Source organism: Halomonas sp. CH40 (genome assembly GCA_041875495.1).
GTDB lineage: Bacteria > Pseudomonadota > Gammaproteobacteria > Pseudomonadales > Halomonadaceae > Vreelandella.
Window position 1 is genome coordinate 2,880,476 of the sequence record CP112982.1, and the last position, 57,671, is coordinate 2,938,146.

Consider the following 57,671-nt stretch of genomic DNA (forward strand, 5'->3'; position numbering starts at 1 on the left):
TTCAGACCTTGGGCGCGTCAAAGTTCCAGGGTTCATCGGTGTAGACACACACATTGGCATCTTCGATATCACCGTCTTCGGCTTCCACATGGCGGGCAAAAAAGTCCTGAATCTCGCTGCGCTGGCAATGCGCTTCGAACTCTTCCCGGCTTGCCCAGATTTCATGAAAGACAATCGGGTAGCTGCTGCCCTGGGCAAAGGGGTTATCAATCTGGCGGGTCACAGTGTATTGCAGGCAGGCATCTTCACGTCGGGTGTTAGGTTCCAGTGCCTGTAGCGCTTTGAATACGGCTTCTTCCTTGCCGGGCTTGGGTTTGAAACTGGCAATACAATAGATCTTTTTTGACATTTTAGCGCTCTTTATAGGTATCAATAAGAAGTGGCAGCTTACTCGCCCGCTGCGGTTTCGGCTATACCACTAGGCCAGTAAACGTTCCGTTAGCGCTTGCAAGTCCATGACTGTCATATCCGGCTCAATCCCCCAGGGGTCGAACGGCGCATCCGCATGGCGGCGTACCCAAGCACTGCGTAATCCGGCATGGGCCGCCCCGATGACGTCAAAGGCGTTGCTGGAAATCAGCCAGGTATTTTCAGGGCGGGATTCCAACCGGGTGCGCAGATGGGTGTAAACCGCTGGGTCGGGTTTAAAGCGTTTTACTTCGTCGACGCTGATAATGTCATCCATGAATTCACCCAGGCCGCTACTTTCAAGCAGCTGGCTGACGGCCTCCCGGGTGCCGTTGGAAAAAGCCACACAGCGCACATCTGCCGCTTTCAGACTTTGAAGGGCAGGAGCGGCGTCGGGAAAGGCGGGCAGCTCGGCATACACGGCCATCAGATGGTCACAATCGTTGTCCGTCAGCCCGGCCTGCAGGGCCCGGTCGGTAAAAATCAGCGCTTCGCGGGTACATTGTCCAAAAGGCAGGTAATGCCCCATCAGGGTATGACGAAAGCTGTACTCCAACTGTTTATCGCGCCAGCGGCGGGCAAATTTGACGGCTTTACCAGGCTCACCCAGGCGCTTCTCAAGCTCAGCGGTCACACCCTGGGTGTCAATCAGGGTGCCGTACACATCAAAGGCAATAACGGGGTGCATGCTTTTCACTCCTGTTGTTTTGAGCTGTCACGTTACCTGAGTTAATAGATATAACAACATCCCTCGATACACAATCTCCACAACCCCCTTGCGACCCAAAAAAACAACGCCGCTGCCTGGTATGCCAGGCAGCGGCGTTGGGAAAAGCAAGACTGAAAACGTGTGGCTTATACCGCCAGCACTTCTTCCTTCTCACCTTTGCTCAGATCACCGGAACGCACCAGTTCGTCGGCGACGTTATCCACGGCACGCTTGGCGCGGCTGATCATTTCATCCACTTCAGCGCGGTTGATGGTCAGCGGAGGAGCAAAGCCGAGAATGTCACCCTGCGGCATGGCGCGCGCAATCAGGTTTTCTTCCAGTGCTGCTGCCGATACCCGTGGGCCAACTTTCAGAGCCGGGTCAAAGTGCAGGCGCTGCTTGGCATCGGGGGAGAACTCCAATGCGGCCATCAGGCCAACGCCGCGCACATCACCAATCAGCGGGTGACCCTCAAAGGTCGCCTTGAGCTGCTGCTGGAAGTAGGCGCCGGTATCCGCGGCGTTGCCCACCAGGTTTTCACGCTCAATGATATCCAGGTTAGCCAGGCCAGCGGCACAGCCCAGGGCGTGGCCAGAGTAGGTCCAGCCGTGGCCGATCGGGCCGAATTCACCGGTGCCCTGCTCTAGTACCTTCCAGACGCGATCACCCACAATCACCCCGGAAAGCGGCTGATAAGCGCTGGTCAAGCCCTTGGCGATAGTGATCAGATCCGGCTGCATGTTGTAGTGGTGGCTACCGAACTCGGAACCGGTACGGCCAAAGCCGCAGACCACTTCATCGGCAATCAGCAGGATGTCGTACTTGGCCAACACCGCCTGAATACCTTCCCAGTAGCCTTCCGGGGGCGGCACGATACCACCCGTGCCGAGCACCGGCTCGCCGATAAAGGCGGCAACGGTATCCGGGCCTTCTTCAAGAATCATGGCTTCGAGCTTTTCCGCGCAGAACGAGGAGAATTCACGCTCGGTCATGCCGTGCTGCTCTGCCGCACGGTGATAGTAGTAAGGTGCTTCGGTATGACGAATGGTGTCAATCGGCAGGTCAAACTTGTCATGGAAGGCCTTCAGGCCGGTCAGCGAGCCGGAGGCGATACCGGAACCGTGGTAGCCACGCATGCGCGAGATGACCTTCTTCTTCTGCGGACGACCCAGTACGTTGTTGTAGTAACGTACGATCTTGAGCTGGGTTTCGTTAGCATCAGAACCGGACATGCCGTAGTAGACCTTGGACATATTCATGCCAGCGGCCTTGATAATGCGCTCGGAAAGCTCGATCTGCGGCTCGTTGGAGTGGCCTACGTAGGTGTGGTAGTAGGAAATTTCCAGCGCCTGCTTGTAAATCGCTTCCGCGACTTCGGTGCGGCCATAGCCAATGTTGACGCAGTATAGGCCAGCAAAGCCATCGATGAACTCACGGCCATCCTTGTCGACGATATTGATGCCTTTGCCCCCGGTGATAACACGGCCCGGCGCGTCGCCGTGGGCGAAATCACGCAGGTGGGTAGAAGCGTGGAAGGTCACCTTGCGGTCACGTTCAATCAAATCCTGATGCAAGCTCATAGAGTTCTCTCTGTTTCGATGATGTCTCCTCTTCCATGACGGGTCTATGAGGAGAATGTTTATAGATTAAGGCACCACCTCAGTCAGGCGGTGCCTGTCAGACGTTAAGCGTCTGGGATTAACTTCCTGATACTGAACCAAGGGCGCCCAGGCAGTAGTATTTGGTTTCCAGATATTCATCAATACCGGTCGCCCCGCCTTCACGGCCAAGGCCGGACTGCTTGACGCCACCGAAAGGCACGGGAGGGCCTGTCATCTTGACCGAATTGACGCTGACCATGCCGTACTCCAGAGCGCGCATCAGTTTCCAGATGCGGCGGATATCATGGGTATAGACGTAAGCGGCCAGGCCGTATTCGGTATCGTTGGCCAGTTCGATGACTTCATCATCATCGCTGTAGGCGGTGATACCGGCAACAGGGGCGAAGTTTTCTTCCCGCCATACCTGCATATCCGGGGTTACCTGAGTCAGCATGACTGGCATGAAAAAGTTCTCACCCGGCGCCTGGCTTTGGTCACCCGCTACCAAAGTCGCCCCGCGGGCAATGGCATCATCGACGATTGCGCTGGCTTTTTCCACTGCCTGGCGATGAATCAGCGGGCCAAGATCAACTTCACTCTCCATACCGTTGCCCACCGTCAGAGCGGCCATGCGCTCGGCAAACTGCTCGACGAACTCATCGTGGATGGATTCGTGAACCAGAATACGGTTGGCCGCAAGGCAATCCTGGCCTGAAGTCTGGAACTTGGCATCCACTGCGGCGTAGGCGGCTTCTTTCGGGTCCATGTCCGGGCCAACAATGAAGGGCGCATTGCCACCCAGTTCCAGCGACAGGCGCTTGACGGTGCCAGCGCTCTGCTCCATCAACAGGCGGCCTACCCGGGTGGAGCCGGTAAAGGACAGCGCCTTGATGCGCGGCTCGGCGCACAGGATCTTGGAGACTTCAGCCGGCTCGCCCAGCACCACATTGAAGATGCCTTTGGGGATACCCGCGCGCTCGGCCAGCTCTGCCAGTGCCAGAGCAGAAAACGGGGTCTCGTTGGCGGGCTTGACGATTACCGGGCAGCCTGCGGCCAGGGCAGCGGCTGCTTTGCGGGTAATCATCGCCAGCGGGAAATTCCAGGGCGTAATCAGTGCGGCAATGCCCACAGGCTCCTTGATGGTGCCCAGGGACGCATTGGGAATATGGCTGGGAATGGTTTCGCCATAGGTGCGCTTGCCTTCTTCAGCAAACCAGCGCACAAAGCTGGCACCGTACTCGACCTCACCCCGGGCGTCTGGCATCGGCTTGCCCTGCTCGAGGGTCATGATGGTGGCCAGATCTTCACGGTTGGCCTGGAGCAGGTCATACCAGGCTAGCAGGCGCTCGCAGCGCTCATCGGCACGCAGCGCACGCCAGTGAACGAAGGCGGACTCGGCGGCATCAACGGCAGCAGTGATCTGGCTGGCATCCAGCAAAGGGATATGGCCCAGGACTTCCCCCGTCGCCGGATTGGTGACCGCTTCTTCCCGATGGCCATGGGTCCACTTACCGTCGATATAGGCATACTGACGGAACAGGCGCGGGTCTTCCAGGCGCTCGGCCAGTGTAATAGCGTGGATTGCAGTCAGTGCTGACATGAAAAACCTCCCTGAGCGGCCACGCCGTGGCATTAACCACGGCGCTGCATCATTGATTCACGATGTAAAAAGCTCAACGGCCGAATGGCCGTTGGCGATTTGATGTGCTCAGAGTACGCCATAAGTCGCACGAAGTGCTTTTGAAAGCGCCTGTTAAAGATGGCGTTTTTTTTGTGGCAGGCGGTTTTACATGGTGTTTTTTTGGTGCCTGTGGCTCCTCATCCGCTGTTATCAGCCTGCTGCCGGGTTGATCAGCGCTTCTTCAGTAAATACCACCAGGCCCAGTTCAGGCCTGTAGCCATGGATTTCCGTCACATCTAGTGCCTGCAGGAAGTGAACAATTTCTTCACTGATGACCTGGCCCGGCACCAGTACCGGGAAGCCGGGCGGATAGGGAATCACGAAACTCGCTGATACCACATCGCGCCCGTCACGCATCTGGGCCTGAAGCTTGCCGTTGTCAAAGCGCAGGTACTCGGTATTTTCCTCATCGTAGCTAAGGAAATAGGCGCAGCGGATATCCCCCTGGGAGGTGTCAGTGCTGGGCCGGAAGGCATCGTGGAAGCGGCTGAAGTCCGGTAGCGGCGGCAGATCATGGTTCAGGGAGTGCACCTGATTTTCGATGATCGTGCGCTCGGGTCGGCTGCTGTCTTCCAGCTGGTAGTCGAATTCCTTGGCCAGCTTCAACAGTACGTCCAGCAGGTAGGCAATCGAGCCGCGCGTGGTGCCGATATTGGTCATGAACAGCACGGTATTGCGTGAGGTCTTGTTGATCTGAATACCGTACTTGTTCATCAGGTATTCATTCTTGAAAGTATCGCCATCCACCCCGGTGTTGCCGATGGCGATGGTGATACGGGTGGGGTCAACCACAAACTCATCCCGCGCCCAGGCTTCTTCCATCTTGTTCCAGCCGGTGACGGGGTCATAGAAGGACTCCACCTCGGATTCCCGGTAGGCGGCGGGCACCATGTCGCTGTTCTTGAGCACACGGAAGTATTTCTGCAGCAGCGGATGGGTGTAAAGCTGCTCGCGCAGGGACAGCGCGGTTTCCACCTGGGAATGCACCAGCTCAAAGCCCTCCATCTCCGCCTGCATACGCCCGACATCCAGCGAGGCCACAATCTGATAGTTGGGCGACGTTGAGGTGTGGGTCATATAGGCTTCGTGGAAAGCGGACTCCACTTTCTGACGGTAATCCTGGTCCCAGATATGGATCATCGAACCCTGGCGCAAGGAGGTCAGCGTCTTATGAGTCGAATGGGTCGCATAGGTGCGGATGCGCACTTCATCCGGGTTCGGCATCAGACGCTGATCCAGCCAGGTTGCCTCATCTTCAGGGTCAAGCTGATCAAACTCGGCCTTCCAGGCGGCGTATTCCTCGCGGTACTCTTCGCTGCGGTAACGGTTACGCAAGGTTCGGGCGGCATTCATCGCCGTACGCGGGCGGTAAGTCGGGTTAAAGCCGGCAAAGGCAAACCAGGCTTCATCCCACAGAAAGATCAGATCCGGCTTGATGGCCAGGCACTCTTCCATCACCCGGCGCACGTTATAGACAATGCCATCAAAGGTGCAGTTGGTCAGCAACAGCATCTTGACCTTATGCAGCTGGCCGGAACGCTTGTAAGCCAGCAGGGTTTTCTTGATCTCGCGCAGCGGCACGGCCCCGTACATGGAGTAGTCGTTAAGCGGATAGGAATCCAGATAACTGACGTGGGCACCGGCCAGCACCATGCCGTAGTGGTGGGATTTGTGGCAGTCCCGGTCAACCAGCACAATGTCGCGGGGTTTGATCAACGCCTGCACAACAATCTTGTTGGCCGTCGAGGTGCCGTTGGTGACAAAGAAACTGCTTCGCGCACCAAAGGCCCGGGCGGCATATTCCTGGGCTTTCTTGATCGGCCCATACGGTTGCAGTAAAGAATCCAGCCCGCCGGACGTCGCTGAGGTTTCGGCCAAGAAAATATTGATACCGTAAAAGTCGATCATATGCCCCGCCCAGTGGGAACGGGTGACCGACTTGCCTCGGGAAATCGGCATGGCATGAAAGACGCCAGTGGGCTTTTTACTGTATTCACGCAGAGCATCAAAAAACGGCGTGCGATAGCGGTTATCAATGGCGCGCAGGATCGTATGATGCTGCTCGATATAATCGGTTTCGCGATAGAAGATCCGATTGAAGTGTTTGATATCACGGCTCGCCGTGGCTTCCACATCGCCGCTGGTGACCAGGAACTGATCAATTTCCGGGCGCAACTCGTGAATCATCGAACTCAGCAGGATGTTGCGCTCGGCTTCGCTATGGTTGGCCAGTTCATTCTCTGACAGGCCTTCCAGATAGTTGCGCAGCGCGCTGAGGTTGTACTTGGATTTATAGGGAAATTCGTAGCGGATCAGGCACGCCTGGATATTGGGGTTCACCAGAATCGCAATCAGGGCATCTTCAAAGCTTTTGACCGTCACTACGTCGTAAACAAAGCGATCTTCGGGGCGGCGCATGTTATGAAAGGCTTCGCGCACCACTTCTTCTTCCTGGTTGGACAGGTTATCCACCACCAGAAGCTCAAAGTAAGGCTGGGCCGAACTGTTGGAGGCGGGATGCCCACGGCGCAGCTGATTGAGGGCATCGCGATTTTCCATATCCTCGGCGCCTGCATCCGTCTCGGAGAGATCAACATGGCGCCGACGGTAGGACTCGCTGATCAGGGCGCGCACCAGGCGCCTGACCACCTTGTCCAGCATGGTGTATTCACCGCGCTGGAAGAGTGTCCACAGGTGACGAAAATCTTCCTTGGAGGGGAAGGCGTGGTAGTCCTCAATGATTTCCAGGCGCGTCAGCTTGATCTCAATCGACTTGACCAGATTCTTGACCCGGTTTTCTTCTTCCAGCCGAATCAGAATCCCCAGATCACGCTTGAGGGCATTCCAGGTATCGGCACGCAGCTGGGAAATCTTGTGATAAAAACCCAAAGCGGTATAGGGAGTTTCAGTAGTATTGTTTTCTGGCATAACGACACCCATCCATTGTCGGTATTTATCGGAAAGAAACACGGGTTGCGGCTACGCTGCCTTTCACTCAGCTATCCGATCCGCTATTGAGTCAACCATATAGGCCACGAGATGCGTAATGTACGGTGAACTGCTCTTCAGGAAAGCTATCGAAACCCAGGCTCAACACCTTGCCAGGCCAACGAAATTCGGTTTTCCCTTCGTTGGGACGGTAGACAGACGTGTATACCGTACCCAGGCCCCGCCGATAATCATGGCGAAACAGCGGAGGCGCTGAAAAGGCCGCAATCAGGCGCTCATCCGTGGTGGCGTCATCATCCACCAGAATGGATAACTGACGTTCGCGGATCAGGGTTTCCGAGGCCAGTGCATGGGCATACCATTCAATCTTCTTCTGATGATTGGTGGCCACGGCGACCCGTTTGATGCTGGCGGGCCGATCCGGCGCGATCATGGCAGTCACGTAGCGTCCAGCGGCATCGGCTACCGTGATGTTATAGGCCATATGGGTCGGCACCCTTTTCAGTACAGCCGCCGCTTCGGGTACAGTGGCGCAGAACTCCAGGATGTAGCGCAGAATAATCGGAGCGCCAAAACCCTCTCCCACTACCTTGCGCCCACCAAAGGCCAGTGACACGGCAAGCCCCGCATCATTCATGCCATCCAGTACGCCCCACAGGCAATCCGACATGGCAATCACCTGACGCTGGTTCCAGCGGGTGTAGAGAATAGTGCCTTCGCATAGTTCTGGCGGGTAATCGTAATTACGTGCCAGCACGGTTGACTGTGGGCTTGCCAGCACCGCCTGAGAGCAACCGGTGATGTACGGCGGTGGCCGATACAGGCTTAACAGCCGCGATGAAAGATCGCCGCCCCCGGCCAGCTCGCACAGGGTATTGTAGGTTCCTAGCAGCTCTGGCATATGGTGACGCAAAGCGTTATAACACTCCAGGTAAGAGGGGCGCTCACGCTCGCCTTCAGTCAGGTACCAAGGCCGATATGCCGGCCAGTGATACTCGAACAGCGACTGCCATTTTGGCCCTGCGGTTGGCTCGTGTACGGTGCGAAACGTCAATGCCTTGTTCAGTTCGCCATCCAGCGCTGGGCCTGCAGCATGATGTCCATCAGTAATCACAGGATTTTGAAGTTGCCACCGCCGATAGCATGGCTGACGGCAACTTCCTCCACCACGGGGTCTTGCAGTGCTTGCCCGGTGTATTGTTGACGAATACCGTCTATCCAGGCTTTGGCCCGGTCATTGAGCTGGAAGTCATCATCCATCAGGCGGCCGCGGGTAATCAGGATACCCAGATCAGCGCCTTCGTAGCGGAAGTCACCCGCCCCACTGATGCGCAGGAAGAAGGCTTCGTTTTCATTTTCTGCCGCATGCGGATGGTAGCTGTAATGGTCGTAGCTGATATCGCCTCCTTCATGCATGCGCCAGACGCCGGTTTGCGGCGCCTGGGTCAGCAGGTCAACGCTTTCATCAGTATGCTTGATCACCAGCTGGCTCCAGCTATCGACACTTTCAGGGTGCGCCCAGCGCTCGTTGATGTCGTCGATATCCAGGTCGAAGTCGACCTCGGAAAATTCCAGCAGATGGAACAGGAAGAGCGGAATATCCGAGTGGGCAAAAGCCGCCACATTGGTCAGCGAGCTTGCCCCTGTCACGCGCGGGTTAAGCTCACCCAGATAGACATCGTTGGTGTCCATATCGATCAGGAAATCGAGTTCGAAGTAACCCCGGTAGCCTTCTTCGCGCAGGGCTTCACCAAACTTGAAGGTATATTCACGTGCCAGGTCGCGCACTTCCTGACTGAAGGCACCCGCAAACATCTCGTTACCGCACCAGCCACCCTTGTAAGGCGTCAGGGTCTTGAAACCCACCAGCTCAGTCATCAGCGGGCCCACCACGGTGCCACAGCGTGTCGCGCAGGCTTCTATCGCGGAGCCGCGACAGTTGATGCGCTTCATGATCTTGACTTCAGGCTCCGCCTCAATCTCTTCGGCGTGCTTGTAGTAGTCTTCTTCATTGGCGATAAAGAAGGTGGTGTGGCCAGAGTCACCAAAGGCTGTCTGTACCACAAGGTCAGTACCCAACTCCTGGCTGGCTTCTACCAGTTCCTGGTAGCTGCCGACCTTGGCCAGCACGTTGGGCACACTGGGCACGCCGGCTTTATTGCCGATACGTACTGTTTCAATCTTGTTATCCATGCGCGTACGCAGCTCGGCTGGGGGGAAAGCGACCCGTAGCCCCAGCTGCTTGCAGATTTCTTCGGTATGCTCGTCAAACATCAGAAACGAGGCCACACCGGCATTTTCGCCATCCGCGCGGGATTGAATGAAATCAATCACTTCCTTGTGCTCAAGCAGATAGTTATTAATATCTTCAATACTTTCGAAATCGCGGGGAAACTTCTGCTTGGGGACAAAGACGTTACGCTGTTTGCCTTCAAAGCAGTCAATGTAGTTGATATGGCGGAAAGCACCGACCCAGTCGCCAATCCCCAAAAGGTTGAAGTTGGTGGCAGAAATAAAGTAGATGGGTTCTTTGTTGTTACGAAAATGACGACGAACATCAGCAATGGACGTAATCTTGTTCATTGTTATGGCTCCTTGTTTGACAGCTGCTTCAGGTCGCACTGGGTCAGTGCCGACCAGGCGTTCTGTTATATAGCGCGCCAGTTGCCTGAACCTGGCGGTTAGTCTGGCGCTGAATGAGTATTGCCTATCTCGATCGGTCAAATCCGAACACCCCCGGCATCTTCCTTTCAGTCATTTTAGACGATGTCTTCAAGGAAGATGCCCTCTTGGTCATCAGCTCTTGGCAATTAGCTGTTAGCCATTACTTTTCAGAACACTTCCTGGTCAGTGCGTACCGGCTTGGCCAATGGCCCCAAAGTATCCAGGAAGGGCGAAGAACCGTTTTCGCTGCGGTATAGCGAGAAATCCACGTCACGGTCGCGAAAGCTCTTGAGCGGCTGCCCCAGGCCATGCAGGCCATTTTCACGTTCACGGCGCACACGGTTAAGATCAATTTCAATCGGGATGACTTCGTCTCCAATCCCCGCCTGATGAATCACATCCCCCGATGGCCCTACGACAATCGAACGCCCATTGCCCAGCGCGCCAGCGCCGTTGATATCAAAGAAGTAGCACTGATTGATGGCCGCATTGGTGCGCGCGATGGAAAGCTCGATATCCCGGTCGATGGTATCGGTCATGGTCGGATGCAGAATGACTTCAGCGCCCATCGCTGCCAGAGTACGCGTCGTCTCGGGGAACCACATGTCATAGCAGATAGAGACACCAAAACGACCCACTGTCGGCACATCAAACACCACAAATTCAGTGCCACCTTCAATACCTGCTTCATAAGGCCGGAAAGGGAACATCTTGCGGTAGCGGGTCACCACTTCTCCCTGCGGGTTAATCACCACCAGGGTGTTATAAACATGCTCGCCAATCTGCTCGAACATCGAACCGGGGATCAACCAGATGCGATGCTGGGCGGCCAGCTGGCAGAACACTGCCTCGGTGTCGCTGGGCAACACCTGGGCATTAAGCGGCGAGGCGCCCATGGGCATCAGCTCACTAAACATGACCATCTGAACTTTCGGAAAGCGGTTCATCAGGGCATCAACGCGATGACGCATGGCGTCGGTATTGTCGCCGTGGTGCAGGGCATGCATTTGAACACCGGCAATGGTGAAATAAGACATTAGCTTCTCTCTGCGTCAGGCGATCTGACTGTTTTAGCCTGGCTGAATGAAAGAAATGATGGCATTCGCCAGGCAGGTGATGAATGGATCTAACTTCATGTTAAGCCAATCAAGCGCTGAATTGGCGTTGACCAGATCACTGGCCTAATGATTAATTTCTATTTACATAAGTAAATATCACACAATATCTTTTGGATCGATCTCCAGTTCACAGCGTTTGACGGATTTGGTCACAATGTAGGTGAAATAGCGTTCTATGCCCGCGTCAGACACCAGCCACTGATCGATCAGACGCTGATAGCCATCAATGGTGCGGGTTTCAAATTTCACCAGGTAATCCACGCCACCGCCTACAGCAACGCATTCCGTCACTTCCGGGGTCTGCATTACCAGAGCTTCAAAGCAGGCAAAGCTGGCAGCATCGTGCTTTTTAAGCTCGATCTGCACCCAAACCGGGTTACGTGGCACCAGTATATGGGTGTTGATGCGGGCGCTGTACCCCTGGATAACGCCGGCTTTTTCCAGCCGTTTTACCCTTTCCCAGCAGGGGCTGACCGAAAGATTGATCGCCTCGGCCAGCTTGGATTTGGTGATCCTCCCATCATGCGAGAGGATTTCCAGAATTTTCAGATCATAGCGGTCAATTTTCATCATGACAGGTCTTTGCCACCCAAGGTATTTGTCGCCTCAGGCGTCAAGGGTCTCCACCACGTCGGCAATCACGGCCAGCGTATCGCCCATATTGATCAGCGCCGGGGCACGTCGCGCCATCAGCACACCATCACGCTCGGCATAATAGGTGACCGGTGCGCTGCCGCTGCGGGTCATGTCGTACACATGAGCAATCGGCTGGCCCTTGGTCACGCTATCACCCAGCGCCACCATCAGTTCCAGCACGCCGCTATGCTGGCTTTGCACGTAGCAGCTGGCATCCGGCATATCCAGGTACTGCTGGCCACCTGAGGGCATTTCCACCTCACCCTGAATCAAGCCGTAATGGATCAGGAAGTTACGCACACCGCGTTCGGTAATCGCCATGCTTTCCGGCGTGGAAGTGCCGCCGCCACCTAGTTCAGTGGCGACAAACACCTTGCCTTGGCGCTCACAGGCGGTATCAAAGAGCTTTTCCGCATCCAGCTCGAACATCACCATGGCATAGGGCGCACCAAAGGCCTTGGCACCTTCCAGCGCGGCTTGCTGCTGGTCTTTGTCATCCAGCACGTGAGAAGCGCCAAAGGGCAGGATATCCAGCGTGCGACCACCGGAGTGCAGATCCAGCACTACGTCACTCATCGGTACCAGAACGCGGGTAAAGTAATCGGCAATCTGCTCGGTAACGCCGCCGTTGGGGCCACCGGGAAAGCTGCGGTTGAGGTTGCCCCCATCCAGCCCTGAGGTGCGCTTGCCGGCCATTACCGCCGGGGTGTTCATACAGGGCACAATAATCACCCGTCCAGATACATCTTCCGGCTGCAGAGAAGAGGACAGCTTCAGCAGAGATGTAATGCCTTCGTATTCATCGCCGTGATTACCCCCGGTTAACAGGGCCGTCGGGCCTTCACCATTCTTGACCACGGTGACCGGGATCATCACCGCGCCCCAGGCGGATTCATCGGTAGAAATCGGCAACTTCAGAAAACCGTGCTGGATGCCTTCGGCATCAAAATCCACGGTGGCAGAAATCGGGCTGGGCCGCATGCTCATGGTATTTCCTTGTTCACTAATAGAATGTTCACTGATAGAAATTTATTTAACGAACAGCTGACGCGGAAAATCCGCCAGCGTTTCACAGCCGTCTTCGGTAATCAGGATGCTTTCGGTAATTTCCAGCCCCCAGTCGTCTACCCAAAGCCCGGGCATGAAGTGGAAAGTCATGCCTGGCTTGAGCTCGTTTTCATCTGAAGGGCGCAAACTCATGGTACGCTCACCCCAGTCCGGCGGGTAGGAAATCCCGATCGGGTAACCACAGCGGGCGCCGCCGCGGTCAAAGCCGTATTTATCCATCGCCGAACCCAGGGCCATGGCGATATCTGCCGTGCGGTTGCCAGGCTTGGCCACGGCCAGGCCGTTTTCGATGCCTTCCAGCAGCGCCGATTCAGCGCGCAAAAAGTCTTTAGGGGGCGTACCCAGGAAAACCGTCCGCGACATGGGCGCATGGTAGCGCTTGTAGACACCGGCAATCTCGAAGAAGGTGCCTTCACCTTCACGAAATGGCGTGTCATCCCAGGTCAGGTGAGGAGCAGCCGCATCCTTGCCGGTGGGCAGCATGGGCACGATAGCCGGATAATCGCCGCCAAACACCTTGCCGTTGTCATCAATATAGCCTTCGATACCCACCCGGTAGATCTCGGAAACCAGCTTGCTTTTTGGCAAGCCCGGCTCAATCATTTCTAGAATGCGCGAATGCATGCCTTCAACAATCTTGGCCGCACAGCGCATATAGGCAATCTCCTGAGGAGATTTGATTGCCCGGCACCAGTTGACCAGACTATTGGCATCCATAAAGCGCGCATGAGGCAATTCACGCAGCAGGCTCAGGTAGGCCTTGGCGGAAAAGTAATAGTTATCCATTTCCATCCCGACCACCCCTTTATGCCAGCCGCGGTCCGGCATGATGGACTGGGCAAGATACTCCATCGGGTGCATGTCGGGATTCTGAACATAGTGATCCGGGTAGTAGGTTATATTCTCCGGATCAATCCAGCAGGTGCGCAGCGCGCCATTCGCATCCATGCGGCGGCCGTACCAGACCGGCTCGCCTTCAAGACCTACGAGCACACACTGATGCACATAAAAGGACCAGCCGTCATAGCCGGTCAACCAGGCCATATTGGAAGGGTCACTGACAATCAGAACGTCAATGCCACGGCTCGCCATTTCAGCGCGCACCTTCCAAAGCCGATTAGCGTACTCTTCACGTGTGAAGGGCAGGGAAACCTGAGTCGTCATCGGGCAACTCGTTATCAAAGGGATCACCAAGAACCGAAAAAGCGACTCTCGTCGCTTTTTCGGACCACCGGATCGACCTGGCCACCCCCGCAGTAGGCCCGCCAATGTCGTCTTAAGGCGATACTAGCACCCTACCTTGGTTGCGGGTCAAAGCCTTTATGACAAAAAAACCATTAACCTCAGAAACCGAAACCATCGTTAACACAAAAAGCGGAGGCAGCATGAAAATAGTGATACATATCGAAGACGCTCAACGCTGGCAAAGCGCCCTCGCCAACGCTTTCCCTGACGCTCAGGTCATCACCAGTGATGCCCCATTCGAAGAGCGCATCAACGCTGATTATCTGGCGGCCTGGAAGCCTTCAGAATCACTGTTGCGCGAGCAGACCCAGCTCAAGGCGATCATCAACCTCGGCGCCGGTGTCGACTATCTGCTGCATACCCCTGGCCTGCCCAGTGATGTCCCTATCGTTAAACTGCGCGATGCGGGCATGGGTGAGCTAATGGCCGATTACGTGCGCTATGGCGTGCTGCATTTTCAGCGCAGCTTTGACCGCTACCTTGCCCAGCAGCCCAAGGCCCACTGGCTGACCCATGAAGTGCCTGACAAGGCCGAATGGTCAGTCGGCATTCTGGGCCTGGGCGCTATCGGTACCCATGTGGCCCAGGCGCTCAGTCGCGATAATTTTCCGGTACTTGGCTGGAGCCGCTCACCCAAACAGATTGACGGTGTCAGCTGCTATCACGGTGAACAAGGCCTGGCCGATGTATTGCGCCAGTCGCAAACCCTGGTGACACTGCTGCCGGATACAACGGCCACCCGTGGGCTGATCAACGCCGAGTGTCTGGCGCTGCTGCCTGATGGCGCCAGCCTGATCAACCCCGGGCGCGGCACCCTGCTTGACCATGACGCCCTGCTGAACGCCCTGAGCGACAACGGCCATCTACGCGGCGCCCTGCTTGATGTGTTTCCGGAAGAGCCGCTGCCTGAACAGAGCCCCCTCTGGCAGCACCCCAGAATGATCATCACCCCACATATGTCAGCCCCTACCCCGTTGAATGAGGCCATCGATCAGGTGATCGACACCCTGCGCGCCTTTGAGGCGGGAGAAAAGGTCGCCACCATCAACCGCCAGGAAGGCTACTGATGATACGTTTTTTTAAATACGCGTTTTAAAAACACTTTTTTATTAGCAGTTGATCAGGAACCGAATGCCACCTGACAGGTTCACAACAGGATGCACGCTTCCTTCAGAGACACGCCGCTTCATGATAACTCTTAAAAATCCAACGTTATCGATATCACAACCCAAATCCTGGCTGAAAGCCCTGACCGCCAGTGCTGCGCTCCTGATACTGCCGGTTGGCGGCTTGGCCATGGCTGACAACACCGCTACGCAGGGTGATCTTCAGCCATTGGCCCCCTTTGAAGCTCAATATCGCCTGGAAGTGAGCGGCTGGCCAGGTGCCACCATTACTCATCAGCTGAGCGAGGAAAGCCAGCACTGGCTCAGCGACATGCGCTTTTCCATCACCATTGCACGTGGCCAGGAACGCAGTCGCTTTACTGCCGATGAAGCCAACACCCACTCCTTGATGTATGACAGCAGTTATTCAGTCCTCGGTATCGGTGACAGCTACCGGCTCAGGTCGAGCGATATTGTGACCCAGGATCGCCAGACCGCGATCATCGACCTGGCCAGACGCGCAGGCAGCGCCCACTGCTCGTCAGTGGCGCCCTGTGACATGTATTTTGTGGATCATCGCGGCCGTGAAGAGCATTTCCAGTACTACCTGGCTGATATTCAGCGTCTCAAGGTGCCCGCTGGCGAATTTGAAACCCACTCTGTGGTACTGTTCGATAGCGAAAAACCCGATCGCCAACTGCGTATCAGCTTCCATGCCGATTACCCGGGCCTGATCCTCGAGGCGCTTTACCAGAAAGACGGCAAGCGCAATACCCATATCACCCTCACCCGGCTGAATTCACTGGGTGATATTACAGACTGATTTATGCTCTCCGGACTCGTTATCGTTTTATTGCCGCTGCTGCTCGGTTATCTGGTGCCCGTGCGCCAGTCAAGCTGGCAGGCGGTTATCAATCATGCCGTCAATGGCTCGGTGTACGTCATCCTGCTGCTCATGGGCATCAGCCTTGCCGGGCTTGAAAACCTGGCCTCCCAGCTTTCAACCCTGGGTAGCAAGGCGCTTTTACTGTTTACCCTGACCACTTTATTTAATCTGGTGGCGTTGTGGTGGCTATCAAAGCACCTCAAGCTCAAAGCAGGCACCTCGCCAGTCGTCAAAGACGCCCCCACCAGCAAACTGGCCGCCATGCAGGGTTCGCTGTTGCTGGTGGCGGTGGTGGCTGCTGGCGTCATTATCGGCCTGCTATTGGGGCCGGCCGTTGGCGACATCTTGTTTGATACCGCTGACCGCCTGGCGGAATGGGTGCTGTATGCACTGCTGGCACTGATTGGCTGTCAGCTGCGCAACTCCGGCATGCCGCTGCGCCAGATCCTGCTGAACCGCATGGGGCTTGGCATCGCGGTAACGCTGGGGGCCAGCTCACTATTGGCGGGGCTGGCGGCGGCACCGCTGCTGAGTTTACCGTGGAACGAAGGCCTGGCCATGGCCGCGGGTTTTGGTTGGTATTCGCTCTCGGCGATCCTGATTGGCGATCAGCTTGGCCCCTTGATGGGTGGCGTGGCGTTTTTCAACGACCTGACCCGTGAGCTGCTGGCCTTTATCCTGATTCCGCTGGTGATTCATCGCTACACCGCCATGGCGATTGGCTATGGCGGCGCGACCTCCATGGATTTCACCCTGCCGGTCATCCAGCAGCATGGCGGCGTGGCCTGCGTACCGGTCGCCGTGGTCAGCGGCTTTATTCTGTCGCTGCTGTCGCCACCGCTGATTCTGTTCTTTTTATCGTTATCGGGGTGAATGTCTAAATTAAAATCGTCGGTGCTGTGTTTATTGATTGAATTCAGGACTCAAGTTTGCCGCCTGAGAGGCTGGAGTTTTTGTAGTTTTCTATCTGTTGCTGGTGGCGCTCCAGCCCTTCCAGCGCCAAACGGACGCCAAATATCAGCGACTGGCCTCAACCGCCAGTGTAGCGGCTCGCTTTACCAGAGCGCCTTGCTGAGCTTGTTGGGTGAGTCGTTCGGTATGAGCTGCGTCATCTTCACAGGTATCGCGGCGCTCCGGGTGCAGGCCCAGTTTTGCAAATAGCGCGCGGTCGCGGTCGGCTTGGGGGTTGCCGGTAGTCAGGAGTTTATCGCCGTAGAAGATCGAGTTGGCCCCGGCCAGGAAGGCCAGCGCTTGCGTTGATTCACTCATCTGCTCGCGGCCAGCGGAAAGGCGTACGTGGCTTTGCGGCATCATGATGCGTGCCACCGCGATGGCGCGAATAAATTCAAGGGGGTCCAGGTCTTCAACGTTTTCCAGCGGTGTGCCCGGCACTTTCACCAGCATATTGATCGGCACGGATTCCGGATGCGGTGACAGCTTCGCCAACTGCTGTAGCAAGGCGCTGCGGTCCTGGGCACTTTCCCCCATGCCGAGAATACCGCCGGAGCATACTTTCATGCCCGCTTCGCGCACAGTGGCCAGGGTATCCAGGCGGTCGCTGAAGGTACGTGTGGTGATGATTTCGCCGTAAAAGTCGGGAGAAGTATCCAGGTTATGGTTGTAATAATCCAGCCCCGCCGCCGCCAAGCGGCTAGCCTGATCACCGTTGACCATGCCCAGTGTCATGCAGGTTTCCAGCCCCAGTGCTTTCACCTGACGCACCATCTCTTCGACCAGGAGTAAGTCCTTATCCCGGGGGCTGCGCCAGGCGGCACCCATACAGAAACGGCTGGCACCGGCTTCCTTGGCCGCCTTGGCCTGAGCCACGACTTTTTCTATTTCCAGCAGCTTTTCTTTTTCGAGCTGGGTGTTGTAGTGGCCGGACTGGGGGCAGTATTTGCAGTCTTCCGGACAGGCCCCGGTCTTGATCGATAGCAAGGTAGACACTTGCACCGCGTTGGCATCAAAGTGCGCGCGATGCACTTGCTGCGCCTTGAACAGCAGATCGTTAAAGGGTAGCGCAAATAGCGCTCTGATCTCGTCCAGCGACCAGTCATGGCGCGGAGCAGTGTTATTGAAAGCAGCGTCGGTCACAAGTAAACCTTTTTAATTTTAAAAGTTAACCAACTCTAGCGATGGAGCGTCAGCAGTGTCAACTTTCTAAAAATTTAAGGCTTACTAAAAATGGACGTACTGCCCAAAAGATTCTCACCTGCCCTGCTATTCATCCCCTCGGGCATGCTTGATGCGCTTGAGCCACTGCTGCTTGGCATAGCTGCGCAGGTTATCCACATGGTCGGTTTCATCGACGATATCTTGGCCAAGAATGGTCTCGATAATATCTTCCAGCGTAATCAGGCCGACAAAAGTACCGTGCTCATCATAGATAACCCGCATATGCAGGCGGTCACGCAGCATGGCGGTGAACACCTGCTCGACGTTATGGGAAACGTCTACACTGGCAATCGGATGCATCAGCACCTTCATGATCTGGTCATCCTCGGCCTGATACATATCCGCTTTGTGGACATAGCCAAAGGCCTGCTCACCGTTATCCATCACTGGAAAACGGGTGAACGGCGACTTGCCATAGGTTGCATCAAACTCGGCTACCGTCATGTGCGGCGGCACGGTTTCACACACGGTACGTGGGGTCATCGCCTTGCTGACCGGGATATCATGCAGGTTGAGCATATTGGTAATGGTGCGCGACTCATCAGCGTCCAACACCTTCTCTTCGAGCCCGACCCGGGCCAGCACCTTGATTTCATCGCGCAGATCAACGTCATGCTCGGACTTTCCCAGCCGACGAGTGATCTGTTCTGACATCCAGATAAATGGCAATAGCATTACAATCATCGGCTTGAGTATCTTGGGCAGCCAGGGCGCCAGGCCGCGCCAATAGGTGGCACCAATGGTTTTGGGGATAATTTCCGACAGAATCAGAATCAGCAGAGTCATCACCGCCGAAACAATCCCGATGGATGCCTCACCAAACACCACCGCCGCCTGGGCACCTACTGCTGTGGCGCCCACCGTGTGGGCGATGGTATTCAGGGTAAGAATCGCCGCCAGCGGACGGTCGATGTTGGCTTTCAGCTCGACCAAGGCGGCATGCAAACGAGGCTGCTCTTCCTTGAGTTTGGCAATGTAGCTGGGGGTAATCGATAGCAGCGCTGCCTCAAGAATCGAACACAGGAAGGAAAAGCCAATCGACAGGGTGGCGGTCAATACAAGCAGGAACATAAGCGTCCATGAGTGAAGGATGAAGGAAAGCGTCTGAAGTGTTTATAGGGCCAGGCAGCGGCAAAATCAATTGTTCAACCACATGTTTCAAGCACTTTTTATTCGATTTACATTATGCATTGAGAAAGGATTCTCTTACGCCAACCTGGCAAAAGGCTCAATAATTGGCTGAGCACGATGCTCTGCCTGCCACAGGTCGTAATCGCTTTGTGCTGCCAGCCAGGTGCGCGCTCGACCAATACCGGCGCGTTCAAGGCGAACCGCCAGATCAGGGCTAATCGGCGCGTGACCATGAAGTATCCGTGACAGCGTTTCACGTGCAAGCCCCAGTCGCCGAGCCATTTCCGTGACACTAACACCCAGTTCAGGAAGTACATCTTCACGAAGCGTTTCACCAGGATGCGGGGGATTGTACATAGGTGTCATAACAAACCTCCTAGCCCGAATTTCTCATAGGGTATAAAAGAAAGCGGCTGAAAATGTTAAAGTTTCAGGACCTTACACCAAAAACCAACATCAACAGCCGCTTCCAAAATGGTACCTGAAAAACTGACCTTCTCGCCACTCTCACGCCGCCAGATTGAAGCCGATTTCTCCGGTGGCCACATTACCTCCGATGCTGGGTTGCTTCTGCTTCGTGAAATCGACAAACAACATCGCCTGACGCGCCGTTTGGCATCGGTACTGCATGATCCTCGGGCACCGGAGCAGATTCGCCACAAACTCGACACCCTGGTTCGTCAGCGGGTGTTCGGTGTCGCCGCTGGCTACGAAGATTTTAACGACCATGAAGCCCTGCGCTATGATCAGGCCCTTCAGACGGCACTGGATGAAAATGAGGTGCTGGCGGGCAAGTCAACGCTGTCCCGGATAGAGCAGAACGCTGATCGACAAGCGATAGTGAAGGCCCATGAGCTACTCTGGCATCACTTCATCGAGCAGCATGACGAACCACCCAAAGAGATTGTGCTGGACTTTGATGGCACTGATATTCCCGTGCATGGCGACCAACCCGGCAAGTTCTTTAACCGCTATTACAATCACCATTGCTACTTCCCACTGTATGTCTTCTGTGGCCACCATCTGCTGGTGAGCTATCTGCGCACCAGTGACCGCAGCGACAGCCGCCACAGCTGGGCCATCCTCGCCCTACTTGTCCGCTTTATCCGTCAATACTGGCCCGACACCCGCATTGTATTACGCGGCGATAGCCATTTTTGTCGCCCCCGGATGCTGAACTGGTGCGATCGGCATCACGTCGACTACATCGTGGGTATTGGCAAGAACAGTCGGCTGCTCAAGGAAGTGGACGTTCCCATGATGCTGGTACGCAAGACCCAGTGGCAGGTAGGAGGGAAAGTGGCAGAGACGTTCCGCTTCCAATATCAAGCGCACTCTTGGAAGTACCCGCGCTGGGTGGTGGCCCGCCTGGAAGAAGGCGAGCTTGGCTCCAATCCCCGGTTTATCGTCAGTTCCCGTTACGACGATGGCTTCAAGCTTTACTACGAGCAGTACTGTGCTCGGGGCGACATGGAGAACCGAATCAAGGATCAACAACTGAGCTTGTTTGCTGACCGCACGTCCAGCACGCACTGGTGGGCTAATCAATGGCGGCTGATCTTATCAGGCTTTGCCTATACGCTGTTCGAGCGGTTACGGGCTTACCTGAAGAACACGCCCTTCGCACGCATGAGCCCAAGTAGCCTCAGGCTCAAACTCATCAAGGTGGGCGCGGTTATCATCCGCAATACGCGCCGAGTCCGAGTACTCATGAGTGACAGCTATCCCTATAAAACGGCGCTATCCGATCTCGTCAGACAGTTGGTGCCGAACTGAATGCTCGGGCGCCCCCGGCCCGATGCAATGGGGGGAAGGGGGAAGTGTGCCTGAATGACGGAAAATGGTTAAAAAGTAGGCTATTTAAGCCGTGCCAATAGGTGTTTAGCGGCACGACATCCTGAGTGCGGTGCTGGCTGAGGTGCTATGAGAAATCCGGGCTAGTGGTAATCCAGATAATCAACCAGCTCTATATCTGAAGTGGTTATAGAACTAGGCAGCGGAAAAATTAATCGTTCGCAGCTAACACTATGGCTTTTCGGCTACTCAAACCATACCATAATCTTACTGAATGGAATTAATGTATAGATATTGTATACTTTATTCTTTTTTACACCGTCAGGAGCCATGCATGCTGAGCCTGCGTCAGGTACATAAAGCCTTTAGTACACCACAGGGCGAGTTGGCAGTGCTTAACGGCATTGATCTAAGCCTGGATGAAGGTGAAAGCCTGGCGCTGATGGGAGAATCTGGGAGCGGTAAATCTACGCTGTTACATCTGGCCGCCGGGCTGGACGTTCCTGATCAGGGCAGCATCCAGATAGATGGCCAGAACCTGGCGCAGCTGGATGACTCTGCCCGGGCGCAGCTGCGCTGCCACCAGCTGGGCCTGGTGTTTCAGCAGTTTCATCTGGTTCCCAGCCTGAAAGTGATTGATAACCTGCGCCTGCAGGCAAGGCTGGCGCAGCGCGAAGACCCTGAATGGACAAACCACTTAATCCATCGATTGGGGCTGAGTGGCCGGGAAGGCGTTTACCCTGAGCAGCTTTCCGGTGGCCAGCAACAGCGTCTGGCCATCGGGCGCGCCCTGGCCGTTCGTCCGCGCCTGCTATTGGCCGATGAACCCACCGGCAACCTGGATGAGCAAAGCGCCGACACAGTGCTTGGCTTACTGCTGGAACTGGTGGCTGAAACCCGCTGTGCGCTCTTGATGGTTACCCATAGCGCTCGTGTTGCCGCCCCGCTGGATAGGCTGGTTCGCCTGAAACGTGGCCACTTACAGGATGAACCGGCATGATCTGGCGCGTCCTGCTCACCCTGCTCGGCCATTACCGCCGCCACCCTGGCCAGCTGGCCATGTTGTTGCTGGGCCTATGGGTGGCGAGCGCCTTGTGGAGCAGCGTACAGGCGGTCAACGCCACCGCTAAGGACAGTTACGCCCGGGCCAATGCACTGTTCAGCTCGGAAGTTGACCAGCTGACCCGCCGCGATGGTGCACCACTGACCCGAGACGATTACCTCACCCTGCGCCGCGCAGGATGGCCGGTATCGCCGCTGCTGGAAGGCAGCATCCAGATTGGCGAGCAGCGCCTGACGGTGATCGGCATGGATATCTTCAGCCTGCCTGCCAACAATGCGTTAGGCAGGGACGCAGGCCCCTCGTTAACAGCCTTCTTCACGCCGCCCTGGCAAACCCAGCTGGCGCCTGAGACGCTCAGTGCAATGGGTATTTCCGCAGATACAGCACAAGACGCCAGACCAGTCACCGCCAACGGCCAGACGCTTCCCCCTTTAGCGTTACGCCCGGATCTGCCGCCCCACACCCTGGTGATGGATATTGCCGCTGCCGCTCAACTGCTGGACAGCGGCTCAGCTCTGAGCCAACTGGTCACGCCGCCTGGTGCGCTGGCAAGCCCGCCCGAGGGCTACCGTTTGACTCGGGCGGCAGCGATTGCCTCTCCCGGCCAACTGACAGACAGCTTCCACCTTAACCTGATGGCCCTGGCACTGCTTTCCCTGGTGGTGGGCCTGTTTATTGTTCAGGCCGCATTGGGGCTGGCCATGGAACAGCGTATGGCCACGCTGCGTACGCTGAGAGCGCTGGGCGTTCCAGCGCTTACTCTGGTCTTTGCCATTGCCCTGGAGCTTTTGCTGCTTGGTCTTCTGGGGGCTGGCCTGGGTCTGGTCAGCGGTTTATGGCTGGCTGGCACCCTGCTACCGGATGTAGCCACCACCCTGGCATCCCTTTATCAGGCAGATGTCAGCCGCCGCCTGGCGCTGCCCTGGCATTACTGGCTGGGCAGTATCGGCGTCACCCTGGGCGGTTTACTGTTGGCCGGTAGCAGCATGCTATGGCGGGCAGCGCGCTTGAATATTCTGGCCCTGGGGCAAGCTCAGGCCTGGCGTCAGGGGTATCAGCGCCAGCTTAAACGCATGCTGCAAGGCGCTATAGTGGCGGCTCTTTTGGCGGCTGGAATACTGGTGTGGATCAGATCCCAGCCGCCCGGCGAGGGGCTATTGGGCAGCTTTGCGCTGGTGGCAACACTCTTGCTGTTCAGCGCCCTGGCCCTGCCGCCCTTGCTGAATGGCCTGCTGCAACGGCTGCAGCAATATCTCCGCCACCGCCCCTTGGCTCACTGGGCAGTGGCAGACTGCCAGCTACAGCTGCCGCGTCTCTCATTGGCCATGATGGCCCTGCTGATTGCCCTGGCCACCAACCTCGGCGTCAGCAGCATGGTCGGCGGGTTTCGCCTGACCTTTCTGGAATGGCTGGACCAGCGCCTGGCGGCTCCTTTATATGTTAACGCAGCCCCCTCGACGCTCTCGCCCATGCTGGAATGGCTGGATGTTCACCCTGACGTGACGGGCACCCTGCCCACTGCCCAGGGCAGCAGCCAACTGACGCCTGCTTCCAGTAACGCCCAGGCCGAGCAGCGTGAAATAGCCCTGTTTGGTATTGCGCCAGTGCCTACCCTCACGGATCAGTGGCCGCTTTTGGAGACCACTAGCGGGTCAGCTGAAGTCTGGTCGACTTTCAGCACAGGCCAGAGCGTGTTTATCAACGAGCAGTTGGCGGTGGCCGCGCAGCTGACGCCGGGCGATAGCGTCATACTGGAATCCCGGGATGGCCCGATCAACGTCAGCATTGCCGCCATCTACCCGGATTACGGCAACCCTCGCGGCCAGCTGCTGATGCCGGTCCAGACGCTGCTGGAAGACTTCAGCGGCGAGCTGGCCTCGCTGGGTCTGGTGCTGGATAACACGGCCGATTCAGCCGCTTTTCGCCAGGCCTTGACCGAACGTTACGACCTGAGCGATGAGGCCCTGATCAACCAGCAGGAGGTCAAGCAGTTGGCCACCCAGATTTTCGAGCGCACCTTTACCATCACTCGCGCCTTGAATGTCTTGACCCTGGGCGTGGCCGCTCTGGCGCTGTTGGCGACCCTGTTAGCCCAAGCCCGGGAGCGTCAGCGCCAGGTAGCGCCGCTCTGGGCTATGGGGGTTTCCCGGCGTAAGCTGGCGTTGTTGCCGCTTTACCAGTTGGGCGGCCTGGCGCTGCTGACTGCGGTGGCCGCCATTCCGCTAGGAATCGCGATTACCTGGGTGCTGGTCGCCATTATCAATGTGGCAGCCTTTGGCTGGCGGCTGCCCTTGATAGTGTTCCCATGGAGCATTGCCGCTACCCTGGCCACGGCGGTGGCTGTGGCCTTGCTGGCTGCGGCTCTACCCGCGCTCAAACTGTGGCGAACCTCGCCCCGTGCCATGCTCAATGAGGGAAGCGCATGAAGTCTGTCTACCTATTCATACTGGGCGTGGCAGCCATGGCAGGGATACTTGCCAGCTGCCAGGAAAACCCCACTGATAGCGCCGCTACGCAAGGCTTTGCTGGCCTTGGCGCGGATGCTTCCGCCTATGCCCAGGCCAGCGCGGACACGCCGCTGGCATTTCCGGCTGATCACGGCCCACATCCGGATTACCGCATCGAATGGTGGTACCTCACCGCCAATCTGGAAAATACCCAAGGCCAGCCACTAGGCTTACAGTGGACGCTGTTTCGCCAGGCCCTGATGCCGCCTGACGAGCGCCCCGAACCTTCCGAATGGGCCGCTGATCAGGTGTGGATGGCGCATATGGGGATTTCACGCGGGGAAGCGCATATCGCCGCCGAGCGCTTTGCCCGCAGCCACAGTGCCCATGACGATGGTCAGGCCGGGGTGATCGCCGCGCCTTTTCAGGCCTGGTTGGATGATTGGACCTTGCAGAGCCCGCCTCAGGCCAACTTTAAGCACTTTGAATTGAGCGCCTACAGCGGTGAAGGTGAAGAACGCTCAGGGTATGACCTGACCCTGACAGCGGAAGGCCCGCTGGTGCTGCACGGCCAGAATGGCTTCAACGCCAAAACGGTTGAAGGCCAGGGCACCCACTACTACAGCCAGCCGTTCTTGCAGATCACAGGGCAGGTCACGCTCAACGGTGAAACCCAGCAGGTAAGCGGCCAGGGCTGGCTGGACAGAGAATGGGGCAGCCAGCTTATCTCCGGCCAGCAAAGCGGTTGGGACTGGTTTTCGCTGCACCTGGACGATGGCCGCAAGCTGATGGCCTATCGATTGCGAGGAGGCGGCAAAGACGGCGGCGACTACCAGTTTTCTCACCTGATAGGCGCTGATGGCCACACACAGCAGCAAGGCCCTGACAGTGTCACCTTGACCCCCTTGGAAAGCCAGCCGGTTGCCGGGCGCGACGTTCCAACCCGCTGGGCGCTGACGCTTCCTGAAAGCGACCTGCAACTGGAGGTGGAAGCCCGCCACCCCAACCGCTGGATGGACACATCGGTTCCTTACTGGGAAGGAGAGGTCGTCGTGCGTGATGCTAACTCCCAGGCGGCCAGGGGCGTAGGTTACCTGGAAATGACGGGGTATTAGGAGCTAGCCAGTTGCTTATAAAAAGCCACCAGCTCGGCGGTTTTAATGTCTTCGTGCCATTGCGCCGCATACGCCTGTCCACGTGCCCCCAAGGCGATACGCTGAGGCGCATGACTCAAAAGCTGGTTCACCTTGCAGGCAAAATCCTGCTGATTGTCGTCGGCTATCAGGCAACCTTCGCCGTCCACTAACACCTCACGAGTCCCCATCACGGCGGTGGAGACTACAGGTGTGCCCAGCGCCATGGCTTCCAGCAGCACCAAGCCCTGGGTTTCGGTACGCGAGGCAAAGACAAATACATCTGCCGCACGATAGGCATCCTGCAGCGGCCCGGAGCGTTCCAGATAGCCAATAAATACCACGGCTTCAGCAACACCTGTGTGGTGAGCATGGCGCTTTAATGCTTCCAGCGCCGGCCCTTCACCGGTAATCACCAGGTGTGTCTGGGGATGCTTTGCCAATACGCTAGGCAGCATATCAATCAGAAAACGGATGTTTTTCTCAAACGCCGCCCGTCCGACGAACAGCAGCAAAGGCGCCTTGGCGGGCAAGCCGTAGCGCTGACGAAAATCGTCCTCGCCGGTGGGCTTGGCAAACAGTTCCGGCGCCAGACCGGTTGAAATCACCCGGCATGCCGTCCTGACTCCATAGCGTTGCAGGGTATCGGCAATGATCCGCGACGGTACGATCAAGGTATCAAGCTGGTGGCACTGGTGAACAGACAAGCGGCGCGCTGCAAAACGCAGCCAGCGTTGAGGCAACCAGCGCACATAATGGTGCAGGTATTCTTCAAACAGGGTGTGATAAGTGGCTACTACGGGAATGCCAAACCGCTTTCCCAGCGCAATACCGGCATAGTGGGCGATAAAGGGCGTATGCACATGAATGATATCGAAGCGGCGGGGATTAAGCCCACAGGCCAGTGCCATTACATGCCGGTAGCGCATGATGCGATCTTCCGGGTCGTGCGGCACCGAACGTGACGCCACTCGCCAGATACCCGGCTCATCTTTCTCATCGCCGCGATACTCGGGGCAAACCAGTACTACCTCATGCCCTTGGCGTATCAGCGCCGCACGAAAGCTGGCAATCGATGTTGCCACACCATTGACCCGGGGAAAGTAAACATCTGACAGCATCAGGATTTTCATAGCGCAGTGAACCCGCAAACTCATGGAAGGTTTCACTGTGCCTGCACTGCGTGACGCTGGAATGACGAAATGTGTTAACGCCTATGCCACTCTCCCGAAAGTACTGCTGTTCCAGTCGGAGTCATCAGCAGACGTCTTGATGCGATGTTCGTTTAGGGCATGTTCATTCAAGACACCGGCATCTGATCGCTCAACCTGATGGGCAACAGCGTTTGATGGCAGGCTGCTGTCAGATTCAGGTAGCGTGAACTGGTGGGAATACTGACGCATATCTTCGGCTTCATATTCCAGCGTGTGGGCACATTCAGACGCGTTATACACAATCTGGCGCGTTTCCCGCGTTGTTCCCTGAATCTGATAAACCGCCTTACTCAAGGCTTCAAGACCATGACCTTGCTCTTGATAAGCCTGTGTCATCTGCATCATTAACTGTTCGACTTCCTTGGCCGCTGTAATGATCGCATGGGTGTGCTCACCCGCTTCCTTTGAAAGCCGGTTGCCCTGAAGCACGCTTTCACGTGAGGCCTGAATACGCTGGCGAATATCACTGGCGGCGGTGGCGCTGCGCGACGCCAGCTTGCGGACTTCACTGGCGACCACCGCAAAGCCTCTGCCATGCTCACCTGCTCGGGCGGCCTCAACAGAAGCATTCAGGGCCAGAATATTGGTCTGGAAGGCGATCCCGTCAATAATATCGATAATACTCTGAATGGCTTCAGAATCGTGGTTGATGGAGGCCATGGTGGCAACAAACTGCGAGGTTACCTGCTCGCCCGCCTGAGCCTTTTGTGCCGTTTCTGCCGTTGACTGATTGATGTATGCGGCATTTTCCACGTTTTGCGCTACCGTCACGTTTAACTGCTCAAGGCTCGCCGCCATCTGTTGCAGCGCACTCACCTGCTCGTCGCTATGCGAGGAAATTGCACGGTTGTGATCCGTCATGATGCGGGCACTGCCGTAGACCCGCTCACTGCTATGATTCAGACGCTCTACGGTTTTCCCAAGCGCTTGCTGCATCCGCTCCAGCTCACTGAACAGGGTGCCAATTTCATTGTGGTTTTCAACCGCCACTGGCGTTGAAAGGTCTCCCTGGGCGATTCGCCTGAAGTGTTCAGTCATCGTGTGAAGCGGTTTGATTACATTTTTCCTGACGCCCCAGACAACTACCCCTATCATTGAAACCGAAAGTGCCAAGGCAATCAGCACGCCCTGAAACAACCAGGCCGACATCTGTTCAAAACGTACCTGTAACGCTGTGCCGTTAGCCTGAACACTGTCCAAAAAGGCATCCACACTTTCGACAAAAGCCTTACTACTGTCATCGACCCGTGATTCGCCGGATAGAAACCCACGCACATCCTTATCTTCCAACATCATCATCTGCAGGCTTAGATTGTTATTGACCAGCGACTGAAAGTTTCTGGCCAAGGGTTCAACAAGCGCCTGCTGGCTTGCACTCATTTGAACGTCTTGAAAGTTCTTGAATGACGTCTTGGCTTCATCAAGCAGAGTTTGCGCTTCTTCCATCAAGGGGCCAGGACGGTCAAACGATGGGGTACGGATTAACTCAGCGGCACGGTTCATCTGGATGCGGGCTCGCATCAGGCGATTGTAGGCATCATTCAATTCACGAACCTGCGCCATATCACGCTGATTAATGGTGCTAAAGGCGTCACGCCCAACGTGATTCGCAAAAAAGCCAAGCCCGCTGGTCAACACAATCAGACCGCTGAACGCAACCAGCACCAGCGTCCAACTGGCTTTGATACTTAAGTTATCGATGATTTTCATCCTGATTAAACCCTGTTGCGCCACTCAATACGTAGAAAAGATGAGTTAAAACTGATACTCATCAGGAAATAACAAGAGCCTGGCAGTGCTGATGAACATCGAATTCACCAACCAAAACAGGTATCTAGCCAGGACAAGTATTAAATTATATTAAAAAAATGACAAAAATATGGCAGCGCCAATGTGTAAGCACTGCAGCTATTAATTGAAATCACTTTTCAGCGAGCGAAACTCGGGAATTAAAGCAGCTGATGTTTACTCTTCAGGCCATCGACCCTCACGCTTTAGCCGCCGTTTAACCCAGTGGTCATAGAGGTAGCGCAGAGCCCGATTGATGCCTGGCAGGCCGATCAGCCAAGCCAGCGGTTTCAGGCGCGGCACCCGTAGCATCAGGATGATGTAGGCGGTCATTCCTTCGTGTATCTCGCCCTGGGCATCTTCAACATGTAACGACATCAGCGCCGCTTGCGGGTCAATGCCTTTCTCGCGTAACTGTTCGTGATGCTGGTTGAGGTCACACCAGACAACATCGCGGCCAGTCTCGCCTGCCCAGCGCTCATAGCGCATCCGGTCGCGGCGGCAGCCCGGGCAGGCAGCGTCGTAGTAAACCTTAAGGGGCGGCAAGTCAGCCATAGTCAACTCCTCAGCTAGGATGGTCGTGCCCGTAAAGCGAAGCCCCCTGGTGAGCGTGGTCGATATGTTCGAATTCCAGGCTGGAATGGCCAATACCGAAGTGCGTTTTTAGCTGCTTCTTGATATCCGCCTTGATGTTTTCCAGGTGCTGCCAGTTGGCTTCACTTACCACGACATGACAGTCAAGCGCAGCAATGTGTTCCTGCATCTGCCAGAGATGAACATGGTGGACATCTTCCACGCCATCAATGCGACGCATCAGGGCGATCACCGCCTCGCCATCGATATCAGGCGGCGAGCCGAGCATCAGAGTACGAATCGGGCCACCAATTTCACTCAGCGCCAGGTAAAGAATATATAGCGCAATACCGATGGTAATCGCCGGATCTACCCAGCGCAGGTCGTAAAGCAGAATCAGGCTACCGCCAATAATGACCGCAATCGAAGCAAACGCATCCGAGAGGTTGTGCACAAACAGGGCGCGTATATTGACACTGCCCTTCTGCATCGACCAGGTCAGCCAGGCGGTCAGCGCATCCACAAACAGAGCAACGCCGCCGATAATCACAATCGCCCAACCCTGGATTTCCGGCGGGTCAATCAGGCGCATCACGCCTTCGTAGATCAGAAAGGCACCGATAAGAATCAGCGTGGTGTAGTTGATCAGCGCCGCAACAATCTCGATGCGGCCATAGCCAAAGGTCATCTGAGCATCTGCCGGGCGGCGGGCAATCTTGCGGGCGGCAAAGGCAATCACCAGCGCCGCCATATCCGAGAAATTGTGCAGCGCATCTGCAATCAGCGCCAGACTGCCTGACAGCGCGCCACCCACCAGTTGCGCCAAGGTCAACAACCCGTTTGCCCAAATGGCAATGCTGACCCGCCGGTCACCGGACTCTGGATTCAGGTGGTGATGGTGATGATGTTCCATTTGACACACCTTTATTGTTGAAGCGAACAAGCCATAAGGCCTATTGAGATATTAAGTTAAACGAATGACAAACAGTATGACCAAATGTTACAAGTCTATTCACATATTCCTATACAAAAAGTGTACGAATAGGTATCTTTGGACGCCCGATGGGCTTGCCATTCACTGATCAGGAGATACTCAATGCTGCGCTTCCCCCGTCTGAAAGTTCGCAACCGCTTATTTGTCGGTTTTGGCGCGCTTCTTGTCATGTTCAGTTTGCTGACGGCAGTGGGCATTGATCGTGTCAACACCATCGATGATCGTCTGTATGCGATTAACGATATCAACGGTCAGATGATGCGTCATGCGATCAACTTCCGCGGCAGCGTTCATGATCGCGCCATCGCATTACGTGATATTACCCTGGTCAGTGACACGAGCGATGTTGACAGCCTGGTCAACCTGTATGAGCAACTTGCCGATAACTACCGCCAGGCCGAACGCAGCCTGGAAGCCATGATTGAGAACCATGCCGATACAGTCACTGAAGAAGAAAGCGCCATGCTGGCGGATATCGCCCGCCGTGCGCAAGCTGGCCGGGAGTTTGCCCGCAACATTATCAACGACCGGCGTGATGGCGACTTTATCAATGCGCGCGAAACCGTGGTGGGTGAAGGCGGCGATGCCTTTGCAGAATGGCTGAACAGTATTAATACCTTTATCGATTACCAGGAAGCCAATACCGCCGCCGATACAGCGGTTGCCCGTGATGTTGCCGAAGGTTTCGGACGCCTGATGATTCTGCTGACCTTGGCGGCCATATTACTGAGTATCGCCATTGCCTGGTTCATTGCCCGCAAGATTGTTCGCGACCTCGGTGCCGAACCGCGTGAAGTACGCGCCTTTGCTCAAGCCGTTGGGCGCGGGGACCTGACCGCCAAACCAACCCTGGCCCCTGGTGATAACACCAGTATCATGGCCGCCCTGGCTGGCATGGTGGATCATCTCCGCGAACTGGTGACCCAAGTACAGCACTCGGCGGAAACGGTCGCGGTCAACAGCCGCCAGATGGCTGAAGGCAATGGCCACCTGGCATCCAGCATGGAGCAGCAGGCCAGCGCCCTGGCACAGACCGCATCTGCCATGGAGGAGTTGCACAGCACCGTCGAGCAGAATGCCAGTAACTCCATGCAGGCCAATAACGAAGCAGAAAGTGCTGCCTCTACCGCCAAGCACGGTGGCGACTCTGTTTTCCAGATGACCGAGATAATGAAGGACCTGAGCGAAAGCTCACAGGAAATCTCCGGTATTATCTCCACCATCGACGCCATTGCCTTTCAGACCAACATCCTGGCGCTGAATGCCTCGGTGGAAGCGGCGAGAGCAGGCGAACACGGGCGCGGGTTTGCGGTGGTTGCCCAGGAAGTGCGCAAGCTGGCCCAACGCAGCGCAGACGCGGCCAGTGAAATCAAGACCCGTATTAACGCCAACCTGGAGCGTGTCAAACACGGCGATAGCCAAGCCGAAGATGCCCGGCAATCGACCGAAGAAATTGTTGCCGCGATTGAACGGGTCACCGCCATCATGAATGAAATCAGCCATGCCAGCGCGGAACAGAGCAAAGGTGTGGGTGAGGTGAACGAGGCGGTGACTGATATGGATCGCGTCACCCAGCGCAATACGCTCAATATTCAGGAAAGCGCTGAATCAGCTGGCCAGCTGGAAGAACACGCCCGTGACCTGCTGCATGCTATTAGAGCCTTCAAGCTACCCGATAGTGAAAAACACAGCACGGCGCTATTGCCCCATCAGCGCAACTGATCGCTGTCGCTGCAGACTGAAAACCCAGTGACGCCACCGAGGAGAAATATCCGCTGCATGTACATGTGGCGGCTCTGTTATTCTCTGCATTACTGTTTGGTGGAATGACACTTTACGCGTTCAGTTTTGCAGCGTTTTTGCTAACCATTATCCAGCGTTAGCAGGTAATCAATCACCTCCTGCGCCTCTTCAGAGAACCAATCGGCACTCCCCGTCAATCGGGCCACCTCACGTCCATTGGGGTCGATCAGCACTGTCGTCGGCAAGCCAAGTACCGCCAGATCTTGGGCGATGGCACTGTCCGGGCTGCGGTAACTCGGCAGCCGACGGATGCCGGTCTCGTCCATAAAGCGCTCGATCTCACCTGGGTCATGCTGGCCAGAAGCAATGGTGACTACCTCAAAAGACCTATCTGCGTAGGCGTTGGCCAGTCGATCCAGAGCAGGCATTTCCTCACGGCAGGGGGCGCACCAGGTCGCCCAGAGGTTCACCAGCCGCCAGTGTCCATCCAGTGACTCGAGGGTCAGTTCGCGCCCATCAGCGGTCTTGAACGGTGTCTGCTTGGGTGCCAAGCGTGGTGGCTCAGTGAGCTTTAAGGCGCGCATTTCGCCCTGCAACAGGTGGAGCGGAATCCCCTCACTCGCGGTAGATTCAGCAGCCTTTGCCAACGGCCCAGTCGTCCATTGAACAAGCATCAGCATACCTAGCAAAAAACTTGTCGCTTTGGTCAGGTGTTGGGTATTAAACGGCATTAATGTGCGTGTCCTGCATGGCTATGCTGGCGGGCGCTCGCACTTTCGACTTCAACATCTAGTTCCAACCTGCCAGCATCAGTGTCAAGGTGAACATCAAAATGCTCGCCTTCTTCCAGGGCTTTGGAGAGGCCCTCTAGCTGGATAGACAATCCATTGGGCGAGAGCACTAAAGTGCTGGAGGGGTCCAAAGGCATAGCCTCGATCGGCGCATGCTGAGGCTCCCCATCTACCAAACGGAACCCGGTTAACTGCGCCGTTTGTGCGATTTCGGCATGCGCACCGGTCAGGATGATGGTATCGGTGCCGGTATTTTCCAGTTCCACGTAGATGTGCGCGTCCCTGTCACGAGTAGCGTTAGTCCAGGCGTGCAGAGCGCGCAGGTTGGCAAGTTCGCTAACGTGCTTGGCATCATCGTCATGGCTGTCATCGTGGCCGTGATCATCCGCGTGTTGTTCGTCATGGTGATCGGTGTCGCCTTGTTCATGGCCGCCGGCGAAGGCCGTGACAGCCATCAATCCCGCGACCAGCAACAGGGAAGTGATAAGGGTTTTGAAAGACACAGTAGTTACACAAGGCTTAATCATCAGGGTATCTCCGCTATTAGCTTCTTAGATGGGTAACAGTGGGTTGGCGCAAGACCGCCAGCGCCGGGAGCATGGCCAGGGCCAGGGTAATGCCGGCGAAGGCAGCGGCCAGGCGAATTTCCTGCCAGCCAAGACGCGCCTCGACCAGAATGTCAGTGCGCTGAGTAATCAAGGCCGACAGGACGCTGGCAGCACCTTGACCTACCCCTAGTCCCAGCAGGGTGCCGCCTAGAATCAGCACCGCACAGTAGCCCCACACCACCGCCATCAAAAAGCGGTTGGGGGCACCCAAAGCGCGCAGCAGCGCCATCTGACGGGCAAACAAACGGGACAGAATCAATAGCGCCAGCAGCACGCTGGCGGCGACCAGCATCTGGGTCACCAGCGTGGTGATCGACATCGCCTGACGCACATCGCCCATCACCCGATACAGGTCGGTCAACACGGTCGCCGGGAAGAACGCCATGGTGTTTTCGTTGCGGCTGAACTCTGAGCGCAGTGCATAATTGGCCCATAGCTCTTCGGCCTTGACGATAATCGCCGGGGTGCCTGGGAAGTAATCCGCATCAAAGGGCGGGCCCAGCTGGTCACGTCGCTCGGGCGCATGGCCGTTGGCCAGCCCATGAACCTCCCAGACGGCCTCGACCGGCACCAGAATGGCACGGTCCCAGGGCGAGCCAGTGCGCGGCATGCGCCCCACCACCTCGAAATGTGCGTCATGCGAGTCAGCTTCCAGGCCAGCCTCTTCGCCCACCCCGTGAGACGGCTGGAAAGTGTCGCCGATGGCCAGCTCCGCTGCTGCCCCGACTACCGCTTCATAGGTCGTCTCCCAGAGCCTGCCTTCAACGCTGTCATCGGTCAGGTGGCGGGTGAATTCCGCCGTGGTGCCGACAATCGGCGAACGCTGGTAACTGTCGCCAAAGGCCAGTGGCGCGGCAATCTCGACCCGCTCATGGCGTGCAATCTGCTGATAGGTCGGGCCATCGAGCAGGCCGACATCGCTTGGCTGGAGGTAGACGGCGGCCAGCATCATGGTCATTTCGCTGCCAGGTGGGGTCACCAGCAGGTCAAACTTGTCAGCGGCCTTGGCGCTGCCCTGACGAAGCCCCCGCTCCTGAGCGATCAAGGCGCTGCCCATGCCCACCGCCACCGCAATCAGGATCACAAAGGTCAGGTTGGCCCAGCGAAAGCGCCACAGCATGGCGCGGATCAGGCGAGTGGCCGCAAAGCCATACAGCAGTGCCGCTCCGATCAACAGGATCGGTAATAACCAAGCCCCCAGCAGCAGCATTTCCTGGGCCACGATGGGCAGCCCGTCCCACAAATCACGCATGGTCGGTGCTCCTTTTGTCTGCGTCAGTAAGGTCTGCCGGGCGACCATCGGCAATCGTCAGCACCTCATCCATACATGCCAGCAGGCGCTCGTCATGGCTGACCACGATCAGGGTCGTACCTTCATCACGAGCCAGCGCTACCAGGTCTTGACTCAGCGCATCGGCGGCACTGCGGTGCAGGCTGGCGGTGGGTTCATCGGCCAGCAGGATATCCGGGTTAGCCGCAAGGGCGCGGGCCACGGCAACCCGCTGGCGCTCGCCGCCAGAGAAGCTGGCCACCTTGCGCGTGCCATCCTGAATTCCCAGTCGCTGCAGATGCCCGGCTGCCCGTGCGCGGATACTGGCACGTTCACGGCGCGGACGAAACAAGGCCGAGAGCCCGGCGTTGGTCAAGGCATCCAGCTCCTCAAACAGCAGGAAATCCTGAAAGATCATGCCCACATGGCGCTCGCGAAAGGCGGCGCGACGCCCCTGAGAAAGTTCGACCAGGTTGGTATCCCCCCAACCAATGTGCCCTTCCAGGCGGTCAAGCAAGCCGGAAAGCGCATACAAGAGGGTCGACTTGCCCGCACCAGACGGCCCGCGAATGCCTAGCGAGCGGCCGGAGGCAAGTTTTAGGCGAGGAATTTCCAACAGCGGCTGGCCATTGTCGGCGCTCACCTTGAGGGCATGCACATCAAGCGCAAGTGTCATGGCAACGCCCCCCCCTCAGCTGTAGCTGGCATCGGCCAGGCGCACCATACTCAAAAATCCAGTGTCCGGATCACGGTAGGGACCAAGCTCCAGCACGCCACGGGCCTCCAGGCGGATATTGAACGGCACCACATCCACGGTGCGCTTGGTGTAAACGGCCAGGATGTCATCCGGCCAGTCGGCTTCGGTCTCGCAAAACGGGCAGACCGCCATCGGAATTCGGGTCAACACAAAAAACTCGCTCTCAGCCTTTAACGGTGGCGCCATGAAACCGTCCACGGTGATGCGCTTACCTTCAAGGCTTAAGGCGAGATCGGAAACGCCGCGATCGCGAGCGTAAAGATCACGCAACCTGATCACGTTGTCGGCTTGAGCCAGCCGAGACACCAGTGGCGTGCCCACAAGCAAACCCGCCGTGGCCAGGCCGGAGGCGAGAAAAGTGCGTCGGTTCATGAAAACTCTCCACAATGCGAAGCCGGGAAGGCCAAAGACCTCCCCGGATGTTGACGATGGTGCGTATTGATTACTCAGCGGTAGCGGCGTAGTGCATAGCGTGGAAGACCACGTTCTGCTCGATGCTGCCGTTGAGCAGGTGCGCCCAGGGGCCAATCGCGTAGACCGCCACGTCAGGGCCGGCGTGGGTTTCAGAGCTTCTGGGTACCAGCGCCTGCTGAATGTAGTCGATATCAGTGGCCTGCTCTTCGGTGACGTCAGGGCGGCCGCCGTAGTAGTTGCCGTCCTGCTGCTGAATCAGCACTGAGCCCGGGCCGTTCAGGTAACCGGCAACTGTGTAGGGCTTGCCATCAGATCCCAGCAGCGGCTCGCCTGTGTGCTCGACGCCGTTGCCGTCAATTTCCATGCACAGGCCAAGGATGTCAGAACCGCGTCCGCAATAGCCATTGAAAGCCAGGGCGTGTTCGTGGTCAGCGGTGACGATGACCATAGTCTCGGACAGGTCCACCATGCTGATGACGCGCTCAACGGCTTCAGCAAAGGCGACACCGTCGGTGACAACGCGTGCCAGGTTACCGGCGTGGTTGGCATGGTCAACACGCCCGGATTCTACCTGCAGGAAGAAACCATCTTCGTCGTTAGACAGTGAGGTGACGGCGGCTTCGGCCATATCAGCCAGTGACGGCTCGTCAAAGCGGTCAGCTGAGTACATCATGTGCGAGCTTTCAAACAGGCCCAGCAGCGGTGTGCCGTCGACTGGGGCATTGGCGAACGACTCGTCGTTGTGGGCGTGGTAGGCACCCAGCTCGGTAGCGCGTTCCACCAGATTGATGCCATCGGTACGACGGCCCGTGCCGCCAACCGGCAGCTCTTCACCGGCAGGTACAAAGTGACGGTAACCACCGCCCATGGCAACCGAGACCAAACCCGCTTCCATGGCGTCGATCAGCTGAGTGGCAATATCTTTCTGGGTGTCGCAGCCTTCAGGTAGCTGAGAGTCGTCTTCGAAATTACGGTCAACGGTCTTGGCATAAACCGAGGCAGGTGTTGCGTGGGTGACCCGCGCCGTGCTGACGAAGCCAGCCGACTTGCCCAAGCCGTGCATGATTTCAGTAATGCTGGTTAGCTCGTTGCCGGGCAGCGTGGAGCAATCGCCACGATCAACGTTTTCGTTGACGCCAATGATGCCCGCCTTGGTCTTGACGCCGCTCATCATGGCGGTACCAGTACCGGCACTGTCCGGGGTCTGGGCGTTGACGTTATAGGTCTTGGCCAGCGCCAGGTTGGGGAATTCTTCGTAGGGCAGGACGAAATCATCGCCCAGACCGCCTTCCTGCTGACCCATGAACAAGCGAGTGGCGTAGTTGGTGCCGACGCCATTGCCGTCAGCGATCATCAGGATGACGTTCTTGGCAGTGTTGGTATTATCTTGCTTGGCAAGTTCGGCCTGAATACGGGCCTGACCGGCGGTGAACCAGTCGTTATCGGTCTGGGTGACGTCCTGAGCGACAGCAGGAGATGCCAGCACTGCAGTGGCCAGGGCGAGGGGAGTTATGCAACGAAGCATCGGGATAGCCTCAACAATTGGGTGAATCTACGACGATAGCTTCGATTAGTTTCAGTTCTGGGTAATAATTACTTCAATTAGGTTAATGTTTTACTATCAACCTAATTGGCCAAACCCCAGGCGGCACACAAGCATGTCCTTCACATCAATAAGTGAGCTGGAAAAGGGAAAATGTTGAAAGGGCTGCCCATTATGGCAGCTCTTTCATACAGAATATGCTTTTGCGCCTTCAACCCCAAGATTACCATCATCTACAGCTTGACGGTCGGGTCACCAAAGCCTTGCGGAACGTAGAGGTTGTGCTCACCGAGATTTTTCACGTCGGTTTCGCCGCATAGCCCCATGGTGGTATCCAACTCTTTATGGATGATTTCCAGCGCCTTGGTCACGCCTGCTTCACCGGCAGCCCCCAGGCCGTAGGTGAAGGCGCGGCCAATGTAGGTCGACTTGGCGCCCAGGGCCAGTGCCTTGAGCACATCCTGGCCGGAACGTATGCCGGAGTCGAGATGCACCTCAATATCATCGCCGACTGCATCCATGATGGCGGGGAGCATGCGGATCGAGCTGACGGCGCCATCCAACTGGCGGCCGCCGTGGTTGGAAACGATGATGGCATCAGCACCAATTTCAACTGCCCGCTTGGCATCAATCGGGTCCATGATGCCCTTGACGATCAGCTTGCCGCCCCACCACTCCTTGAACTGGGCAATGCGCTTCCAGTCCAGCGAGACATCAAAGGCTTCCGCTGTCCAGGTTGACAGCGACGAAGGGTCGGTAACCCCCTTGGCATGCCCGACGATGTTGCCAAATGAGCGGCGCTTGGTTTGCAGCATTTCCAGCCCCCAGGGCACCTTGGTGGCCATGTTGGCAATCGAGCGAACCGTCAGCTTGGGCGGTGCAGAAAGCCCGTTCTTGATATCTTTGTGGCGCTGGCCCAGCAGTTGCAGATCGACCGTCACCACAATCGCCGAACACTTGGCCGCCTTGGCACGCTCGATCAGGCGGCGCATGAAGTCGTCGTCTTTAAGCGTATAGACCTGAAACCAGAACGGCTTGGTGGTGTGTTCAGCGACATCTTCAATGGAGCAGATCGACATCGTGGAGAGCGTGAACGGCACACCAAACTTTTCCGCGGCCCGCGCGGCCTTGATCTCACCGTCGGCGGACTGCATGCCGGTCAAGCCTACCGGCGCCAGCGCCACCGGCATAGCAACGTCTTCACCAATCATCTGGCTTTTGGTGGAACGCCCCGCCATATCCACCGCTACCCGCTGCTTGAGATGGATATGCTGGAAGTCGCTGGTATTTTCGCGAAAGGTCTGCTCTGTCCAACTGCCGGATTCCGCGTAGTCGTAGAACATCTTGGGGGTACGACGCACGTAATGGCGGCGCAAATCTTCGATATTGGTATAAACCGGCATATCAACTCCTGTTAAACAGAATTCATGGCCGCTGGGCCATCAAGAAAGGCTTATAAAGGCGAGGCATACACTGTGTATAACGTGCCAGAGAATCCTGAGCGACTCCAGAAAAACATGGATTTTATCATGTGCGTGATCCTGCGTTTGTACAGGCAATTTTCAACAACACGGGCAACCGGCACCCAAAGCGTCAATTCAATATTTAACAAACTCAACTCCTTCTGACCTTCCGACATTATGAACAAACTTTTGTCTATCCTAACGACCGACCCTCATGCTACGACTATTGTCTAATACTGTTGATGAAAATGCTGTCGCCGCATCAGTGACAAAAGGTTACACCATGTTAATATGTTATCAACATTGCAGTTACATCACTATCATTTCTGTTTTCTGACACCTGCCGAAATCAGTGAAAGTGCTCTGTCTTAATATGCCACGTATGGACGGCTTTAATGTTCTGCCTCTATGACCTGAAAACAGGCCCCAGCCTCAGTCCAAGGAAGTGAAGATGCAAACGCTTGCCATCATTCTCATAGAAGACGAAGACGGAGATGCCGGGCTGATTCGTCACAATCTCAAATTCAGCGGCACCGCGCATCAGGTGGAGTGGGTAAAGAGCCTTGAAGGGCTTGACCAACACCTTCAAAAAGCCTTAACGCCTGCCGATGTCATACTGCTTGATCTTAACCTGCCTGATTCCAGCGGGCTTGAAACTGTCCAACGCTGCAAACGCATGGCGCGCAGTACCCCTATCGTCGTGCTGACCGGCCACGATGACCTGCAGTTTTCGCTCAAAGCCTTGGAGGCCGGTGCACAGGACTACCTGATCAAGAGTCAGCTCGCATCAGATAATCTGCTGCGCGCCATGCACTATGCCATTGAGCGCCATCAGTTGGAGCGCCGCTTACAGCAGTCAGAAGAATTGATGGCAGCTGCCGTTGAGGGAGGCAATCTGGGGATTTGGGAATGGAACATCAAAACGGGCGCCTGCTTCAATAGCGAAAGCCTTCTAAATAACCTGGGCTTCAGCAGCCAAGACCCGGATACGCCTGCCAGCAGCCAGGAATGGATGGCGCGGATTCACCCTGACGACCAGCCAACATTTCATGCCGCCTTAAACCTGCACCTGAATGACGCAGCCATACGCTATCAGAACGAGTTTCGTCTTCAGCACAAGCAGGGGCACTGGGTTTGGCAGTATGCATCCGGCCATCTGGTCAGCCGGGATACTGACGGCAACCCTGAACGGATGGTGGGTATACAGCAGGATATTTCAGAGCGCAAAGCCATGGAAGAAAGGCTCCGCACACTGGCCATGCGTGACCCATTGACCGGGCTGCTCAACCGGCGCAGCTTTATGAGTACCATGAACCGCGAGTATGGCCGGGTAAAGCGCAGCCACTATTATTCGGTAGGTATTCTGATGCTGGATATCGACCACTTCAAGCAGGTCAACGACACCTATGGTCACGCCCTCGGCGATGAAATCCTCGCGTCATTTGCCAGTACTATCAAGGATGAGCTGCGTGAAAATGATGTGTTTGGTCGTCTGGGGGGTGAAGAGTTTGCCATTTTACTGCCTGATACCGATCAGCAAGGCTGTCTTCATGTAGCAGAAAAAGTCCGTGCCAGCATTGAGGCACTGCAGGTAAAGTCTGACGAAAAAACAGTCTGGATCACCACCAGCATTGGCGTAGACAGGCTGCATGCCAACGACAACCGGCCTGACGGCGCTCTGGCACGTGCTGATATCGCTCTTTACCGCGCTAAACAAAGCGGTCGTAACCGGGTTTGTGTGATATCAAGGCATTAATCAGTTCGATATGACAGCAACGAAAGACCGTTGAGCGAATACCCCTTTATACCCTGGCACCGACCCTAAGGCCTTCTGACTCATAGACTTTATCCAATCCAGCCGTTACGTCAGTGACGACTTTTTCAAACGCCGGGCGGGCAAAAAAGAAGCCTTGTTGCAGATCAATGCCCGCCCGCAGCAGCCAGCGTGCCTCTTCAACGGTTTCCACACCTTCTGCAATCAGCGTCGTATCCAGCTTTTCCGCCATGGTAATCAGCGCTTTGAGCATGGCCTGACGGCGAATATCGTGATCGCAGTTCATTACCAGTTGGCGATCAATCTTAAGCTTATCAGGCAGCAAGGTAGTGAGCAGATCCAGATTGGCGTATCCCGTCCCGAAGTCATCCAGCGCCACGGAAAAGCCCATGGATTTATAGGCATCCACAATATCCTTGATATGCTGACGATCACGGACTCTTTCTGTCTCGGTAATTTCGAAAATCAGCTGATCCATCGGCCATCCGACGCGTTGAGACACCTCCAGAGTGGCCTGGATACAGGCTTCGGGTTCGTAGACGGCATTGGGCAGAAAGTTGATCGAGAGCGGCTTTTGCATGCCAAGCTGGCTTGCCAGTTCAATTGCCTTGACGCGACAGGACTGATCAAAGCGGTAAAGCAGTTTGTCAGTCACCTGATTGAGAATGGAAAAGGCTGACTCATTGTTCAAACCACGCACCAGGGCTTCATGGGCATGAATCTCCCGGCTAGCGACGTCGACAATCGGCTGAAACGCCATCGAAAAACCGAAAGGCAGCTCATCTTCGCAACGTTTACAGTGTCCGTTGACTCTCGCACAATTGGCCATTTACCACCTCCTGATGGATGCTGTCACGCATCTGTCGAAGCGTTGTTCAGTTGATAACGCTCACTTTCATTATAAGGGGCTCTGCCACCAACAAAAGTCTCAAGTAACTTTATCACAGAGCACACAAAAAAATGAATTTTTGTTAATCACAGCTCGTTCAAAATAGCTTCTATAACGACAAAAAAGGCCATCTTTCGATGGCCTTTTGCAAGGTGACAGCCGCTGGAAAATTGCTTCAGGGAGAAACAATGATCTTGACCTGCGATTTATCGTTGAGCAGCGCCTCAAACCCCTGCTCAACTACCGCCTTGAGGGGAATCCGCTGGGTCACCATATCTTCCGCGCGGAAGTAACCTTTCTGCATCAGCGCCATCACCGCGGAGTAGATATGCCGATAGGCAATAATCCCCTTCATGGTGCGCTCCTGAATGACCAGGTCATTGGGCTGGAAACTGGCCTCGCCTTCCCAGATACTCACCACCACGGTTTCACCGCCCGCATGGGTGCTATGTAGCGCCTGGTTGAGTACCGCCGGAATGCCGGTGACCTCGAACGCCACATCTACGCCGCCATCGCTGAGCGTCTGCAGTTTGGCAACGGCATCCTCCTGCTCAGGGTCAATGACCACAGCGCCCAGTGATTCAGCCTTGGCTTTGCGCGCAGACGAAATTTCCACTGCGTAGATCTGCGCGGCCCCAGCCGCCTTCAGTGCTTCGATAGTCATCAGGCCAATCGGCCCGGCACCAAAAACAGCCGCGCTATCACCGGCTTTCAGGCTGCTCTGGCGCACTGCATGCAGCCCCACCGCAGCAGGCTCGACCAGAGCACCCTGCTCAAAGCTGAGGTCATCCGGCAGCACATGCACCATATGCTCGCCCATCACGGTGAACTCGGAAAAACCGCCACCCCCGCCGGACAACCCGTGAAAGCCCAACTGCGGCGACAGGTTATAGCGCTCCATCAGGTAGGCGCCATCCTGGTTGGGGGAAAGAATCGGCTCAATTGCCACCCGGTCGCCGACCTTGACCCGGGTGACCTTGTCGCCAACTTCCACGACTTCACCGGCAAACTCATGGCCCATGATGATCGGCGCCTTGTCACCGCTGATCGGGTGCGGCGCATCCACCGGGATAAAGATTGGCCCGGCGGCGTACTCGTGCAGGTCGCTGCCACAGATACCGCAAGCGGCCACCTTGACCTTGACCTCATGGGCGTCGCGGATGCTTGGCACCTCCGCCTGTTCAACGCGAAGGTCTTTGGCAGCGTACCAGACGGCTGCCTGCATGCTGGATGTGCTCATAAGTAAGGCTCCTTATGTTTTACGCAGTGTGATGAACAGGCTGAAGCCCATAGACAGGTGTTTCAAGCCCTTCCATACGCGCCTTGAGCTGCAGCGCCAGATAATGCGAGTAATGGCGCGACTGGTGCAGGTTGCCGCCGTGGAACCATAGCGCTTGCTGTTGGGTGGGTTTCCACATATTGCGCAGCTCACCTTCCCAGGGGCCTGGGTCTTTGGTGGTGTCTGACCCAAGCCCCAGCATTTACCCACTTTATCCGCCACTTCCTGGGATATCAGCCGCGCCGCCCAGCCGTTCATCGAGCCATAGCCGGTGGCGTAGACAATCAGGTCAGCCTCCAGCTCACTGCCATCGCTTAAGGTGATCGAGTTCGGGTTGATACGCTCAATGCCCACCCCGCTGCGCAGCTTGATATCACCGCTGGCTACCAGGTCACAGGCGCCTACATCAATATAGTAGCCAGAGCCACGGCGCAGGTATTTCAGAAACAGACCGGAGTCGTCATCGCCAAAATCAAGCAGGAAACCGGCATCTTCGAGCTTTTGATAGAAGGCGGCATCACGCTTACGCACTGCATCAAAGGCTGGTCGCTGGAAGTCCGGCAAGACCTTGTAGGGAATCGAGGCGAACAGCAGGTCTGCCTTGTCATGGGTCAGGCCATTCTCCACCGCCTGCTCTGAGTATAGCGGCCCCAACACTTCCTCCATCAGGGAATCCGACTTGACGATATGCGTTGATGAACGCTGCACCATGGTCACATCCGCATCGTGCTCCCACAGGGCGGCGGCAATATCGTGGGCCGAGTTGTTCGAACCGATGATGACGCATTTCTTGCCCTTGTAGGCATCCGGCCCCGGGTGCTGGCTGGAATGCTGCTGCTCACCTTCAAAGCTTTCCGCCCCTGGAAAACTCGGCACATTCGGCATCCCTGACATACCCGTGGCCATCACCAGCTGCTGGGGCCGCAGGGTAATCTCCTCGCCATCACGGTTGACCTTGACCACCCACTCACCGGCGGCTTCATCGTAGTGAGCGCCCTGGCATTCCGTGGAGCTCCAGTAATTCAGCTCCATGACTTTAGTGTACATTTCCAGCCAGTCGCCCAGTTTGTCCTTGGGCGCAAATACCGGCCAGTTTTCCGGGAAGGGAATATACGGTAGATGGTCGTACCAGACCGGATCATGCAGACACAGTGACTTATAACGGTTGCGCCAGGAATCTCCCGCCCTTGGGTTACGTTCGATGATGATGGTGGGAATACCCATCTGCTTGAGGCGTGCCCCCAGGCCAATCCCGCCCTGGCCACCGCCAATCACCACGCAATACGGCTGGCGGGTATAGCCCAACTCGGCTTCTTCACGGGCGCACCCTTCCTGCCAGGTTTCCCGCTGTTTGTTGGCGCCATGCTCAGCCCCCTTCGGGCGCTGGTGATTGCGCGGCTCAGGAAAATCGTTTAACGCCTGCATGGTAGTCAGTAACGTCCAGCATTTACCGTCTTTCAGGCGCAGATACCCCTTCCCGCTGGCCACAGCCGTCTTGAAGGTTACCCAGCCTTCGCAGATAGCCTCGTTCTGGGTGGCCTCGCCCTCCAGCTGCCAGTCCGTTGGCTGGGTATGGGCCAGGGTGGCCTCCAGCATGGCGTGTATTTCCTCCCGGCCTTCACAGGTTTTCAGGTTCCAGGTAAACGCCAGAAAATCTCGCCAATAGCATTCATCGGCAAACAGCGCAGTCACCTGGGCAATATCACCGCTTTTAAGGGCGTTATCGAATTGGCTCAGCCAGGCTTGAACCGTTTCAGTGGCATTTTGTTGTGTCATGGATTCTTGTGTCATAACGCGATCTCCAATCGAGCATTATTGTTGTTGGGTGAAAGCGCTATATAAAGCGCCTTGTGTGCAACCACACCCATTACCAAGCAGCTCGCGTGCCAAATCGCCCAAAAACAACTTAAATTATTGAAATTAAACAATAAAATAAATGATCAAGGTGTTTTTTTCGGCTTTTTATCGCGGACACCTGTCACACGGTTTACACCCAGGCATTACAGGTGTAACACCGCGACAAAGGTATTAGGTGGATACACAGCAGGCGCATTGACTCCTTGGCGGCAACACCTAGGCTAGGAGGTAGCTAAACGTTTAATAATAATAATTACCAACACCCTGTGAGCCTGCCATGCCAACTTCCGTGCCCGCTCGGCTTCACGCTGAACAGCGCCAGCATATTGAACATATCTTCCAGCTTGGCGAGGGGATGCCCCAGCATGCCCCAGCGCAGCCCACTATTCGCCGCTCCTGGCTGCGCTGTCTGAATGAGTATCGCCTGGACCCTACTCAGCCACGTCCGGCACGGGTAGTCCCCCAACAAACCCTGATCGAACACCGTGAGTCGGTCGATGAGCTTTTGCATGTGGCCCGCGCCGGGGTGGAACAGCTTTACACCCAGATGGCCCAACTCGGCTATGTATTGTTGCTGACCGACCATCGTGGCATTACCGTCGAATTTCGCGGCGATCCGCATCAGGATAAGCAGTTGCGCAAGGCGGGGCTTTATCTGGGCGCTGACTGGGATGAACGCTTTGCCGGTACCTGTGCGGTAGGCACCTGCCTGCACGACCGTCAGGCGATTATCTGCCATCGTCAGGAACATTTTGATGCCTCACATATTTCCCTGACCTGCACGGCAGCACCAATCACCGACCCTGATGGCGAGGTGATGGCCGTGCTGGATATTTCCAGCCTGAACTCGCCAACCGCCCATGACAGCCAGAACTTCAGCCTGTCACTGGTGACGCTTTATGCCCGCATGATTGAAGACGCCTATTTTCTGCAGAGCTACCGCGACTGTCTGATTGTTCGCCTGGACACCTCACGGGAGTTTGTTCACGTCAACGGGCGCGGGCTGATCGCTATTGAGGAAGATGGCCAGGTGATTGCCGCCAACGCGGTTGGGCGCGAACTGATCAACCGCCATCAGGCGCGCTGGCCGCCCTGGTCGGCGGGGTACGCACCCAGGCTGGCAGAAGTGTTCGAATGTGATATCAGCGATGTGTTGAGTATCAACAGTGCTACCCAGGATCAGCTGCGGGCCTTTCGCGCCAGGGCAGATAACACCATTCACTTTATCAGCCTGTTAGAGCCACGCCGAGGGCGTCAAAGCCAGCCAATCAAGCCAATGAACTCAACCTTGCCGGAACCACTGGCCCGTCTGGGAGACGATGATCCCGCCATCCGCAAGGTGCAGAAACTGGCAGAAAGGCTGCGCAATGAAAGCCGCGTCAATGTACTGATCAGTGGTGAAACCGGCACGGGCAAGGAAGTGGTTGCCCGCGCTCTGCATGACAGTGGCCAGCGTGCCCAAGGCCCTTTTGTTGCGGTTAATTGCGCCGCCATTCCTGAAGCCTTGATTGAAAGCGAGCTGTTCGGCTATGAAGCCGGTGCCTTTACCGGCGGCCGTGCCAAGGGCATGCGCGGGCTGATTCCCCAGGCAAGTGGGGGCACTCTGTTTCTGGATGAAATTGGCGATATGCCGCTGACCCTGCAGACCCGCTTACTCAGGGTGCTTGCCGAAAGAGAAGTAATGCCACTCGGCGCCAATGCTCCTGTTTGTATCGATATTCGCGTGATTACCGCCACCCATCGCGATATTGACACCATGATTCAAAGCGGCGACTTCCGTGAAGATCTTTACTACCGGCTGAATGGCGCCCAACTGCGTCTGCCTACCCTGCGTGAAAGGGCCGATAAACACTTTGTTATTCGTCAGGTGTTCGATGAACTTGTTGCGGAACGCACCTATGCAACACCTCCTCGCCTAAGAGCCGATGCCATCAGCGCCCTGCTTGCCTACGCTTGGCCAGGCAATATCCGCCAGCTTAAAAATGCCCTTGGCTTTGCCCTGGCCACCGCAGACAGTGACGAAATAACGGTAAATGATCTGCCAGACCAATGCCTGAGCCAGCGTATTACCCGGCAAATGGCTCCTCCCATACCCGCCACGCCATCAACCAATACACCCCAGGAGGAACCACTTCTTAGCTTACTGCGCGAACACCACTGGAATGTCAGCGCTGTAGCGCGTGCGCTGAGCATTTCCCGGCCTACCGTTTATCGGCGCATGCACCGCCTGGGAATTACGCCGCCTAACTGGAACCATTAGTGCTTTAAGCGACACCTCATCAGATATGCCGCTGTCATCCCCGATATCGTTGATTGACTTAAACGCTAGATTGCGCGATCTTGAAGGGTTGCCAAATTTTTAACCTGATAAGGCAGGTGGGCCGCTACCCTGCCACGCCAGCCTGCCAGATGCTACCGCACCGCGCGTGACACTCTATTGACGCATACAAAGGCAAGCTGACTACGGCTAAACGCCCTAGTTCCAGGCGTTTAAGGCCGTTCAGCTAACAGCCTATTTTGCACCACCTTCCTCTGCTACAAGACTTGTCACTTCCATCAATCAGTAGAAGTTTCGTCCTACTTAGCCTGCCAGCCTCTGGCATCTCCCGCTCGCTATATGCCTGCAAATAGCCTTTTATCCAGCAGGTAAGCTGTCGGTGGTTTTTTGTATATATTAACGGCTTCGTTAGAGTGGTGATCACGCAGCGGCTCAGTGCGACGTCAATTTATGATATTTGTTATCGCACTTGGCCGCGCCGGCATGTTGATATAAACCAGCTATCGGAGTGATTCCATGAAAAAGCTACCGCTATATGCCTTGGCCCTGACAGGCTCCCTGCTTCCTTTGACGGCCAATGCCCAGGCTGAATGTGGTGACGTATCTGTTGGCGAAATGAACTGGACATCCGGCGGTATCGCGGCCGGTGTGATTGAGTTCTTTCTCGAACAGGGCTATGACTGCAATGTCACCGTTGTCCCCTCAGCAACGACTACCGCCATCACGTCACTGGCGGAAAATAATGAGCCGGATATCGTGCCTGAACTCTGGGTCAACTCAGCGCCCGCCTACTTCCGTCTGGAAGAAGAAGGCAAGCTGGTCAAAGCTTCTGACACCTTCAGCGATGGCGGCACCGAACACTGGCTGGTTCCTTCCTATCTGGTAGAAGAGCATCCTGAACTTGCCACTATTGAAGGCGTTCTTGAGAATCCCGAGCTGGTCGGCGGACGCTTTCATAACTGCCCGGATGGCTGGGGCTGCCGTATCGTCAATGACTCGCTGATTCAGGCGTTTGATTTTGAAGAGCACGGCATGGAAGTCTTCAACCATGGGTCTGGTGAAACCCTGGCCAGTGCCATGGCGTCCGCCTATGAAAACGAAGAGCCCTACTTCGGCTACTATTGGGGCCCCACCGCACCGCTGGGCAAGTACGATATGGTCAGCGTTGATCTGGGCGAATACGACGAAGAGATCCACTCCTGTAACCAGGATGCCGATTGTGAAAGCGTTGGCGTGTCGGACTTCCCGGCAGCGGGCGTCTTCAACGTCACCACCGCTGATTTTGCCGAGCGCGCGCCTGAAGCCTTTGCCCTGGTCGAGAACGTCAGCTTCTCTAACGATCAGATGAGCCAGCTGCTTGCCTGGCATTCTGATAATCAGGCCAGCATCGATGAGGCCGTTGTCCACTTCCTGCAGAACAATCAGGAGCAGTGGATGAGCTGGCTCAACGAAGAGGCACAAGCCAACCTTGAAGGGCTTTTCTAAACCTTACCCAGGTTAACAGGCACATCTGGGCGCTGGGATTATCTCCAGCGCCCAACAAGGTTTAAACGTTTATTCTTTCAAGGTAATCCCATCATGGCAGCATACGATTTCGTGTTTGACAATTTGGGGCTGCGCAACTGGTGTGGTGAAAAAACCGGCGGCACCATGAATATGGCAGAGTTGCTGTCAAGCCGCTCCGCTGAAACTGAAGCATCGCTCTGGGATCTCCCCTTTCCCTCATTGGATAACCTCCACGATGCCTGCCCGGCCATTGCCCAGACCCGGCAACTCACCTCTGGTCTGGAGAGTGGCTTTTTAGGCATTAAAGATACGCTTACCATCGTTATTGACCCTATCACCCAACCGCTCAGCTGGATGCTCGACGGCGCCCTGACCACCTTCCAGTCAACGCCCTGGTGGATCATGATTCCAGCACTTCTCGCTATCGTTTATATTGCTTCCAAGTCGCTGAAGCTGGTGGGCATGGTAGCGTCATTTTTACTATTTCTGGCCTTTATCGACCACTACGATTACTCGATGCAGACGTTGGCCATCATCTTTGTCTGCTCGGTGGTGTGCGTGCTTCTTGGGGTGCCCATAGGCATTGCCATGTCGCGTAGCGACAAGTTACAGCGTAGCCTGATACCGATACTCGATATGCTGCAGACCCTGCCACCCTTCGTTTATCTGATTCCGCTGATCTTCCTGTTCTCCGTCACCGAGCCCAAGCTCTACGGTATTGCCATCATTTTATATGCCATCGTGCCGGTGATCCGTCTGACCGACTTGGGTATCCGGCTGGTCGACAAGGATGTGATCGAGGCAGCTAACGCCTTCGGTATGACCAAGCGCCAGAAGCTCTACGGCGTGCAGATCCCGCTGGCATTGCCCAACATCATGGCGGGCGTCAACCAGACCATCATGATGAGTCTGGCCATGGTGGTCATTGCTTCTCTGGTATCCGCCCCTGGCCTGGGTGTGCTGGTATTGCGCGGCATTCGTAATTTGGAACTTGGCGTGGGTCTGGTCGCCGGGCTGGGTATCGTGCTGCTGGCCATCATGCTGGACCGTGTTACCAAAGCCGCCCTTGCGCGCGTTAATACTTCCCAGCAGCAATAGACCAGGACTTCTATCATGAGCGATCAGGTTAAAGTTTCGATCCAGCATTTATATAAAATTTTTGGCAGTGACCCGCTTACGGCACTGGAACACGTCAAGGCAGGCATGGATAAGGCTACTCTTCTTGAAGAACATGGCCATGTGCTTGGATTGCAGGATATCAATGTGGATATTCTGGCGGGCAAGATTACCGTTATCATGGGGCTTTCAGGCTCAGGAAAATCCACCTTGATCCGCCACCTGAACCGTCTGATTGACCCCACTGATGGGGCAGTATTGGTAGACGGTGACGATATTGTTGGATATGACGAGCAGGCCCTGCGTGAACTGCGCCGTTATAAAATGTCGATGGTCTTCCAGAAGTTTGCCCTCCTGCCCCACCGCACCGTGCTGGAAAACGCCGCCACCCCGATGCTGGTATGCGGTAAAAACCCCGCCGATGCAAAAAAGGAAGGCACTAAATGGCTGGCCCGTGTCGGCCTACAGGGCAATGAAAATCAGTACCCGCACCAGCTTTCTGGCGGCATGCAGCAGCGCGTCGGGATTGCCCGTGCGCTAACCTCCAACTCGGATATCATGCTGATGGACGAAGCGTTTTCAGCCCTTGACCCGCTGATTCGCACCGACATGCAAGGCCTGCTGCTAGAGCTTCAGCAGGAACTGCAGAAAACCATCGTGTTCATTACCCACGACCTGGATGAAGCCCTCAAGCTTGCTGATCATCTGGTGATTCTCAATGAAGGCTATATCGTCCAGCAAGGCGAACCTCAGGATATCCTGCTGCACCCCAACGATCCTTACATCATGGACTTTGTGCGTGACATCAACCGGGCCCGGGTACTGAGGGTACGCTCTGTAATGGAGAAAACCACACAACCGGTTGACGAAGTATCAGGCGATATCGACGGCGATGACACACTGGAATCCGTGATTGCCCGATCAGAAGGTAACACCCAGAGGGTATATCGCGTTGTTCAGAATGGAGAGCAGGTCGGGATACTGCATATGAAGGATCTGGTGCGCGCTCTTGTTCCCACAGACCCACCGGAAAAAGACTCTCAGGCTGCGTAGGAACTTCCAGTTCCCAAAAAGCAATAACAAAGAAGGCCACCCGAAGGTGGCCTCTTGTGCTTCAACCCAGGCTTATGGTTGCTGTATCAGGCAATAACCGAAAGTGCGAAGTCTTCCTCTGTCAGCCCTGTTACATCGGCCAGTTCATCCAGTGACTCCACTGCGGCTACCTGCTCACGGCCATCGGTATCGCTCCAGTCAGCATCAAACCACAGTTCAGCCATGCTGGTATCGCTATTGAAAGCCATCAGATAGGCTTCCACGCTCTCCCCGGCAGCTGCTGTGGCAAGATCGTCCGCACTGACGCCCGTCTGCAGAATGATCAAACCATCGTCGTCTAACGCAATATCCGCCAGGCTATCACGGGCAACAAAGTTATCGGCACCCAGAGCATCACCTTCGGCAACATCATCACCAAAGCTCATCAAGCCGTCGTTGTCGAAAGCGATCAGATCGTCATCGTCCGTGGTAAAATCTGTCAATGTGGTGACACCACGGCCTGAACCACCGAAGCCAAGTACAAAAGTATCGGCGCCTGCCTCACCGCTCAAGACATTATCACCGCCCAGACCATACAGCCAATCGTTACCGGCTCCGCTTTCAATGCGGTTATCAAGGCTATTACCGGTGAGCTGATCAGCAAACTCTGTGCCGATCAGGTCTTTCACGAAGTCAGCTTTGTAGTCCTCCAGACTGGTGGTCAACACATCTACAAGGTTGTCACTGTCAGACGATAACTCAATGACAGCCCCAGTACCCAGCTCTTCAATCAGCGCTTCGTAGGTCGAAATCTGAGAGCCTGTTACCGCGAAGATGGGGTAGATGCCGCCGCCTTCCAGAGCTTCACGCACCTGATCAATGGACGGGTAATCTTCTCCTGAGCCCGGCGGGTCACCATCGGGTACCCTGTCGCCATTATTAGGCGGAAGATCATAAGTCATCCGCTCAAATGTTTCTTCGTCAAAGGTAGTGAGGCCAGTACCATCACCTGCGACGTGATAATCCGCATCAGTAAGCAGCACTAACGCGCGTAGCGCATCCGGACGGTAGCCCACGCCGGTGGCATCCATATCCACACTGCCATCTTCCAGATAGGCCAACGGGTCATTGGCACGCAAGCCTATTTGCAGCAATGATGTTAACTGGGATTCAGGTAAATCAGCACCTGATTTGATCTCCATACCTTCGTAAGCATTGCGTAATACGGAAGGATCCAGCGAGAGCGGAGCATCGGTACGATACTCATAGTCACCACTAGAACCAAAGGGGCTTAGTGGCTTGTCCACATAGGTCGCTACCCCAAAGGTACTGTTAGGCTGAATCGCGCGCACACCGGCAATCAGGTCATCTATAAAGCCTGACGTACGAATCGTCGACAGATCATCGCTGAATGAGCCGGAAAGATCCTGAGAAAGCAGGATATCCAGCGGCTGCAGGCCGGTGGCTCCGGTGCCGGTACCCAGCTGCACCGTTGCGCCACCTTCCTCTGCGCCGCCATTAATAGTGCCACCATCAGTCAGATCCACAACGGCGGGGCCATCTGCCATGGATAGATCCAGTGTGCTATTCCGGCCGCTGTCAATAATGGTTTTTTCGCCAGTACCAGGCACCCTGTAGGTATCAGCACCGCCCAGGCCCACCATGATATCGTCACCCGCCAGACCATCCAGCACGTCATCTTCGGCGGTACCGGTTAGGTAATCATCACCTTCTGTACCACGAATAACGCCGTCAGCATCTTTGCTGCCATCCACCGAATCAACGCGACGCGCTTCGCTGGCATCTGACCCTCTTACTTCCAGATCTCTGGTCAACGTATAACCTGACAAGGAGCCAAGATCAGAGGTCGTACTCAAGGCGCCACTACCACTGAGAATTCGCGCTCCCCCAAGGGCATCCAGCGAATCCACTTCCAGTGTTACCCCTTCCCCAAGGTCAACTTCACCCAGGAAGGCCAGACTGACGCCCTCAGCCAACCTGAAGGTGGTGGGTTCATCAGCGCGAATCCGCAATGTGCTACTGCCGTCACCTGTCAGCGAAACAAGCTCTTCCAACTGCTTGGAATCAAACACAACGGAAGAACGAATTTCTACGGTCGTCACGCCGCTAATGTCATAATTACTCAGGTCAGCATCACCAATGACATAGAGGGTATTTGAACCACCGCCCCCTTCAATGCGGCCTGCACCGCCGTCAGCATCCTCATTGAACACCTCGCCATTCAGCTCGGTAATCGGGAAGCCCAGCGCTTCGGTAGTATCGGTGCTTTGCACTTTACCGCCAGAAGACACATCACCGACGACCACAAAGGTGTCATCACTTGCGCCACCCAACATGGTGTCAACAGCACCACCGCCACGTAGCGTTGCGCCGTCATCGCCAGCCCGCAGCACATCTGCGCCTCCCCCTGTGGTGAGGAAGCCGTCACCGACGACAAATGTCTCAGTGGCCGTGTTGCCATCCCCGTCAGAAGCGGTCAATGTCAGCTCGATACGCTCATCCGTATCCAGTGACTCGCCATCCTTGAGCTTTAGCGTGGTGCCCGTTTCAGTATCCAGCTCGAAGCGTTCATCACCTTCAAGACTAAAACTAAAGCCTGTATCGCTCTCGCCAGACACAACCGCACTCAAAAGCCCCAATTCAGCGCCCGCATCACCTGCCTGAACCGCCGTACCGTCAAACGCCACCTTTACATCAAGGGGGCCGGGGTCCGGCTCGGGTTCGTTGAGAGCCTCAATATTAGTTTCCAACGCCTCTTTATCATCGGCAGAAGCCCCCCGGGCCAGGGTGAATGCCAATGCTGCAAGACTTAACTCACCACTCTCCACCTTATCAGTCCAGAAGGCAGCCCCTTCAGCATCCGGCTCACGGCTGAACAGACTGCCATACAGGGCGTTAACCTGCTCTCTGGTATCCAGATCGCCGTATTTCTCCAGGTACTCGTCTGAATTACCAAAATCATCGATGATGGAATCTAGCTCTCCCTCAGCAGACTTGATAGCGTTTATCCAGAAGGCTCTGCCTTCGTCATCAGCGGCACGCCCGTAGTAGCCTGCGTAGAGCAAATCGACGATTTCACCGTAGGTTTCTCCCAGAGCATCATCGATCCGTTGCTCAAAAGCCGTCGCATCTTCCCCCTCAGCAGCATCGGTAATAAACCGCGCTACCTCAGTGACAGTCTCTTCACCCTCAGCAAGCTTGTCCGCCCAATAGGCACGGCCTTCGCTCTCAGCATCGCGCCCGAACAGGTGTTGATATAGGGTATTGACCTGTCCTTCCTCGTCCAGGCCCGCGTATACTTCTTCAAATTCAGGTGCTTTTGTGAATGCCTGAGCAACAGCCTCAAAGCCGTTTGCTTCAAGCTGATCAGCCCAATAAAGCAGCCCTTCCCAGTCTGCCGCGCGGTTATAAACAGCAAGATATAGTGCTTGAACCTCAGCATGTGTTGACATAACCAGCCCCTTTTTTTGGATGTGACGTTTGAAAACAGCCAAGCGTCAAAATGTAACCAAGTCTTATTTCTTACCCGAAAGTAAGGCTTGTTAACATTTAATATCATAGACTAGCAAAGGCTTAGCCAACTGCCCCATGCATTTGAATAGGATCAGCAAAAACCCACCTTTTGCTGAGGGCTGTTGAGGTCAATACATCCCAACAAAATCAACGTATATTTATCATAATTTAATGTTTTAGCGACCGACCCGCATAAAACCAAAGTATTAATGGAAAAATAAAAACTACCAATAAAAAAGCCGCCCTGAGTGGGCGGCTAGAAAACGTGCGTATTAACCATACAGGTCAACGCTGGCATGGCCGGTTATCAATCGCCATCAGTCACCGCACCCGTGCTCGCAGAGCTGACCTGCTTGGCATACTTCGCCAGCACGCCTTTGGCATAACGCGCCGTGGGCTGCTGCCAGGCTGCGCGGCGGCGGGCCATCTCTTCGTCGCTGATATGCACATCAATGGTATCGGCTTCAGCGTCAATGGTGATCGCGTCGCCATCTTCCACCAGTGCCAGCGGGCCACCTACGAAGGCTTCCGGAGAGACGTGGCCAACCACAAAGCCGTGGCTGCCGCCGGAGAAACGGCCATCGGTAATCAGGGCCACATCGTTACCCAGGCCACGGCCCATGATCGCTGAGGTAGGCGTGAGCATCTCGCGCATACCCGGGCCACCCTTGGGGCCTTCGTAACGAATCACGACCACGTCACCGGCGACCACGGTGCCATCGTTGATGCGGGCCTGAGCTTCCTCTTCAGAGCCAAACACCCGCGCCGAGCCGCTGAAGCGGGTGCCTTCCTTGCCGGTGATCTTGGCCACAGCGCCTTCCGGTGCCAGATTGCCGAACAGGATACGCAGGTGGCTTTCCGCCTTCAGCGGGTTACCCAGCGGAGCAATGATCTGCTGATCCATGGGGTAAGGCTCAACGTCCGCCAGGTTTTCCGCCAGCGTCTTGCCGGTAACCGTCAGGCACTCACCGTTCAATAGGCCCGCATCAAGCAGAATCTTCATCAGCGGCTGGATACCGCCAATCGCCACCAGCTCGCTCATCATGTAATGGCCGCTGGGGCGCAGGTCAGCCAGTACCGGCACGCGCTTGCCGATGTCGGTAAAGTCGGCCAGGCTCAGCTCGACGCCAATTGTCCGCGCCATGCCAATCAGGTGCAGCACCGCATTGGTAGAGCCACCCAGCGCAATCACGATGGTAATGGCATTCTCGAAGGCTGCCCGAGTCATGATATCGGAGGGCTTGATATCCCTGGCGAGTAGTTCCAGCACCGCTTCACCGGCTGCCTTGCAGTCGTCACGCTTATCCTGGGAAATGGCATTCTGCGCCGAGCTGCCCGGCAGGCTCATGCCAAGGGCTTCGATTGCCGAGGCCATCGTATTGGCCGTGTACATGCCGCCGCAGGAACCCGGCCCAGGAATGGCGGTTTCCTCGATGTTCTTGAGCTCGATCAGATCGATATCACCACGCGAATGCGCGCCCATTGCCTCGAACACCGAGACAATATCAGTGTGCCCCTTGCCGGGCATGATGGTGCCGCCATAAACGAAGATACCGGGGCGATTCAGGCGTGCTAGCCCCATCACACAGCCCGGCATATTCTTGTCACAGCCACCAATCGTCACCAGGCCATCAAAGCCCTCACAGCCCGCTACGGTTTCAATCGAATCGGTGATCACTTCCCGTGACACCAGCGAATACTTCATGCCCTCGGTGCCGTTGGCAATGCCATCAGAAATGGTGATGGTATTAAAGATAACGCCCTTACCACCGGCCGCATCGGCACCATCACGGGAAAACTCCGCCAGCTCGCCAATATGGCTGTTACACGGGGTGACCATGCTCCAGGTGGAGGCGATGCCGATTTGCGGCTTTTTGAAGTCATCATCGTTGAACCCAACGGCGCGCAGCATGGCACGGCTAGCCGCTTTACCCGGGCCATCAACCACCTGGGATGAATGGCGACGTGACGTGTTATTAGACTCGGTCATGGATATTTTCTCTTGGCTTGACTCAGGTTATCTGCATAGCTTGGCGATACCTTAGCGTTCACGCAAGAAAATATCATGGCAAAGACACTGGTATCTCGGGTAAAGGGCATGGTATCGCGACTATGGTGTTATGAACTAAAGATACTGCTACACACAAGCACCAAGCGCTGGGGACGTTGAAATACTCACCGCGCCTGTTCATCAGCCAAGCTGCCATTGGCAACGCGGACGCCTATCGAGAGCAACAAAGTCAGGCATGGAGCACTCCTGAGTGCGTCAGACGAGAATCAAATAAGCGTGGCTCGCCAACCATCACCTTGTGTTTAAACAAGAACATTGTGAGGCCCAGCCTAAGCAGTAAGCTCCTACCTACGAAACTCACAGGCAGCCTCAACTTATGGCACCATAGCGCTACGCCTCTCCGTGAAGGAACACCGTCTTATGCCTGTCAGCTCGCTGCCCTCACCAACACCGTCCTCAGCGACCGCCTTCTCCTCTACGCCGCTCACACCGGGGTTCATGGTGGTGCACGGCAACCGGCTGGAAGATTTGCGCAAGCTGGCGGTAGAGTGGATGCGCCTGCACCCGTTGGGGCCGCTGGAAAACGAGACTTTGCTGGTACAGAGCAACGGCATTGGCCAGTGGTTAAAGCTGGCGCTGGCGGAAGACCCGAAAAACGGTGGGGCGGGGATTGCCGCGGCCCTGGATGTGATGCTGCCCGCGCGCTTCCTATGGCAGGCATACCGCACTGTACTCACGCATGTTGACCAGGACGGCGAGGCAGTACCGGAAACCTCGCCGTTTGATAAATCCCGCCTGGTATGGCGGCTGTTACGCCTTTTGCCCGACCTGGCAGAACAAGAGGCGTTTGCCCCCATCGCCCAGTTCCTGGAAACCGACCGCGATCAGCGCAAGCATTACCAGCTGGCGGAGCGGCTAGCAGATCTGTTCGATCAGTATCAGGTCTACCGCGCCGACTGGCTGGATGCCTGGGCCAGAGGTGAGGACGTGCTGATTACCGCACGCGGCGAAACTCGCCCCCTGGATGATCACCAGCGCTGGCAGCCCGAATTATGGCGCATTCTGCGTGACGACGTGGCGGCTACTCAGGGTAACGCTGGGCTGAACAGCAGCCGCGCCCAGGTGCATCAACGCTTTCTAAAGGCCGCTGAACAGCTTGAAGGCCAGGCCTGCCCACCGGGGCTGCCCCGGCGGCTGATGATTTTCGGTATTTCATCGCTGCCCAGCCAGACCCTGGAAGCACTAGCGGCGCTGTCCCGCTGCTGCCAGGTGGTGCTGTGCGTGCACAACCCCTGCCAGTTCTTCTGGGCGGATATCATCGAGCACAAGGATCTACTCCGCGCCAGCCGTTACCGCCAGCAGCGCAAGCACGGCATGCCGGAAACCCTGGATGTGCTCGGCACCGGCGACGCCGATGAGGCCC

Annotated in this window: 43 protein-coding genes and 1 pseudogene (1 of these 44 cut by a window edge); 14 read left to right on the forward strand and 30 right to left on the reverse strand. The window is 56.1% G+C overall.

From position 1 onward, the window contains the following. Position 1: 1 nt before the first annotated feature. The 11 genes from OR573_13325 to doeA all read right to left on the reverse strand — a co-directional run bounded on the left by OR573_13325 (position 2) and on the right by doeA (position 13,998). Positions 2-349 (reverse strand): putative quinol monooxygenase, encoded by a 348-nt coding sequence (locus tag OR573_13325; protein XGA79468.1) that lies wholly within the window; start codon positions 347-349, stop codon positions 2-4. Between the two features lie 69 nt (positions 350-418). After that, entirely contained in the window at positions 419-1,096 is a 678-nt protein-coding gene (locus tag OR573_13330) for a haloacid dehalogenase type II (protein XGA79469.1), read from the reverse strand. 167 nt (positions 1,097-1,263) lie between these two features. Further along, positions 1,264-2,697: an aspartate aminotransferase family protein gene (locus tag OR573_13335; GenBank protein XGA79470.1), complete on the reverse strand. Its 1,434-nt coding sequence runs from the start codon at positions 2,695-2,697 to the stop codon at positions 1,264-1,266. 118 nt (positions 2,698-2,815) lie between these two features. Then, positions 2,816-4,309 (reverse strand): NAD-dependent succinate-semialdehyde dehydrogenase, encoded by a 1,494-nt coding sequence (locus OR573_13340; GenBank protein ID XGA81748.1) that lies wholly within the window; start codon positions 4,307-4,309, stop codon positions 2,816-2,818. 240 nt (positions 4,310-4,549) lie between these two features. Continuing rightward, positions 4,550-7,327 (reverse strand): beta-eliminating lyase-related protein, encoded by a 2,778-nt coding sequence (locus OR573_13345; GenBank protein XGA79471.1) that lies wholly within the window; start codon positions 7,325-7,327, stop codon positions 4,550-4,552. A gap of 91 nt (positions 7,328-7,418) precedes the next feature. Continuing rightward, positions 7,419-8,462 (reverse strand): C45 family autoproteolytic acyltransferase/hydrolase, encoded by a 1,044-nt coding sequence (locus OR573_13350; GenBank protein ID XGA79472.1) that lies wholly within the window; start codon positions 8,460-8,462, stop codon positions 7,419-7,421. Next, positions 8,459-9,931, reverse strand: coding sequence for a biotin carboxylase (locus tag OR573_13355; GenBank protein ID XGA79473.1), 1,473 nt, complete (start codon positions 9,929-9,931; stop codon positions 8,459-8,461). The genes OR573_13350 and OR573_13355 overlap by 4 nt, the downstream gene beginning before the upstream one ends. Positions 9,932-10,179: 248 nt before the next feature. Further along, the gene (locus OR573_13360) at positions 10,180-11,049 is read right to left on the reverse strand and encodes a carbon-nitrogen hydrolase family protein (protein XGA79474.1); all 870 of its coding nucleotides are present in this window, start codon (positions 11,047-11,049) and stop codon (positions 10,180-10,182) included. A gap of 177 nt (positions 11,050-11,226) precedes the next feature. Next, positions 11,227-11,703 carry an Lrp/AsnC family transcriptional regulator gene (locus OR573_13365; protein ID XGA79475.1) on the reverse strand — a complete coding sequence of 159 codons (477 nt, stop codon included), beginning with the start codon at positions 11,701-11,703 and terminating at the stop codon, positions 11,227-11,229. Between the two features lie 33 nt (positions 11,704-11,736). Then, a complete protein-coding gene (gene doeB / locus OR573_13370) occupies positions 11,737-12,753 on the reverse strand; it encodes a N(2)-acetyl-L-2,4-diaminobutanoate deacetylase DoeB (GenBank protein XGA79476.1) in 1,017 nt (338 codons plus the stop codon). Between the two features lie 42 nt (positions 12,754-12,795). Next, entirely contained in the window at positions 12,796-13,998 is a 1,203-nt protein-coding gene (gene doeA / locus OR573_13375) for an ectoine hydrolase DoeA (protein XGA79477.1), read from the reverse strand. Positions 13,999-14,219: 221 nt separating this feature from the next. Between doeA and OR573_13380 the strand changes: the two genes are divergently transcribed. The 3 genes from OR573_13380 to OR573_13390 all read left to right on the forward strand — a co-directional run bounded on the left by OR573_13380 (position 14,220) and on the right by OR573_13390 (position 16,944). Further along, a complete protein-coding gene (locus OR573_13380) occupies positions 14,220-15,146 on the forward strand; it encodes a glyoxylate/hydroxypyruvate reductase A (GenBank protein XGA79478.1) in 927 nt (308 codons plus the stop codon). Between the two features lie 229 nt (positions 15,147-15,375). Then, positions 15,376-16,008, forward strand: coding sequence for a hypothetical protein (locus OR573_13385; protein XGA79479.1), 633 nt, complete (start codon positions 15,376-15,378; stop codon positions 16,006-16,008). A 3-nt stretch (positions 16,009-16,011) separates the two neighbouring features. Continuing rightward, positions 16,012-16,944 (forward strand): LysO family transporter, encoded by a 933-nt coding sequence (locus tag OR573_13390; GenBank protein ID XGA79480.1) that lies wholly within the window; start codon positions 16,012-16,014, stop codon positions 16,942-16,944. Between the two features lie 144 nt (positions 16,945-17,088). Here OR573_13390 and bioB read toward each other — a convergent pair whose 3' ends face one another. From bioB to OR573_13405, 3 genes are all read right to left on the reverse strand, one after another. Then, entirely contained in the window at positions 17,089-18,165 is a 1,077-nt protein-coding gene (gene bioB, locus OR573_13395) for a biotin synthase BioB (GenBank protein XGA79481.1), read from the reverse strand. Between the two features lie 126 nt (positions 18,166-18,291). Beyond that, entirely contained in the window at positions 18,292-19,317 is a 1,026-nt protein-coding gene (locus tag OR573_13400) for a CNNM domain-containing protein (GenBank protein XGA79482.1), read from the reverse strand. A 135-nt stretch (positions 19,318-19,452) separates the two neighbouring features. Next, on the reverse strand, positions 19,453-19,734 hold the full coding sequence (locus tag OR573_13405) for a HigA family addiction module antitoxin (protein ID XGA81749.1): 282 nt from the start codon (positions 19,732-19,734) through the stop codon (positions 19,453-19,455). 117 nt (positions 19,735-19,851) lie between these two features. Here OR573_13405 and OR573_13410 point away from each other — a divergent pair, with 117 nt between their 5' ends. From OR573_13410 to OR573_13425, 4 genes are all read left to right on the forward strand, one after another. Further along, positions 19,852-21,153 carry an IS1380 family transposase gene (locus OR573_13410; GenBank protein ID XGA79483.1) on the forward strand — a complete coding sequence of 434 codons (1,302 nt, stop codon included), beginning with the start codon at positions 19,852-19,854 and terminating at the stop codon, positions 21,151-21,153. 352 nt (positions 21,154-21,505) lie between these two features. Beyond that, positions 21,506-22,171 (forward strand): ABC transporter ATP-binding protein, encoded by a 666-nt coding sequence (locus OR573_13415; GenBank protein XGA79484.1) that lies wholly within the window; start codon positions 21,506-21,508, stop codon positions 22,169-22,171. Beyond that, positions 22,168-24,660, forward strand: coding sequence for an ABC transporter permease (locus tag OR573_13420; GenBank protein XGA79485.1), 2,493 nt, complete (start codon positions 22,168-22,170; stop codon positions 24,658-24,660). The genes OR573_13415 and OR573_13420 overlap by 4 nt, the downstream gene beginning before the upstream one ends. Continuing rightward, positions 24,657-25,796 (forward strand): iron ABC transporter permease, encoded by a 1,140-nt coding sequence (locus OR573_13425; GenBank protein ID XGA79486.1) that lies wholly within the window; start codon positions 24,657-24,659, stop codon positions 25,794-25,796. The genes OR573_13420 and OR573_13425 overlap by 4 nt, the downstream gene beginning before the upstream one ends. Here OR573_13425 and OR573_13430 read toward each other — a convergent pair. The 4 genes from OR573_13430 to OR573_13445 form a co-directional block, all read right to left on the reverse strand. Next, a complete protein-coding gene (locus OR573_13430; GenBank protein XGA79487.1) occupies positions 25,793-26,935 on the reverse strand; it encodes a glycosyltransferase in 1,143 nt (380 codons plus the stop codon). The two genes, OR573_13425 and OR573_13430, sit on opposite strands and share 4 nt — an antisense overlap. 93 nt (positions 26,936-27,028) lie before the next feature. After that, positions 27,029-28,738, reverse strand: a complete 1,710-nt coding sequence (locus tag OR573_13435; protein ID XGA79488.1) for a methyl-accepting chemotaxis protein — start codon at positions 28,736-28,738, stop codon at positions 27,029-27,031. A gap of 255 nt (positions 28,739-28,993) precedes the next feature. Continuing rightward, positions 28,994-29,371, reverse strand: a complete 378-nt coding sequence (locus OR573_13440) for a DUF393 domain-containing protein (GenBank protein ID XGA79489.1) — start codon at positions 29,369-29,371, stop codon at positions 28,994-28,996. Positions 29,372-29,381: 10 nt separating this feature from the next. Beyond that, positions 29,382-30,302, reverse strand: a complete 921-nt coding sequence (locus tag OR573_13445) for a cation diffusion facilitator family transporter (GenBank protein ID XGA79490.1) — start codon at positions 30,300-30,302, stop codon at positions 29,382-29,384. 183 nt (positions 30,303-30,485) lie between these two features. Between OR573_13445 and OR573_13450 the strand changes: the two genes are divergently transcribed. Beyond that, on the forward strand, positions 30,486-32,105 hold the full coding sequence (locus OR573_13450) for a methyl-accepting chemotaxis protein (protein XGA79491.1): 1,620 nt from the start codon (positions 30,486-30,488) through the stop codon (positions 32,103-32,105). 140 nt (positions 32,106-32,245) lie between these two features. Here OR573_13450 and OR573_13455 read toward each other — a convergent pair whose 3' ends face one another. From OR573_13455 to OR573_13485, 7 genes are all read right to left on the reverse strand, one after another. Next, entirely contained in the window at positions 32,246-32,857 is a 612-nt protein-coding gene (locus OR573_13455; GenBank protein XGA79492.1) for a TlpA disulfide reductase family protein, read from the reverse strand. After that, positions 32,857-33,444, reverse strand: a complete 588-nt coding sequence (locus OR573_13460) for a copper chaperone PCu(A)C (GenBank protein XGA79493.1) — start codon at positions 33,442-33,444, stop codon at positions 32,857-32,859. The genes OR573_13455 and OR573_13460 overlap by 1 nt, the downstream gene beginning before the upstream one ends. A 16-nt stretch (positions 33,445-33,460) precedes the next feature. Continuing rightward, positions 33,461-34,777 (reverse strand): FtsX-like permease family protein, encoded by a 1,317-nt coding sequence (locus tag OR573_13465; GenBank protein XGA79494.1) that lies wholly within the window; start codon positions 34,775-34,777, stop codon positions 33,461-33,463. Continuing rightward, a complete protein-coding gene (locus tag OR573_13470) occupies positions 34,770-35,471 on the reverse strand; it encodes an ATP-binding cassette domain-containing protein (GenBank protein XGA79495.1) in 702 nt (233 codons plus the stop codon). The genes OR573_13465 and OR573_13470 overlap by 8 nt, the downstream gene beginning before the upstream one ends. Before the next feature lie 15 nt (positions 35,472-35,486). Further along, on the reverse strand, positions 35,487-35,924 hold the full coding sequence (locus OR573_13475) for a hypothetical protein (GenBank protein XGA79496.1): 438 nt from the start codon (positions 35,922-35,924) through the stop codon (positions 35,487-35,489). A 70-nt stretch (positions 35,925-35,994) separates the two neighbouring features. Further along, positions 35,995-37,491: an alkaline phosphatase gene (locus tag OR573_13480; protein ID XGA79497.1), complete on the reverse strand. Its 1,497-nt coding sequence runs from the start codon at positions 37,489-37,491 to the stop codon at positions 35,995-35,997. A 251-nt stretch (positions 37,492-37,742) separates the two neighbouring features. Then, positions 37,743-38,912: an alpha-hydroxy acid oxidase gene (locus OR573_13485; protein ID XGA79498.1), complete on the reverse strand. Its 1,170-nt coding sequence runs from the start codon at positions 38,910-38,912 to the stop codon at positions 37,743-37,745. Positions 38,913-39,423: 511 nt separating this feature from the next. On the opposite strand from OR573_13485, the gene OR573_13490 reads away from it, so the two are divergent. Continuing rightward, the gene (locus OR573_13490; protein XGA79499.1) at positions 39,424-40,728 is read left to right on the forward strand and encodes a diguanylate cyclase; all 1,305 of its coding nucleotides are present in this window, start codon (positions 39,424-39,426) and stop codon (positions 40,726-40,728) included. 46 nt (positions 40,729-40,774) lie between these two features. On the opposite strand, the gene OR573_13495 is transcribed toward OR573_13490, so the two are convergent. The 3 genes and pseudogenes from OR573_13495 to OR573_13505 form a co-directional block, all read right to left on the reverse strand. Beyond that, the gene (locus OR573_13495; GenBank protein ID XGA79500.1) at positions 40,775-41,575 is read right to left on the reverse strand and encodes an EAL domain-containing protein; all 801 of its coding nucleotides are present in this window, start codon (positions 41,573-41,575) and stop codon (positions 40,775-40,777) included. 235 nt (positions 41,576-41,810) lie between these two features. Next, positions 41,811-42,860: a 2,3-butanediol dehydrogenase gene (locus tag OR573_13500; GenBank protein XGA81750.1), complete on the reverse strand. Its 1,050-nt coding sequence runs from the start codon at positions 42,858-42,860 to the stop codon at positions 41,811-41,813. Between the two features lie 34 nt (positions 42,861-42,894). Continuing rightward, positions 42,895-44,705 (reverse strand): annotated as a pseudogene (locus tag OR573_13505) (NAD(P)/FAD-dependent oxidoreductase). Positions 44,706-45,048: 343 nt separating this feature from the next. Here OR573_13505 and OR573_13510 point away from each other — a divergent pair. From OR573_13510 to OR573_13525, 4 genes are all read left to right on the forward strand, one after another. Further along, positions 45,049-47,031, forward strand: coding sequence for a sigma-54-dependent Fis family transcriptional regulator (locus OR573_13510; protein XGA79501.1), 1,983 nt, complete (start codon positions 45,049-45,051; stop codon positions 47,029-47,031). A gap of 534 nt (positions 47,032-47,565) precedes the next feature. Next, positions 47,566-48,534 carry an ABC transporter substrate-binding protein gene (locus tag OR573_13515; protein ID XGA79502.1) on the forward strand — a complete coding sequence of 323 codons (969 nt, stop codon included), beginning with the start codon at positions 47,566-47,568 and terminating at the stop codon, positions 48,532-48,534. Between the two features lie 93 nt (positions 48,535-48,627). Then, on the forward strand, positions 48,628-49,653 hold the full coding sequence (locus tag OR573_13520; GenBank protein XGA79503.1) for an ABC transporter permease subunit: 1,026 nt from the start codon (positions 48,628-48,630) through the stop codon (positions 49,651-49,653). Between the two features lie 15 nt (positions 49,654-49,668). Further along, a complete protein-coding gene (locus OR573_13525) occupies positions 49,669-50,724 on the forward strand; it encodes an ATP-binding cassette domain-containing protein (protein XGA79504.1) in 1,056 nt (351 codons plus the stop codon). A gap of 86 nt (positions 50,725-50,810) precedes the next feature. Here the strand turns inward: OR573_13525 and OR573_13530 are convergent, their stop codons facing one another. Together OR573_13530 and ilvD are read right to left on the reverse strand one after the other, a co-directional pair. Continuing rightward, entirely contained in the window at positions 50,811-54,176 is a 3,366-nt protein-coding gene (locus tag OR573_13530; protein XGA79505.1) for a DUF4214 domain-containing protein, read from the reverse strand. A 368-nt stretch (positions 54,177-54,544) separates the two neighbouring features. Next, on the reverse strand, positions 54,545-56,227 hold the full coding sequence (gene ilvD, locus OR573_13535; protein ID XGA79506.1) for a dihydroxy-acid dehydratase: 1,683 nt from the start codon (positions 56,225-56,227) through the stop codon (positions 54,545-54,547). Between the two features lie 441 nt (positions 56,228-56,668). Here ilvD and recC point away from each other — a divergent pair, with 441 nt between their 5' ends. After that, positions 56,669-57,671: the 5' end (the start) of an exodeoxyribonuclease V subunit gamma gene (gene recC / locus OR573_13540; GenBank protein XGA79507.1), read on the forward strand. 2,576 nt of this gene lie beyond the right edge of the window; only the first 1,003 of its 3,579 coding nucleotides appear in the window; it begins with the start codon at positions 56,669-56,671; the stop codon falls past the right edge of the window.

What these genes read in the sequence shown, in the direction of transcription:
- OR573_13425 (XGA79486.1), top strand. Translation starts at nt 24,657, where the DNA reads ATGAAGTCTGTCTACCTATTCATACTGGGCGTGGCAGCCATGGCAGGG.
- OR573_13365 (XGA79475.1), bottom strand. Translation starts at nt 11,703, where the DNA reads ATGATGAAAATTGACCGCTATGATCTGAAAATTCTGGAAATCCTCTCG.
- OR573_13420 (XGA79485.1), top strand. Translation starts at nt 22,168, where the DNA reads ATGATCTGGCGCGTCCTGCTCACCCTGCTCGGCCATTACCGCCGCCAC.
- OR573_13410 (XGA79483.1), top strand. Translation starts at nt 19,852, where the DNA reads ATGGTACCTGAAAAACTGACCTTCTCGCCACTCTCACGCCGCCAGATT.
- doeA (XGA79477.1), bottom strand. Translation starts at nt 13,998, where the DNA reads ATGACGACTCAGGTTTCCCTGCCCTTCACACGTGAAGAGTACGCTAAT.
- OR573_13455 (XGA79492.1), bottom strand. Translation starts at nt 32,857, where the DNA reads ATGCCGTTTAATACCCAACACCTGACCAAAGCGACAAGTTTTTTGCTA.
- OR573_13440 (XGA79489.1), bottom strand. Translation starts at nt 29,371, where the DNA reads ATGGCTGACTTGCCGCCCCTTAAGGTTTACTACGACGCTGCCTGCCCG.
- OR573_13415 (XGA79484.1), top strand. Translation starts at nt 21,506, where the DNA reads ATGCTGAGCCTGCGTCAGGTACATAAAGCCTTTAGTACACCACAGGGC.
- OR573_13450 (XGA79491.1), top strand. Translation starts at nt 30,486, where the DNA reads ATGCTGCGCTTCCCCCGTCTGAAAGTTCGCAACCGCTTATTTGTCGGT.
- OR573_13335 (XGA79470.1), bottom strand. Translation starts at nt 2,697, where the DNA reads ATGAGCTTGCATCAGGATTTGATTGAACGTGACCGCAAGGTGACCTTC.
- ilvD (XGA79506.1), bottom strand. Translation starts at nt 56,227, where the DNA reads ATGACCGAGTCTAATAACACGTCACGTCGCCATTCATCCCAGGTGGTT.
- OR573_13510 (XGA79501.1), top strand. Translation starts at nt 45,049, where the DNA reads ATGCCAACTTCCGTGCCCGCTCGGCTTCACGCTGAACAGCGCCAGCAT.
- OR573_13500 (XGA81750.1), bottom strand. Translation starts at nt 42,860, where the DNA reads ATGCAGGCAGCCGTCTGGTACGCTGCCAAAGACCTTCGCGTTGAACAG.
- OR573_13525 (XGA79504.1), top strand. Translation starts at nt 49,669, where the DNA reads ATGAGCGATCAGGTTAAAGTTTCGATCCAGCATTTATATAAAATTTTT.
- OR573_13330 (XGA79469.1), bottom strand. Translation starts at nt 1,096, where the DNA reads ATGCACCCCGTTATTGCCTTTGATGTGTACGGCACCCTGATTGACACC.
- OR573_13390 (XGA79480.1), top strand. Translation starts at nt 16,012, where the DNA reads ATGCTCTCCGGACTCGTTATCGTTTTATTGCCGCTGCTGCTCGGTTAT.
- OR573_13360 (XGA79474.1), bottom strand. Translation starts at nt 11,049, where the DNA reads ATGTCTTATTTCACCATTGCCGGTGTTCAAATGCATGCCCTGCACCAC.
- OR573_13435 (XGA79488.1), bottom strand. Translation starts at nt 28,738, where the DNA reads ATGAAAATCATCGATAACTTAAGTATCAAAGCCAGTTGGACGCTGGTG.
- OR573_13515 (XGA79502.1), top strand. Translation starts at nt 47,566, where the DNA reads ATGAAAAAGCTACCGCTATATGCCTTGGCCCTGACAGGCTCCCTGCTT.
- OR573_13465 (XGA79494.1), bottom strand. Translation starts at nt 34,777, where the DNA reads ATGCGTGATTTGTGGGACGGGCTGCCCATCGTGGCCCAGGAAATGCTG.
- OR573_13490 (XGA79499.1), top strand. Translation starts at nt 39,424, where the DNA reads ATGCAAACGCTTGCCATCATTCTCATAGAAGACGAAGACGGAGATGCC.
- OR573_13405 (XGA81749.1), bottom strand. Translation starts at nt 19,734, where the DNA reads ATGTACAATCCCCCGCATCCTGGTGAAACGCTTCGTGAAGATGTACTT.
- OR573_13480 (XGA79497.1), bottom strand. Translation starts at nt 37,491, where the DNA reads ATGCTTCGTTGCATAACTCCCCTCGCCCTGGCCACTGCAGTGCTGGCA.
- OR573_13530 (XGA79505.1), bottom strand. Translation starts at nt 54,176, where the DNA reads ATGTCAACACATGCTGAGGTTCAAGCACTATATCTTGCTGTTTATAAC.
- OR573_13460 (XGA79493.1), bottom strand. Translation starts at nt 33,444, where the DNA reads ATGATTAAGCCTTGTGTAACTACTGTGTCTTTCAAAACCCTTATCACT.
- OR573_13470 (XGA79495.1), bottom strand. Translation starts at nt 35,471, where the DNA reads ATGACACTTGCGCTTGATGTGCATGCCCTCAAGGTGAGCGCCGACAAT.
- doeB (XGA79476.1), bottom strand. Translation starts at nt 12,753, where the DNA reads ATGAGCATGCGGCCCAGCCCGATTTCTGCCACCGTGGATTTTGATGCC.
- OR573_13355 (XGA79473.1), bottom strand. Translation starts at nt 9,931, where the DNA reads ATGAACAAGATTACGTCCATTGCTGATGTTCGTCGTCATTTTCGTAAC.
- OR573_13475 (XGA79496.1), bottom strand. Translation starts at nt 35,924, where the DNA reads ATGAACCGACGCACTTTTCTCGCCTCCGGCCTGGCCACGGCGGGTTTG.
- OR573_13380 (XGA79478.1), top strand. Translation starts at nt 14,220, where the DNA reads ATGAAAATAGTGATACATATCGAAGACGCTCAACGCTGGCAAAGCGCC.
- OR573_13325 (XGA79468.1), bottom strand. Translation starts at nt 349, where the DNA reads ATGTCAAAAAAGATCTATTGTATTGCCAGTTTCAAACCCAAGCCCGGC.
- OR573_13445 (XGA79490.1), bottom strand. Translation starts at nt 30,302, where the DNA reads ATGGAACATCATCACCATCACCACCTGAATCCAGAGTCCGGTGACCGG.
- OR573_13385 (XGA79479.1), top strand. Translation starts at nt 15,376, where the DNA reads ATGGCTGACAACACCGCTACGCAGGGTGATCTTCAGCCATTGGCCCCC.
- OR573_13400 (XGA79482.1), bottom strand. Translation starts at nt 19,317, where the DNA reads ATGTTCCTGCTTGTATTGACCGCCACCCTGTCGATTGGCTTTTCCTTC.
- OR573_13485 (XGA79498.1), bottom strand. Translation starts at nt 38,912, where the DNA reads ATGCCGGTTTATACCAATATCGAAGATTTGCGCCGCCATTACGTGCGT.
- OR573_13430 (XGA79487.1), bottom strand. Translation starts at nt 26,935, where the DNA reads ATGCTGTCAGATGTTTACTTTCCCCGGGTCAATGGTGTGGCAACATCG.
- OR573_13345 (XGA79471.1), bottom strand. Translation starts at nt 7,327, where the DNA reads ATGCCAGAAAACAATACTACTGAAACTCCCTATACCGCTTTGGGTTTT.
- OR573_13495 (XGA79500.1), bottom strand. Translation starts at nt 41,575, where the DNA reads ATGGCCAATTGTGCGAGAGTCAACGGACACTGTAAACGTTGCGAAGAT.
- OR573_13520 (XGA79503.1), top strand. Translation starts at nt 48,628, where the DNA reads ATGGCAGCATACGATTTCGTGTTTGACAATTTGGGGCTGCGCAACTGG.